Below are 57,671 nucleotides of genomic sequence, written 5' to 3' on the forward strand. Positions count from 1 at the left end.
CAAATCTTTTGACTTAAGCTCTGGTTGCTTGATGCGATTTAAATTAGTGCGCACCCCTAGCCAAGATTATTGCTTTATTGTTGCCCATCACATTGTCCTTGATGGCTTTGGCTTTGGTTTATTTCATCAAGCGTTAAGTCGCAGTTATCAGGCTTTAAACACAGGGAAACCTCTGCCAAATTGCCATTTTGCTTCACAGCAACAACTGCTAGATCTGCATGGTAGTGAGCGCTACCAAAAGCAACTATCTGAGGCCGCAAGCTCCCTTAATGAATGGCTTGATGAATACCCAGTGACGCAAAGCTTTAGTGACAGCAAAGCTGCGATTACCGAACCAAATCAACGCTACCATTTCGCGTTAGCTCGAACTCAGTGGCAAACGTTACAATCGGCAGCGAACCAGGTTCAAGCCACCCCCAGTGAAATACTGCTAAGTGTAGTTGCCATAGTGTTAGCGGCTAAGTGCAACAGCCATAAAGTGACATTAGGATTGGTGATGATGAATCGCCAAGCTCCAGTGGAATTTTCATGCCCTACCGTACAAAGCAACGTCTTACCACTACCGCTAACTTTGCCAACGTCTGGGGGATTGGCAGATGTGGCCAGGTACATCAATAGGCAGATAAAACGTGTGAAGCCATTGCAATGCTATCGTGTTGAGCATTTGAAACGAGATCGCAAACAACAAGGTAAAGCGATTGAAGTTAGCGGCCCGACAGTCAATATTTTGCCCTTCACTAGCCACCCACGCTATGGCGAAGTCAAAAGTCGCAGCCATATTCTTAGTGCTGGAACGACGGACGACTTTATGCTGCAAATTTATTTAAATGGTGATGATCCCGTGCAGTTTGATATTGATTACAATCCAGCAAGGTATTCCCCAGAGCTAGTTGTATCTATTGCAGAAGCAATGCAGGAAGCTGCTAATGTCTGGTCGAACACACCGTCTTTGCCTTATCTTTCCGTCATAGAGGAGATGAACAATGTGCTTCGATGACAGCCTCAAGCAAGAGTATCACAACAAAATTGTTTGGGTGACTGGTGCAGGGCAAGGCATTGGACTAAGTGTCGCAAAGCAGTTTGCGCAGCTTGGCGCTCGTGTCGTGGGTTTCGATAAGCAGTTTGCAACTACAGAACCGCTATTTAAAGCCATACACTGTGATCTAGCAGACCTCGCAACATTAGAGCATACGCTAGCAACATTAGTGCGACCAGATCTCGCTCCATATAGCTTAATTAATGTTGCGGGCGTACTCGAACTTGGCGCGCTAGAGACATTATCACTTGAGCAGTGGCAACACTGTCAGCATGTTAACGCTGGCGCCGTATTTGTTTTCCTGAAGTCTTGTGCAGCTCATTTCAAACAGCAACGTAGTGGCAGCATAGTGACAGTTAGCTCCAATGCGAGCCATACGCCCCGCCAAAACATGGCAGCCTATTGCGCGTCGAAATCCGCCTCAACCCAATTAACCCTTACAGCAGGGTTAGAATTGGCTGAATATGGCATACGCGCCAATGTGATTGCTCCGGGCTCTACGTTAACGCCAATGCAAACGGGTATGTGGCGAGATAGCTCAGGTGCAGAGCAAGTGATCAAAGGGTTCCCGAGTCAATATAAACTTGGGATCCCACTGCAAAAACTTGCAACACCTGAAGAGATCGCACACTCGGTGCTATTTTATGCCTCATCCCTAAGCTCACATACCACAATGCAAGTGGTCACTATAGATGGTGGTGCGACACTTTAGGTTTACTAATAAGCGTTGCTTCGCGACATAAGTTAAGTAACGCGCCTCCCCATACAACAATGATAAAGCAAGTGACTAACGTCCAAATCGACAGAAACAACGCAGAACCTGTTGGTAGCACGGGAAACTGACCTGCGACTCCATAGTTCATAAGCGTTTGATAGGCGTAGTAAGCAATACATATCAAAAGGCTTAAACTAAAAACCAAAGAAGCTTTCACGCCGCGTAGATCTTCTTTTCGGCGCAGCTTTAGCTGGCGTTTAACATACATATAGGTGCCGCTAAGCACCAAAAATGAAAGTGCAACCCCAAACGTGCACCACAATATTTTTACCCATATGCCGGCAAAATTACCAAAATGCAAAGGATCCGCGGTATCAGATAAACGCCAATATATTCCCTGACTAGACGCAGTTTGGCTATATACGACTTCCCCAGTATAAGGATTCACATACACCTTATTTGCTCTGTCCCTAACCAATACGTCACTGGATTGACCTTCAACATAAAAATACCCTCCGGAATATCTAATCGCTCTAATTTCCAGATCTGGTCTCGCTTCTCTGACTTTTGCAGCAAGCGCCACAACAGAGAGCTGAGGCTTATCTTGTGGTTGCAATTCAGGTAAGGGGTTCACAGCAAAATCACCAACATCAGTAAACGCAGTTTTACCATCAGCCAAGTCCATTCTGACAAACTCAAACAAGTACCACATACTGGTTATCGCAATCACCACTGCTAACCACAAACTCCATACTCCAGCTAATTTGTGTGAGCTTGCAACCTTAGCGCGAGTATCGCCGCTAAGTTTTAATGTAAATAACTTTTTCCACCAGCCTCGATACAAATACAAAGCACTAATCGTGGATACGCATAGCGGAATGGCAAATAGCAAAACCAAGTAATAAGACACAATGCTGTCGAACACACCAAAAAAATGCATATGAAAATCTCGGAAAAACCGCTGAATATTCAAAAAGCTCGTTTTTCCTTGTATATTTCCAGTGTATGGATCAACGTAAATATGCTGCCATGGATTATCTGGCAAGCGAACCACAAAATCGTGAGCAAAATACGTTTCTGAACCAGCAAAAGCGATCCCTATTCGTGCGTCTGGATAGGTTTCTTGAACCTTTTCGTAAGCACTCGCTAAACTGACTTGTGGACTACTTTCTGCCGCTCTCACTGTGTCATCGAATAGCCAATCTAATTCGTAAGAAATGGTCGCAAATGCCCCTGTCCAACAGATCACGAACAATAGCAAGCCGAACCAAACACCGCTTAAACTATGCCAACTGAACCATTGTTTTGCTGTCATTCTTTTCTCCTAAAAAGAGCAGTTGGCTAAAAAGCCAACTGCTCTCTCCCTGTTTAAAATCGATAGTCGACCGTTAAGCTCGCACTACGTGGATCGCCTGGAAACAACTGACTATAACTATAGCCACCGGTCCAATGTACTTTGTCGAACACATTGTCAATCACCAAGGAGGTCTTCCAACTGTCCACCTGATAGTACACACCTGCGTTGTAGATCAGATAGCTAGGCAATATTAACCCTGCAGAGGAGGTTGCTCGCTCCCCCACATAGCTTGCCCCGATCCCAAATGCCCAATTATCATCTAACTGGTAACGTGACCATACAGTGGCCATATGTTTAGCTGCGCCCTCTTTGCGTTTGCCCACTTCACTATCATTCAAATCTTTGGTTACTTTCGCTGAGTTATAAGCATAATTGGCAATTACGGAAAGTTGTTCCGTGATTTGACCATTAAGATCGAACTCAAATCCACGCGCTTGCTCGGCACCACGCTGACGATACATATATCGAGCAAAATCGATTTTGGCTGATGCTTCAGCATCATATAACACGACATTTTCACGGGTTATTTGATAGATAGCTGTGGTTAATTGTAAATCATCGCTAAATAAACGCGCTTTAAAGCCGACCTCATATAATTCGCTATCTTGCGGTTTAAATGGGCCACCTTGTTCAGGATTATTTGAGTATAGAGGAGGAGGCTCAAAGCCCTGCATCCAACTCGCATAAAGGCTCTGAGTATCTGATAGCTTATACACAGCTCCCAATCGCGGTAGCAGTTGGCTATCTTTCGAGGAGCCACCGCCGGTATTATCTAGATCAAAACTTTCTTCACGTAAGCTCGCCAGTACCGACCATTGACCAAATACCATACGGTCTTGAATATAAATCCCTTCACTTTGTAGGTTACCACCAAACACAGGGCGCTGAGTTGCATTGTAGCTATCAGTATCGCGGTGCTTGTATTCAGGATTTAGAATATCGAACTGCATCGCATCGTTGGCTACTCGCTGGCTGGATTCTCTAAATCTATCAATATAGTCATAGCCAATCACCACATTGTGTTCGATATCACCGAGGTAAAAGTTGCCATTTAGGTAACTGGAAAAGGAGTCTGATTGTGCCTCTGAAGCACGTTCAATGTAGCGCAAATTGACGATAGAGTCTGAATTATCAGCATAATTTCCAATACCGTGCTCGACTAAGTCTTGATCACTATTTTGATGCATATACTGCACAGCTAGCCACCAAGCATCGCTAAAACGATAGTCAACTGCTAAGCTACTGATCAAGCTTTCTGTATCTAGCTTATCCCCAGGTTGTGTTGCCGAAACTTCAATCGGTATCGTGCCCAAACGCTGGCTACCTCGGATATTCGGCTGCCCTCGTTCTAAGATCCCTTCACTGTCTGAATACACCAGTTCGAGGTTAAGCTTAAGCGTGTCACTGGGAATAAAAGTGACACTAGGTGACACTAATAGCCCTTTATTAAATGCTTGGTTTCTAAAAGAGTCAGAGTCTTCATAACCCACATTGAGTCGATACAGCACTGACTCCGATGAATTGATTGCACCTGTGGTGTCAAGTGCAACATACTTCTCTTGGTAACTCCCAAATCGAGCACTCAATTCATGACGACTAGTCGCTAATGGCTTTTTGGTTACGGTATTGATTACACCACCTGGGCTGGCATCACCAAAAATAGCTGAGGCAGGGCCTTTAATCACCTCTACTCGCTCAACATGTGCAATGGCGGTTTGTGACCAAAAATCATTATAAGTTCGCATACCATTGAGGCGGCGATCATCTTGACTGCGAAAGCCTCGGATGGTGATGTCGTTATACACTGAAAATTCGCTCGCTCCGCTGACAAAAGGCGTCACGTCGTTTAGCCGCATCAATCCTTGTTGCTTGATTAATTCTTTTGTCACGGCGCTAATTGACTGCGGAAGGTCTAAAATATCAGCGGCCGTTTTTGTCGCTGAATACGTGTAGGTGGCAAAGTTTTTTTCCGAATCCCGTCCCAACACTTCTATCACTTCAATATCTTCATTTGCCAGTGATTGCTCAGCAGACCAAGCTGGTGCTGCGATACAACTGACTAGTATAAGCACTCGCTTACCTACAAAATGCATGGTAATAATCTCCCTTTTATATTAACCACGGGTTAATTACCTGCAATAGTAACGAAAACAGTTATCATTTACAATTTGATTTTATTCAACACTCATTACTTTTTGTACAGTTTCAATAACACTGGGATGCGAGATAATCTGCATATGATCAGCATCAACATAATCCGAGTGTTGAATATCCAGACGCTGACAAAATCGTTTTGCAACTCCTACATCACGCTCGTTACTCCACACAGTGTAATAGTCAACACCATCACCTTGCCGATAGTTAAGAGCATGACGACCAGCACAGCGCAATAAATAAGTCTGCTCTAAGGTTTGCACTATTTCGGTGGTAGGCATAGCTGCAACACTTTCTTCAAGCACATCAATATGCTCTAGAAGAAAACGCGTGATATCGTCAGCTCTTTCTGCCACTGAACCTCCATCAGACCAAGGAAACTGAGCAACCGCTTGATAAAACTCAGCTTCAGAGTTTGGAGCAGCGATGCTCTCCGAGAGCCTTGTTAAAATATAATCACGCCAACTTTCTGGTTGGGTATTGGTTGGTTCGAACGGGTCCCAACTATCAATTAACAGCATACTGTTTACGCGTGTATTTCTCCCCGTTAGCGCTTCAACCAACTGTAATGCTATCGCTCCTCCCAAAGACCAGCCAAGTACATAAATGTTCTGATACTGGCTAAGATCTCCGAGCTGATCCGCATAGCGATGTGCCAAAGTACTAAAATCATCTTGTTGTGATAACGCAAGATCAGGGGTAATGCCGATACAGCGAATATATTCAGGCAACGCCATAGCAAGCGGTCTGTATGACATAGTAAAACCGCGACCGTCATGAAGACATATCAGCAAATCGCGATATGACTTCGATGATGCAGATTCAGGTAAAATGTCACAAATATTAGATTGTTTGGAAAGCGCAATTTGCTGAGCCAAATCACGCAAGTTATCTGCTTGCCAAATTGCTTGTGCGAGTAAAGGCTCTGGTCGAGCTAATTTTTGCCATTGATGCACCATACGTAACGCATGAATGGAGTTTCCACCCAACGCAAAGAAGTTATCTTCTCGATATACTTGGTTAACCTGCAGCACTTGCTGCCATACTCTAGCTAGCGCTTGTTCCAGATGACCTTGAGGTTGCGTTCCCTGACGACTTTCCTGCAACGGTTTGGGTAACGCTTTTCTATCCACCTTGCCACTGTGATTAAGCGGTAACGCTTCTAACAAGATGATTTGTTCTGGCACCATATAACTGGGTAACAAATCACTGACAGCTGCTGTTATTTGGCCGCGACTTAACGTCTGCGTGCAAACATAAGCAACAAGTCGTTTATCATTATCATCACCATGCGCGACCACTACCGCTTGATTGACTCCTTCCACCCTTAACAACTGGCTTTCAATTTCCCCCGTTTCTATACGGTGTCCACGGATCTTCACTTGATGATCTGTCCGCCCCAGAAAGCGCAGCTCGTTGTGTTCGTTACGCTCAACCAAATCTCCCGTGCGATAGAGTCGCTCGCCGACACTGGAAAAAGGATTTGCAATAAATCGCTGTGCAGTCAACGCTGGTTGCTCCATGTAACCTCGCGCTAACCCTGCACCACCAATGTAAAGCTCTCCGGCAACTCCCGCTGGGCACACATTCAGATAGCTATCTAAAACATATAACTGTGTATTACGAATTGGGAAACCAAGATGAATATTATCCTGTACCCGATGGCATGAAGACCATACCGTGGTTTCAGTAGGGCCATACATGTTATAAAGCACAACTTGCTTGGCTTTTAATGCTTGAGCCAACACAGGAGGTAATGCTTCTCCACCGCATAACCCAACGACAGGATGTAAAAGCAGTGCTTTAGCCAGTAGCCCCTGCCATCCCGCAGGAGTGGCTTGAATATGACTAACTCCCTCCAAGTCACATGCTTTCAAACTGAATACAGAATCTGCAATCCTAACTTGTGCACCGCAAACCAATGGCAGATATAACTCTAAGCCCGAAATATCAAAACCAAGCGCAGTTAAAGCCAACCATTTTGAATCTTGAGTGAGCGAAAATTGGGATTTCATTGCTAAGATAAAATTAACCAGATTGCCGTGGGTAATTGCGACCCCCTTCGGCTGTCCTGTGGAGCCTGAGGTGTATAAAATATAAGCAACCTGCTGGGCACAGACCGGCGGTGACGTCTTATGGTCTTGATATCGTGTTCGATTCACTTTTGCAATCGACCAAACCGGTAATCCACTTGGGTTAAATATATCTTCTAAGTTGGTCACGATAGCCCTTGCAGCACTCGATGCAAAGATTAATTGTTGCCGCTGATGAGGCATATTGGGATCTATGGGGACATAGACCACACCTGCCTGCATACATCCGAGCAGTGCAACAACCATATCTACTTGGCGCGAGACGACCACCGCCACTCTATCCTCGGATTGCACGCCTTGTTCGATAAGGAAGTTTGCAAAGTTGTCACTTAGTTGCAGTAACGTTTCGTAATTCAGCTTGGCACCGCTGTTATCTTGCAATGCAATTGCAGCCAAAGGGATCTGTTGCTGTTTAATCAATTCGACGACTGTAGCCACTTCGTTAGTTTGTCGTGATGCACACAATGTAGCGTCTGGTTGATAGACAACTATGTCATTAATGGCCGTTTCAGGCTTGCTGATCAATGCATCCAGTAAGTTCAGGTAACAGGTTAAGAGCTGATCTAATAAAGCCGCGCGATACATAGCACCATCAGCTTCGAAGTAAAGCTCGATATTCCCATCTTGCACGCTCACGTCCAATGATAATTCAAACTTAGCAACCTGACTCTCAACATTTATTGGGCGTAGTGCCAGCGCCATGTCATTGCTTGGAACAGTGTCACTTTGTAAGTAATTAAACAGAACTTGAAAGTGCGGATGCCTATCCGCTAATACAGGCCAATCTAATTGCTCTGCAAGCCACTCAAACGGAACTTGATCTTCGTTTATCAGCCTTAGGGTATGGCGCTGGTTTTGGTTGACGGCATCGGTGAATGTCACTCCCTCACGAACTTCATTTTTATAGAGCTGCGTATTCATAAAGCAACCCACTACATCAGCGAGTTCAGGCAGATTTCGAGCAGCGGTTGGCGAACCAATCAAAAAGTCTTGCGTGCTGCTAAAACGGCTTAATGTTGCTTGCAATAAAGTCATAAAAACGGCCGCTGAAGTACAGCCATGACGCTGACAAAAAGCGTTAACCTGCTGGACTTGCTGCTCAGATAGCCGGTGACTGAGCATTACAGGGAAAGAGGAAAGCGTTGTCGTTGATTCCTTGCTCGGCAAGTTGATTGGCTGAGGCTGCTGTTTAATGTACTCCCGCCAATAAGTCAGCGTTTCATTGGCACTGTCATGAGCAAGGTATTCACTTTGCCACGTTGCATAATCTAAGTAGCGGCAACTTGGTTTGACCAATGCGTTTCCCTGATATGCGGCTAATAAATCTTTTAATATCAGTATTTTTGACCAAGCATCACTGACAATATGGTGATTCCGTAGTAATAAATACCCACCCTGTGCAGTATTCACCCAAGCGGCTTTTAAAAGTGGTACCTGACTTAAATTAAACGGCACATTACACCATGACTTCACCGCAGCTTGTTCAAGGAGTGATTGGCTATCTAATATCGAGTCTATATCAATAATGGTGAGCGGCACCTTACATGCAGAGGCAACGACCTGAGTTGCAGTGCCATCGAACTGATAAAAGGTACGAAAGATCTCATGGCATTCGACTAGTGCGTCCAATGCTGATTGCAACCGAGTAAGATCTAATGCAATAGGCGCATGATATGTACGTAATACGTCGTAAGCATTACTTTGTGGGTCTATTTGCTGGAGCAGCCATAAGCGTTTTTGTTGCAATGAAAGTACACCCGAAACCCTCTCTGTTGCAACAACCCCTGTCACTTCATCCTCTACCTCAGGTTCATTCCATAACTGCGCCAACAGGTCCAAATCAAGTCCATCTACCAATTCATCCGCTAACTCATTATTTGACATACACATACTCATAAAAATAAAAGTGGGAGCCGCTGGCTCCCACTTCATAGTCTAAAGATCATCGAAAGCTACGCCTTCACTTTGATATCTATGTGGCTTTCAGACCCATTTTTTCACGCAATGCTGCTTGCTGCTCAGGGGTCAGCGTTGCCAGTTTAATTTGCGTCAATGCTAATTTCTCCAATCTAGACGGATCGCCACTTAAGTTATTTAGTGCTTGCGCCAAAGATTGAATACTTGGATTGTCAAAGACCACACCAGGCTCAACGTTGAGTAATAGTAATTTCTTAATCCGCGTCGCAAATTTGATGGCTGATAGCGAATGACCACCCAAATCAAAGAAGCTCGCATCACAACTGACTCGTTCCACTTCTAAAATCTTCGCCAGTGTTGACGCCAGCAAGGTTTCCAACTGACTATTCGGGGCTACATAGGTAGACAATGTAAGATCAGCAATCTTAGGTAGACCTTGGCGGTCCACTTTACCATTAGCCAGTAAAGGCAGCTCAGCTATGCTGACAAAGAATGCCGGTACCATTGCATCAGGCAACACGTCACGTAGTTGCGTTTGCAGCGCCAAATTGTCTTGTCCTGTAAGCAGCTCTGCCGGGGTAGTTTGTTTGTCCAGATACTGAGTAAGAAAGGCAACCAATACAGCCTCGTTGCCATAATGTTGTACAGCAACAAAGCAATCGATACTTGCCAAGTGCTGAGAAATTGACTGTGCCACCTCGTTAGGTTCCACCCTGAATCCACGGATCTGAACTTGGTCATCTTTACGACCAGATAAGCTAATGGAGCCATCCGGTAGATAACGAGCGAGATCTCCAGTTCGATAGACTCGCTCAGCCCATTGGCTGTTATTTACAAACGCATCGTCGGACCCCACGTTAATGTAGCCGGGAGACAATTGCTGACCAGCGATACAAAGCTCACCCTGCTCACCAGTAGCACACAGTGCATCTTGGGAGTCTAAGATAAAAATTTGAGTACCAGAGAAAACATGACTTAATCTAGGTACCGCAGCATCAAAGCGCGCATTATTTTCGTATTGGTGTGACATCACACCGACCGTCGTTTCAGTTGGGCCGTAGTGATTAAATACCTGTGCCTGTGGGGCAAGCTTATGCACTTTTTGGATCAACGCAGGTTTTGCCGCTTCCCCACCAAGGATCAATTTACTTGGAAGACGCGCCGGTACGACTTCTAGTAACGCTTGCAAGTGAGAAGGTACTATTTTTACGCAATCAACGTCTTGATCTGCCACAAAGTGACCAAATGCCTCACCATCAAGCATTTCTTGCTCATTCGCTACAACTAAACTTGCACCGTTGTAAAACGCATTAAACAATGTTGTATTGCCAATATCAGCCGCTACGGTCGACGTTAAACCAAAGCGTTGATTCTCTTGTAAGCCTAAAGCATGGGATGAGGCCGCACAGTACTGCGCAAGTTGTCGGTGTGCAATCGCCACGCCTTTTGGTACCCCCGTCGAACCCGACGTGAATAGCACATAGGCGGTGTTATCCAAGCTTATTTCAGGCAAGACACCCGCATCAAGCTCAAGTTGTTGCGCATCAAGTAGTAACTGCTCAATATTTTGCTCATGGATATGAAGTGTGGCACTAGCAGCTTCTAGTACACGCTGCTTACGCGCTTCTGGCCAACTCGGGTCGATAGGGCAATATGCTGCACCAGCTCGCATCACGGCCAACAGCGTAACGACCTGCTGCCAACCTCTAGGCAGTGATAACAGCACAATATCACCCTGCTTTATACTTTGAGCTTGTAATGTTTGAGCCAATTTATTAACTAAAGTCACGAGCTGGTTATAGCTCAGAGCATGCGCGCCATCGACCAAAGCCACATGCTCACTGTTAGCATCAGCAAAATAATCGAGCTGTTCAAAGATATGAGAGGCTGTTACCCCTTTATCGGCATTCAATTCAACAAAACGCTGCTGCTCCAATGGCGTAACTAATGAAATTTCACTCACTGGAGTCGCCAACTTTTGCGGTGCCTGAGCGAGTAAATACACAAATTGCTCCAGTAACAAGGTAGCAGCTTGATGAGAATACGCAGCACTATTAAATTGCAACCTAACGCGGTCATCAGCAATGGTTAAACTCAACTCAGCATTATCAGCCGTCACTGCTGTGGCTTCAACACTCGCAAGTGTAGAAGCGAACTGAGTCATCATGCTACTTGTTGCTAAGCCCTCAGGACTTTCAAAACATTCAGCCCACTCATTATGTTGTTCTAGCGTGAAAGCAAACTGACCTATCCATTCTTTCAGTACTTGCATCGCAGCTGCAGGTACTTGAACGGGTAGTGCTTGGGTATAAACCCCGAGCGCATCAGCCAGGTCTTCACTCATTCTGCGAGGATCATAGCCAATACTAGTAACAAAGCTTTGCCCCGAAATACGTGCTAATAACAACCACCAAAGCGACAAATAAACACTTTCGGCTTCGACTTCTAACTGTTGTGCCAGCGCTGTAATGCCGTCAGCAACCGCTTGTGGTAAATCATCATCAACGCATTGCAAGCTTTGTAATGTACCTTGCTCAGGGGCCTTATGATAAGGCAACGCGAAGTGATCTTTTGCCGTGCTAAGTTGACTAATATATTGCTGCCAATAGGCTTTACCCTGAAGTGATTCTTCACTGCTGGTCAGCTCTTCAAGCCAAGCGAGAAAATCTGGATATTGAACACTTTCCTCACGCTCAACGTTCTGCGCTAGCAATCGTTGCGCAATGTTTTCAGTACTCGCAAGATCAACACATAGCGCATGCGTGCGCACCAAAAGGTAAACCTCGTCTTGATGAGCGACTCTTATTACTTGTAGATTCTGACCCGATGCCGGGTTTAACGACAGCGGATATAAACTATCTAATGTTGCTAAGTTGATGCTGGTGCTCGATTCTAGCGTCACTGACTCAACCACTGGTTTGGCGACCTCTTGAGGTAACTGCCTTAACCCACGAAAGCCTGGGACTTCGGTAAATGCAAAACTTAGTACAATATTGTCATCGATTACTTCGTTTAATCTTGCCTGTAGCTGCTCAGCGCTATACTGAAAATCCAGCCGTAAGAGCGTACTATTAAAAGCCAGTGGCTCTAATGAATTACCTTGGTTTTGCTGCTGTGCACTAAGTGAAATACCTTGTGGATAAGCAGAAATATATTCTTGGATCATAAGATACACTACCTTTTACTTTACGTTATTTGCGTGTTGTAACTCTTGTTGCGTATAGATGTCACCCATCGCAACAACGATTTTTCGTGGACCCTCGAATGGATCTCTTGCGTGTGCAGCAAGCATATTATCTAGCATCACGACATCTCCTTGCTGCCAGTCAAAGCGAACGGCACAGGTTTCGTATGCGGCACCAATAATCGCCATTTCTTCCTCACTAATCGCGCTTCCATCACCAAAGTAGACATGCCTAGGTAATCTTTGCTCACCTACCAGTTCAATAAGGCTTTCTTTAACCTCTGGCTCCAAACAGGCGATATGATGCAATTGAACTTGGTTAAAGAACGACCTTTCTTTCGTAAGCGGATGGACTATTACCCCATGGGTTTTAGTTTTGGTTTGTAAGCCATCGTTTTCTAACCAGCTGTATTCAATACCTGCTGCGCGGAGTCGCTCTTCCACCTCAATTTTGCTATCGGTCTTATAGAAGTGTTGCCAACTTACATCCACACTTTTGTGGAAATTGCGAAGATAGAGCAGGCCTTTTTCTTCAATTTTCTTAACCAACTCACTTGGCAACACAGATAACATGCGACGACAATCGACAATCGGGGTTGTACCGCCAACAGGTGAAGGTAGTTCACAAAAAAACCACTGTTTACGAGGCCACTGCTCTAAGTGAGAGCTCTCGTTGTGATAAAGGATCATTTTGTTTTCAGGGTAGGGAGTCGATTTATACGTCTTCTTGCCGCCCTCTTTTTTAGGCAGATCACCATAATTACCATAAAGCCCAGGTTGGATAGCACTGGCAAATTGCTCGAAGTCCTGCGGTGTTTTCAGGCCAAAACCACGAAAGACCAACCCTGCATATTTCAGCAAGTTAGTTTCTATAAAATCTCGATTTGCCTCAGCCCAAATGTACGGGTCTAAATCTTTACTGGTTGGTTGGATCACCGCAGGAAACCCTTCAGCTCCTGGGAAAAATGTCGTAGAAGTTGCAGCCTGAGTAGCGCTAGCTGCGGGTTTTACCCCTTTTTTAAGTGATGAAAATTTACCTTTTCGCACAGTGGACGTCATCGTTTTCTCCTGTCATAGACTCATACCAATCCGCGGTAATGAACTATCGGACCTCCAATAGAACATCGCCCTGCTACCTTGAGTTGGTCTGCTTAGCGATATGACGTAAGGCAAATTATTTTCTTTACTATAAAGTAGAAGATTTACTTGATTTGAATCAAAAATGAGGTGCATCTCGCACCTCATTTTTATACAGATAGTTAAACCAGTTATGATCTAGAGCTCGCTACTTCTTTAACTTTGCAAACTTCGTTGATTTAAACTTATTCTGACTCGCTTGTTTGGTAATTTGCGGTCTGAACGTCGCTAAGCTCAGTGCGGGCTGTTGCACTAGCTGTCCAAGCAACGCTAGCCATCTATCCAGTGCAACTTGCATTTTATCTCGCCGATATAGTCGGCTCTTGTAAAAACAACGACCTTGATAAGCGTCCTCCTGAGCATCAATAAAGATTGCAGAGTCAAACTTGCTCGATGTATCTGTAGAGGAGAGCCCTTCCATATTGAGCCCTTCAATTGGCCAATCCGGCTTTGGCGTATTTTGCATTACAAAAAGCTGTTGGAATAATGGCGACAACCCCGCAGTTCTTTGTACGCCTACCTCATTAATCACGCCGTCTAAGGTAAACAACTGATTGCTTTGTACATCGAGTAAGGTGTGTTGAACATGCGCACACAGCTCAGCAAAGCCCATAGCGCCAGTAAGGCGGATACGCAATGGAAGTACCCTAATAAAATATCCGATCAAAGGTTCTAGGTCGGCATGTTCTCGTCCCGACAGATCAGTGCCTAGCACTAAATCTTGCTGCCCAGTTATTTCATATAACCATGCAGCATAACTTGCCAGCAGTACACTAAAGACAGAACACTGCTGATGTTGCGCTAACTGCTCGATGGCTTGGCGCACCTCGGCCACGATGGTAAAGTCGATAACTTCACCTTTTGTATCACTATTTTCAGGACGCGGTGAATGCAGAGGGATCAGGGTTTGCATAGGTGCATCGGCCAATTGAGTTCGCCAATACTGAGCAACCTCGCGCGCCTCATCACTTGCCAAGCGCAGCTGCTGCCACTTAGCATAATCACTATATTGAACTTGTAGCGCAGGTAAAACGGCTTCGCGTTTCTCAACCTGTGCCAAATAAAACTCACCAACCTGCTGCACCAGGTTGCCCATCGACCACCCATCACTGACGATGTGATGCATGTTAATGGTTAACTGATAGTGTTTATCCGCAATTTCGACCAGCAACACTCGTAGTAAAACATCTTGTGCTAAATCAAACGGTGTACGCTCGAAGTGTTGACGCAACTCGGTCGCCTCTTGCGTATTTTGCTCTAAGCTATCAGTCAGTTCCACGAACTGCCAATTCAGTTCATTTTCCTCACTGTAAAGCGCAACCACATCTCCTTCTTGCTCAATAAAGCGATAACTGAACGTACGATGCCACGCCAGTAACTGAGTAAATGCTTGCTGCAGGCTTACCACGTCAAGCTCACCAAAGAGATTCACACTCGTAGTGATGTTATAAGCCGCTTTATCTTTTTCTTCACTTAATTTGTCCGTGATCCAGAGACTACGCTGCTCCGCCGATACGGGCACTTGCTGCTCGAAAGGCAGTGCTTGTAGTGCAATCGCTTCAGCTTCCCTACTCCCTTGGTGCTGCTCAGCGATATATTGTGCCAACGCAGTAAATTCACTGTGTTCAAAGATTTCCCTGACCCCTAGATTCAACCCAAATGTTTGATTGATTTGCGAGGTCAACCTCATAGCTAGAATAGAATCCCCACCCGCATGGAAAAACTGGCTATGGGATGATGCTTCAACGCCTAATAACGCCTGCCAAACCGCCGCCAGTTGCTTTTCGTGAGTGTTCATTGCATGGCTTTCAGTTTGGCTTGCTTGCCGTGAGGGCTGAGGTAACGCTTTTACATCTATTTTTCCGTTTATAGTCAACGGAAATTGGGCCAATGCAAACCAATGAGCCGGTTGCATATAATCAGGTAACCTCTGTTGAGCTTGTGTTTGCAGCGCATTGAGATCCAGATCTTCTCCTATCACATAAGCAACTAGCTGTGCCCCTTGCTGAGTTTCTTGCAGACGGACCAGTGCACTATTTACGCTAGGCATTGCCGTGATTTGCTTTTCGATTTCAGCCAATTCAATTCGATAACCGCGTACTTTAACTTGTTGATCCGCACGCCCGTGATAAACAAGTTCGCCTTGCTTGCCCCAACGCACCAGATCACCTGTACGATATAAACGCTCGCCTTTATCGCTAAATGGGTTTGCGATAAAGCGCTCTGCGGTTAAATCCGCTCTAGCAAAATAACCTTGTGCCAACGTACCTGCAATGTACAACTCACCAATTCCACCTTGCGGCGTAAGGTTAAGCTCTTCACTCAACACGTAGGCATGACGCTCGCCAACGACTGAACCAATCGGCACATAAACACTGTCGAGCAATGAAGTGTTATCGTCTTGCCAAATGGTTGGCGTGATCACTGTTTCTGTTGGCCCATAAGCATTGATAAATTGTGTGTTAGGTGCACGCTGACGCCATTGAAGTAGCTCTTGCACAGGCCAAGCCTCGCCACCCACAATGCACAAGCGAACCGCATCAAGATGCGGCAAGTGCTGTAAATAGGCGCGCGGTAAGTCAACGATATTGATCTGCTTGGCTGTGATGAGTTCGCTACACTGCTCTGGTAATAGCGTTTTACCATTCACCATAGTGAGTTGGGCACCCATTAACAACGGCACAAAAACCTGCTCAAGCCCTGCATCAAAGCCCAATGAAGCAAATGCTAAAGCATGATCGGCAGCCTTATATTGGTAAACATCGGCGATTGCCAAACAATGGCTCAATAGTGCAGCTCGTGTGACCGCAACCCCTTTTGGTTTGCCAGTAGAGCCTGAGGTAAACACCAGGTATGCCAATTGCTGTGGATGCTGTATAGATACTTCTCGCTTAGCGTGGCTCGCTAAGTTTATGATACTGCTGAGAGAAATTTGCTCAACAGCACAGTGCTCAAGCCCTTTCCCTTGATGTAGCACCAATCGCGGTTTACTCACTGCTAGGATATCATGCAGACGGGATTCTGGAGAGTCGGAATCAAGAGGGACGTATATTGCACCAAGCTGCCAAATGGCTAAGATACTCGCAAGCGTATCGAGACCTGTCCTCATCAATAATGCAACACGATCTTCACGGCGGATCCCTTGGCGTTGGAGACCATCGGCTATCTTTTCGCTATGTGACAAAAGAGCCTGATAACTTAGTGACTGGTCTTCAAAGTGGATCCGTGCACTATGCTGATGCATCTCAGCTTGCTGGTATAAGCATTCAATAATATCGACTTTTTGTGTTTCCTGCCTGCTTCGGGGATCACCAAGTTCAAGTAATGCCTTTTCCTGCTCCGCACTCAATGCGGTTATACTGCCAAGAGGCTGCATCACTCCTTGCGCCAACTGCGAAATAATAAGCACAAAACGCTCAAGTAAGTGCTTTGCCTCAACCTTATTTAATGCTGCGAGTTGGTAATGAAAAGCAATGTCGATGGTCTCTTGCTGTGAAATCGATACCGTCAGTGGGTAATCCGTCTCTTCGCGGCTAGCCACAAGCTCGAATTGCGTGGATTCCTTATCAGCTTGCTGAAGTGCCTCCGCTATCGGGTAGTTTTCAAAGACAACCAATGTATCAAATAATCCATTTGGGCAGTCCAATCCTCCTTCTCTTGCCCATTTTTGAACATCACTTAAGGGAGTGTATTCATGTTCACGTGCAGCTATGCTTTGGCGTTGTAGCTGCTGCAACCATTGTCCAACGGGCAATTCTGGTTCCAGCGTTACTATCGTCGGTAACGTATTGATAAACAAACCGAGCATGCTATCACTTTGGGGAAGCTGCGGTGGTCGCCCTGAGGTCACTGAGCCAAAACATACGGCATTGCGTCCGAGAGCGGTTTTCAATACCAATGACCAGGCGGCTTGGATCAACGTGTTTACCGTGATCTGCTGGTGACGACAAAAAGACAGGAGGGTTTCGGTCTGTGTGGAGTCAATTATCCAGCTTGTTTGACCAGCTTGGTTTTCTGCTACATGCGATTTTTCCGCTTGATTGAACAGCGTACAAGGCTCACTCAATAGTTGTAACTGCTGTTGCCAATAACGGCTATTCTGCACTTGGTCTTGTGCTTGTAAAAACGCAATATAACTGTCGTACTGACCAGTTACAGCTGTCAGCGCTTGTCCTTGATAGGCACTCAGTAGTTCGCCCATCATTCGAGAAGCACTCCAGCCGTCAGTGAATAAATGGTGATTGGTCCAAATAACTCTGTATTGCGTGGCATTGAGCCGAACGATAACCACACGGTTAAAGCCAATGTCTTTCTCTAAATTAAAGCCTGATGCCACTTGCTGCTTTGCCAGCTGACCGAGTTCAGCCTGTACATTTCGGTTTTTCATAGACCAGTCAAGTACCGTGATATCAGCCTGATGTGATGTAACAACATATTGATGTGGCGGCGTGACCTGAGTGAGCAAGCCCGTTCTTAACGCATTATGGCGATCTGTTACTCGTTGCCAAGCAGCGCTAAATGCGTCTATATCTAAACCGTTTACAGCGAACTGCATTTGATTTATGTAAGCACTATTGTCACTGTACAAAGCGTGGAAAAGCATGCCTTCTTGCATCGCTGAAAGAGGATAAACTTTGCTGATTTTCTCAGCATCTAACTGCCGTAATGTGTCGTCCGAGAGTTGCGCTAGTGGCACATCAGACCGACTTAGTTTTGCGGTTGCTGTTTCGCAGTGGCTTACCAACTCCTCCAAGCATTGCTGGAACAATCTCATAAAATCATTCACTGCGCCTGCGCTCAGTCGAGCCTCAACAAAACTTGCGCGGATCTGGAGTTGCCCTCCTAAGACCTGTGCTTGTATCGCCAGCTCACTCGTCACCTTTGCCAAGCCATTATGGCTTGCCCCTGTAGACTCAACGGCGGGTTGCCATATACCATCACTGGTAAAGTTATTGTCTAACTGGCCTAAATAGTTAAATTCTATATCCGCAATTTCTGGCAAGTGTGTAGGTGTGGCGGAATTGCCATACTTAAGTGCGCCATAGCCAATTCCTTTATTTGGGATCCTACGCAAAGCCTCTTTTGTGCCAGTGATCGTGTCGAGCCAGTTGCCGTGGCGCGATAGTTTCAGCGGGAACATAGCGGTAAACCAACCCACCGTACGACTCAAATCAATCTCTGATTGCCAAGGTTCTCGACCATGTCCTTCCAAATGGAGCACATATTCATCTTTTCCTAACCAGCGATACACCGCTTCGCTCAGCGCACTTAATAATAAGTCATTAACTTGGGTGCGATATGGCCGACTTGCTTGGGTCAGTAACTGTGTTGTGAGTTCGACAGAACATTGTTGTTCTGCGGTTGCTACTCTGGCTTCAACTGCACTTGCCTCCACATCCTGATAAGGGAAAGGTAAAGGAGATGCGGTTTGCATATGCCAAAAATTAGCTTCATCAGCAAACGCTTCACCATAGTGCTGTAGCGCTTCGGCCCACTTTTTCACACTGCTCGACTTGGCTGGTAGCTGCCAATCTGCAGAATTCAGCAACTGCTCATAGCCGGTTGCTAAATCATCCAACACAATGCGCCAAGACACGCCATCAATCACCAAGTGATGAACCACCAGCAAGACACGATAGCTGCCGTCGGCTACTGTCATCACTGCCGCACGCATCAAAGGCCCATCTTGAATATTCAAGCTTGCTTGTATTTCCTCTGCCAGCGCAGTGATCTGCTCACTCTCCACTTGATACATTATGAAAACCTGCGCCAGCATCGACTCGTGATAATCACCAAAAGATTGTTGCCAATAACCTTGACTGTCCTTGCTAAATGTCAGCCTTAGGGCGTCATGATGCTGAATGAGTCGACCTATCACTTGCTTGAGTACACGCCAATCTAACGCTTGCTCCAAGCGTAACATGACCGCTTGGTTGTAGTGATGTGGTGCATGCTCTCGCTGCTCAAAAAAGGCTTGCTGAATAGGCAAAAGTGGCGCCTGCCCTTTGACTTCTTCCTCGTCGCCCGGATTTGGCTCAGCTAACTGGACGGCAAGCGCCGCAATACCCGCTATGGTTTGCGCTGCAAACACATGTCCAGGTGATACTTCCCAGCCAGCTTGACGACACAAAGACACCATTTGTAGGCAAATTATCGAGTCGCCACCGAGGGCAAAAAAGTTATCATCTCGGCCTATTTGCTCCAGATTAAATAATTTGCACCAGATTGCAGCGATCGATTGTTCAGCCTCACCAACACAGACCGTGATTTGCGTTTGCTCTTGGTGCTTGGGTGCTGGTAAAGCTGAACGATCCACTTTGCCATTGGCGTTCAGCGGCAGACTATCCATTAGTGTAAATACTGCAGGAACCATGTATTCGGGTAGCGCCGCTCTGGTATCGGCTTGAATGTCTTGTGCCGTTCTATGTGAACAGAGATAAGCGAGTAACCTAGTTGTTCCTGCATGCTGCTGAGCAACAACAGCCACATCACTTACGCCTGCCATCGCACGCAATTTAAGCTCAACCTCTTCAATTTCGACCCGGAAACCACGGATTTTGACTTGGTTATCGACTCGACCAATAAACTCAAGTTGCGCGTGTTCGTTCCATCTCACCAAATCTCCAGTGCGATATAAACGCTTACCTGAGTCACTAAATGGGTCGGCCACAAAGCTTGCAGCAGTTTGGCCGGCTCGGCCAAAGTAACCCTGAGCCAGAATCTCGCCTCCAATATAGAGCTCACCCGCTTGCCCTTGTGGTACCAAGTTCTGCTCTGCATCTAGTACATAGAGTTTACGCTCTGCAATAGCAGTCCCAATCGGAACGGAGTCGATATGCGCAACATCGAGCTTAGTACAATCAAAGATTGCGGCCTCCACCACAATTTCGGTGGGTCCATAGGTATTGACCAATTTTACGTCTGCCAAGCCTGCTTGTCGCCAAGCGCTAATAGCTTGTTTTGACATGGCTTCGCCACCGGAATGCACCTGTCGTAACGCCGGTAAGCGCCAATTGTGCTTGGGCATTAAATAACACCAATCTTCAGCTACTTGGCGCCAATAAGCGGCACTTAAGTCCATAACACTGATGCGATGTTTGAGGGCCTGCTCAAATAATTGTTGTGCATCCCACAAGCTATCGTCTCGAATAACCAGTGCAGCGCCAACCACCAAGGTTGGAAAGACCTGCTCAACAAAGGCATCAAAGTTCGCCGTCGCAAACTGTAAAACCACATCTTGTTGCGAAAGATTGATAAAATCAGCTGCCGTAAATATATAACGGCTAAGCGCCCCATGTGCTACCGCTACCCCTTTCGCTTGACCCGTCGAGCCAGAAGTGTAGTTAAGATAAGCGATATGCTCAGGATGGACGTCAATAGTTAAGTCTTGTGCAAACCAATCAGAGGTATCCGAGCAAACTAATGCGTCTTCTGCTATCAAAGGAAGCGATGTTAAGTGCAATTGCTCGCCCAATACCAAAACACAGCCGCTATCTTCTATCATGTGAGTTAGCTTATCTTCGGGCAGCTTAGCGTCCAGTGGTAAATAGGTCACTCCAGACTTAAAACACGCGAGCAAGCTTGCCACCAAATAAGGCGACCTTGGCAATGCAATACCCACGACTTCCCCAGCCTTTACACCAACAGTTTGAAGTTGCGAAGCAATATAGTTGGCATGTGCTTCTAACCATTGATAATCAAAGTGATGATCTTGAAAAATCATTGCGGTATTTGTTGGCGTGGCAAGAGCCTGTTGACGAATCAAGGTGTGCGTTAACTTCTCAACGTGAGCCAAGGTTTTACCCTTATTCGCGTTACTTTCAGGCAAATACGGGCGCTGGTTTTCGTAGGCCACATCAATCCAATTACCAATGGTCTCATTTTCATGTCCCAAAGCTAAGGTAAGCAGTAAACAGAACTCTCGTTGTAGTGTCTGTATATATTGGAGATCAAACTGTGCGAGATCGTACTCAATTTCACACGCTATATTGGCCTCGCTAGTTTGCACCGATAGTGCAATGGCAAACTTGCTCTGGGTACTGCCACCCGCGACAGGTTCTAGCGAGAAATCAGCGAAGTTGAGTTGTCCTTGTAACTGCGGTTGGCAATCAAACCCCACTTGAAAAAAACTACCTTGATACTGCTCAGTGCGATGTTCTGGTAACACCGACAACACATATTCAAACGGTACATCACTGTATTGCGTGCAAGTAAGTGCATGTCCTTGTATTCGTTTCACAATATCAATAAAAGATCGGGCTGCATGGGCCTCACAGCGATAGGCTTGCGTGGTAATAAAGCAGCCTACGATGTCTTGCACTTGCTCTTGCGAGCGACCCGCGTTGGGGACTCCAACAACAAATTGATCATTCCCATGGTGGCGAGATAACAATAACTGCCATACCGCCAGCAAGGATGCAAACGGCGTGACCTGATTTCGTTTACAAAAATCATTAAGCTCCACACTTAACGGCGCATTGAACATAAATTGTTGACGCGCGCCTGCTGAGCTTAACTTATTAGACGTGACACGCTGCTGGTGTAATCGCACTGGTTGTCGCGGGGCATTTAAATAATGCAGCCAAAAACCGACAGCAGGATGCGCGTCGGACAATTCACTGCGCTGCCAATGTGCAAAATCAAGATAGCGTAGTGCAGGCTTAGACAGGGAAAGTCCCTGATAGGCGCGTTTTAAATCGGCCAAAATCAGGTTATTAGACCAACCATCAGAAACTAAGTGATGATAACTTAATGCAAGAATTTGCAACTGATCGGCGCAACTGATGAGTTGAGCTTTGAGTTGCGGCACTTGTGTTAAATCGTTAGCTGTCATTAACCAAGTGTTTAATTCTTCGCTCGCCAGGTAGCTAGCTCTACATTTATCACTATGAACTTGCTCTAACGAAAAAACAGCACTGTCCAGCTCAACTTGTGTTGGCTCATTACCATTTGCGATAAATTGCGTTCTAAATACACTATGATTGGCAATCACAGCTTGTAGAGCCAACTCTAACCTGACTGCATCGACTTGACCATGGACTTCAAAGACGACAGGCATGAGATAGCTTGTATTCGACTCATCTAATGCTTGCAGCGTCCAAAGCTGTTGCTGTAAATATGATAAGGGTGCGGTATGACCGGATAGATGAGGGATCCCTTCGCTGGCATCTTGCTCTAACAGTAAACTCAATATATCGCTATCAATATCCGCTAAAAAATCATCTTGCATATTTACACCATGCCTATCTTCAAAGTTGACACCGCGAGGCGGCCAAAGTATCAGTAAGACGGTATAGCGCTATTGAAATTTACTTTTCATTTTAAAAGCCAAGCCTACCCTCTTGGCTTTCATCGTTATCGCTCAGTAATCACTTACCGCGATTTAAATTTGGCAAACTTGTTGAGCTTTGCCCTATTGTTTGTAGCAGATGATATAGAACGATAGAGCTCGCTAATCACCGTATTCGGCTTTGCTGTGAGAGATAATAGAAGCAGACTCCATTGCTCCAGCCAAGCCGCCATAGCGGGTTGATCATAAAGCGCTTTTCGATATAACCAAGTACATTCAATTTCGTCATTAGGGGTAACAAATAACGCATTGGCAAACTTGCTGTACTTAGGCAAATCAATATCGGCGGGGGAAAATGAGACACCCTTCACTTGCCAACTTGGCTTTGGCGCATTTTGCATTACAAATAGTTGCTGTAGGATCGGTGCATTGAACTGGTTTCTGGGTGGATTCACTTGCTTAATTATTTCATCTAAGCTCATCAATTGATGTTCCACCGTCACAGCTAACGCATGGTGTACTTCTTTCAGTACTTCTTCCATGGTGGCGGCTGAAGATAGCTGGGTTCTAACAGGGAGAACTTTCACAAAATAACCTATGATAGCTTCCAACTCTGGTATTTCTCTGCCAGCGAGATCAGTCCCGATCACTAAGTCCTGTTGTTTGGTCACAAATTGTAAGAACAATAAGTACGCGGTCATCATTACCGAGTTTAGAGAAACATTCTGTGCTTTGGCAAACGCCCTAAGCTGCTCACTTTGCTCAACAGATAACACCAATCGCACTTCTTCTCCCAGATCGCTAGCCTGCTCAGATAAAGGCTTATGCGCAGGAAATAACGAAAGCGCAGGTGCATCACGTAATGTATTGCGCCAGTAGCTTTGTTGCTTTGTTGCTTCTTCACTTAGTAAGCGCCGCTGTTGCCAATACGCAAAATCAGCATAGTCATAGGGAATTTCAGCCCCCTTCACTTGACTAGTATCACCATAAAATTGACTCAATGATTCAATAAAAATCGCAATGGACCAACCGTCAGAAATAATATGATGCATATTCACCAGCAAACGTAGATGGTCTGGCGCAAGCCAAACGGCCTTAACTTTAATAAGGGGAAGTGCTGCAAGGTCGAATTGGTGCGCGGACAGTTGCTGTTGTTGTTCTGCGAGCGCATGCGTTTTTGCACGCTCAGTCAATGCAATTAAATCCTGTTGTTCAATCACAATATGATTGTGAGCAACGGTCACTAGCCTAATTTCACCATCTATTTCTTCAAACCGCGTCCGCAGCGCAGATTGTTGCTCAACTAACTTATCTAATGCGTATTGTAATTTGTCTATATCCAAGTGGCCGCGTAAATCAACACCGCCAAACATGTTGTAACTCATGGCTTGGCCCTTGTTTGCTGCAAGCTGATGCGCAACCCATAAACTTCTTTGCCCTGGCGACACTACAACAGGGAAATCCTTTGGCCTTTTCTCGAGCGCTGTAATAGTCCCTTGTTCCAATTCAATCGCCTCGGCAAACTGTGACAGTACAGGGCTGAGCAACAGCGTTTTAAGCGCTATGCTATAGCCAAGCGCTTGATTGAGCGCAGCGATAAAGCGCAGTGCAATAATGGAATCTCCGCCTAGTTTAAAAAAGCTATCGTGTCGACTTACTTGATCAAGACCAAGCTGGGCTTGCCATAACCCAGCAACCAATTGCTCTACTGCTCCTTGTGGTGCAACAAAGTTGATGTCAGCTTGAATGTCCACTTTAGGTAGTGCCGCTTTATCTACTTTGCCATTCACCGTAAGTGGTAAGTGATCTAAAGCGATAATGGTGGATGGCAACATGTATTGAGGTAGCTGCTTTGCTAATTGAGAAAGTACTGCTTGCTCGTCAATTTCACTGGCCACAACATACCCGATAATACGTGAGGAATTTGCGCTTGCATCAACTATTACGGTTGCTTCATCGATGTTTTGCAAAGCGCAAAGCTGCGCTTCTATTTCTGCAAGCTCTATACGATAACCACGAATTTTTACCTGATTATCACTGCGTCCAAGATATAACAAAGTCCCATCCGCTTCATAGCGCACGATATCTCCTGTGCGATATAAACGGCTACCATCATCACGAAATGGGTTCGCAATAAAGCGTTCAGCGGTCAGATCAGCACGTCCAACATAACCTTGAGCAAGCCCTGCCCCTGCAATGTAAAGCTCCCCAACCGCGTTGGCGGGACAATGATTTAGATACTTATCCAGCACAAATAGCTCGGTATTGTTTAGCGCATTAGAGATAGGCTGAACGGTATAATCTGTACACGACTTGGGCGTCACCGTATATGCCGAGCACCCTACCACCGTTTCTGTCGGGCCATACTCATTAATGAATCGGCTATTGATTAGCTGGCGGCGAAGCTTACTCACAGTACCAGACATCAACTTATCACCACCTATAACAAAACAATGATGGCACGAAGAAATGATGTCACGGCCAAGGCTTAATAGCCCATCAAGGTGCGCAGGTGTGAGTTTAAATAAGGTATCTGCAGTTGCTTGTTGAATGCTATCTGCAACATGATTGAGCAGTGCGTCATCTTGATTTATCAGCTGCACGCTTTTACCCGCGTAGATAGGCACCAGTAAGCTTGTGATCGTTGCATCAAAAGACAAGGTCGAGCTCACTACTGCACGCTGACAATCATGCATATAACGCGAGCTTGCATCTGCTAAGTAGTTGTTTAGTCCTGCTAAGGTGACAGCTACTCCTTTTGGTAATCCCGTAGAGCCCGATGTATAGAGCACGTAAGCAAGTTGTTTGCCATCACGTGATGGCAACACCAGCTCTGTGATCGATTTAGTCATTAGTTGCCGATAACTCAATTGCTCACAGCTTATCTCTGGTATGGCTTCAACGTCGCTCACCACCAGTGCAAGTTGACTATTCTCAACAAGATACTGCTGTCGTGATATAGGCAATGAAGCATCAATGGGGACGTACGCCATTCCTGCTTTTAAGATACCAAAAATACACACTAATGGTGCGATATCACGGGACATTCTCAACCCCACTAAGCTTTGTGGTTTGAGGCCTTGAGCTTGCAGTATTGCAGCAACTTTATCACTATGTTGCACCAGTTCTTTGTAGGTGAGTGCCCCTGATGCACCTGAAACCGCTATCGCTTCTGGCTGCCGATTACCATATCGCTGCAGCTGAATAAGCAAATCATCAGGCGCTTGAACACGCGGACCACTTGGCAATCGACTCACAACATCACCTTGCCATAAACTTGCCTGTGTCACGGGCACCTCAGCTGATGCACTAAGGTGAGTAAGCGCAGACAAAAATGCAGTTTGCAATTGCGTGATAAAACACGCTTGATATAGCTCCTTAGCGTAATAAAAGTGGCACTGAACGCCCTCACCTTGAATATCAATAATGTCTAAATGCAAATCAAACGGCATAGTAAAGCGATGCGCTTGGGTATGGGTTAACGCGATATTATTTAGCTTTTTGGCACTTTGTTTATCACGACGTAAATAGTTAAACATCACCTGAAAGAGCGGATGTGTGCCATTGACTCGCTCGACAGCTAGCGCGTCGATAAGCTGTTCAAATGGTAAATCTTGATTAGATTGCGCGAAGTGATGATGATCTTTTGCTTGCGCTATCAGTGTCGCAAAGCTATCGCTATCTTGAATTCGTAGGGCGCTGACTTGAGTATTGACAAAAAAACCGATCACCCCCAACGTTTCGGCTAAATGTCGGTTTGCAACGGGTACGCCGACTAACACATCCTGTTGACCACTATAACGTTGTAGTGTCATTTGGAAGACTGTAAGCATCACCAGATAAGGCGTCGTACCAAAGCGCTCTGCTGCTGTGCTAACCGTCTCAGCCACGCTTTGTGATAAAGTGATACTATGAGTCGCCATTGTATAGGTGTCTAACCGCCTTGCTGACTCCGTTGCCGGTAAGGTGATTGCTTCTATCCCCTTTGGTAACCGTGCTACCCAGTTATGTTTTTGCTGTTCGAGTTTCGCGCTATTTTCTTGCTTGGATTGCCACAAAGCATAATCAATATAGTCGACTTTTTTCTCAATTGACGGCCCCTTATTAAGGGCAATCAATTGATACACATCTACAAACTCATCAAACAAGATTTGCATTGAAGTACCGTCGGTAATGATATGATGCATGACAATTAACAGTTCGCAACGCTTACCTTGTGTGATCAATACCACACGTAGTAACGGGTCCGACAACAAGTCAAATGGCCGCATTGCTTGCGTAAGCGCCTCAGTGATCAATTCTTGGCTTGATTGCGCTTGCGACAGCGCAACAAATTCAAACGTCAGTTGGGGATTTTGCTGCTGAAAAACACCTTCAAGCGTTTCAGTAAATTGGATTTGTAATGCACCATGTCGAGCCTGCAGTACCGCAAAGCTTTGTTTCACCAACTCAGCGTCTAACTGTCCATCGAAATACAAAGAGCCCGCCAAATTATAAGCTTTATCATTCGGTGCAATTCTCCAAGCATACCAAAGCCTTTGCTGTGCGGCTGTTAACGGCGCTTTAGCCTGCAATTCAGAGCGGCTCGGTAAACTCATTTGAGTTGTATTTGCCCTTTGTTTTATCAAGTCATTTAGCTGTTGGGCTGATGTCGAGTGTAGCCTAGATTTTCGTTGGCGTTTTCTCGTTGGTGCTTCCACTTTCGGTCTCCAGTTTAGGACAATGCAACTGCCACTTTTACTTGGCAAGTAGACGAGTGAAAAAATGAAAAAAACAGTCGCAAATAAAAATGATTCCTTTTACTAAATTTTTGTTTCGACTTTTCGTCCTTGGGGAAGCGCACTCAGTGCGCTCAATTATTGCCAAAATAACAAAATCAGGAATGGAAAAACCCATGCGAAGCAAAGCTCATCAATCAACAGCATTAACGCTCATGCTGTCACTGGTATACTTCTCTCCAAACGTTCAGGCCAACACTGAAAAAAATAGTAACAACATTGAGCGGATCGATGTTGTGGGCCAGCCCATTAAACGCAACTCAGGCCCTACTGGCCTAGATCTTAGTATCAAGGAAACACCTCAATCGGTTACTGTGCTAAGTCACCAGTACATGGATGACTTTGAACTAGACGATTTGGAAGATGTGCTGGTTCAAACAACGGGTATCTCTCGTTATAAGTTTGGAGCCGGTGATAATACCGAGTTTACTTCTCGCGGCTATTTAATTAATGCACTTGTTAAAGACGGCCTACCGACTTCTATCGCAGGCCCGCAGGAAAGTCGTCTAGATACCATAGTCTATGATCGTGTTGAAGTGCTCAGAGGTGCGGCTGGCTTAATGGCGGGAGCAGGACAACCCTCAGCGACATTGAATGTTATTACCAAACAACCCGATCGCGATGGCTTCGTTGAAGTCGGCGCGGAATTTGGTTCTTGGAATAAAGTTCGCACACACGTTGACGCCACAGGCGCTCTTAGCGATGATAAAGCGCTCGCAGGCCGTATTATTCTCGCGTATGAAGACAAAGATAGTTACGTAGACAAAGAGAACAGCAATAAAATCGTTGCTTACACTCAGCTACATCATTACTTTTCTGAAGATACCGAAGCGTCATTTACCGTACACTATCAAGATAATGAGCTAAAACTATCACCATGGGGACTGCCAATTTTTTATTCTGATGGTTCTTCTGTTGAGGTAGATAAAAAAACCAACCTCTCTTCTCCGGATAGTTACAATGGTAATACCCATCAAAGTTATCACTTCAAGCTTTCTCATCAAATCAACTTAGACTGGGAACTGAACTTTGGTGCACAGTACAGCAAAACAGAAGCTGACATTACTATGACCTATTTTAGTGGCAATCCAGATAAAGAAACCGGACTTGGTTTGCAAGGTGGTGATCGCCGCTGGATTGAAACCGTTGATGGTACCAACTTTATTTTAGGCTTGGTTGGCCGATTTGAGCTGTTTGACCGCGCTCATCAAGTGAATGTAACTTATCTAAACGCTGACTTTGAGTCTACTGATGATCGTTATGAAGAGTTAGATGAAAATGCCAGAACTATCTTCTATCCGCTGCAATCCATCAATAATAACCTTCATCCAGCATCACATTTAACCGCTACGGACAAGCAATTTATTGGTTATTGGGATAAGACAACTAAAGAGCAAAGCTTAGCGATTAGTAGTAAGCTCTTGCTAACCGATGATTTACATGCCATTGCGGGTATCAAGTTTTTCGATTACGAGCGCACCAATGAGCGAGATTTCGCTTGGAGTGGATTCTCTAGCGATAAGGGTGACGAAACAGGGGAAAGCTTATACCTAGGCCTCGTCTATGACATCAATGAACAGGTCAGTACGTATGTGAGCTATACCGATGCGTATGAGCCTCAGCTAGACAAAGTCGACGTCAACTTAAAGCAACTTACTCCTATTACTGCACGCAATGTCGAAGTCGGGTTTAAAGCAAACTTAGTTGATAACCACTTACGCTTAAACATGGCTTACTTTGACAGCTTGAAGGAAGACTTTGGCGTTGTGATTCCAGAATATGCCGATCAGCGACCTGCAAGATATCGTCCGGTAGATGGTGCCGAAGCGGATGGCTTTGAAATCGAACTGGATGCCAACATTACAGAAGATTGGCAGGTCAATATTGGCTACAGTGACTTTGATGTGGTTGATGAAAACGGTGAAGACATCAACTTATACGCACCAAGACAAACGCTTAACGTTAGCACTAAATATACTTATGACGCGTGGAGCTTCGGCTTAAATGCAACATGGGATACAGACCGAAAAGTAGATATTTTAAATGTGCCAGGTGTTGATCTTGGCCTCCCTGCAGGTGGTCGTCACGGGGCAGTACGCGCAGAGCAAGACAGTCAAACGCTAGTAAATGCTCATATCAAGTACGATCATTCAAAACAGTTAAGCTTTAAATTGAGTGTCAGCAACCTCACGGATGAAACGTTTTACGATACCTATGGATTCGTTCCTAAAAAGTATAGTGAACCTCGTGCATATAACTTAAGCATGAAGTATCGTTTCTAATATAACAGCTATATATTGAAACATAAAAAGGGGCTGCAAAGCCCCTCTTTATGATCAGTGTATTATCACTGTTTTATGATTTGCGTAGAAACGCGTTTTGCCGCAATTTCAGCTTTGCTAAAAGGCAGTGCTACCAGCTTATTTTGCTCACTATAGAATTGTGTTTGGTCATTCGCATTGAGCGAGTTTGGATGCTGTGATTGAGAGTAAGTTAACAAGCCTCTCGCCTTCACCCCTGACTCATCAAAGTCAACAACCATCATCCAACTTGAACCAAAGTGCAACTCATAGCCTCGTTGCGATAACCCACTCCACAGCGGTCTATCGTTGTACGGTGTCATCACTGACGGCGTTGCAACCGGAGCAAATGTCGTTTGATCGAGGCGATTTTGCGTAGCGAACACGTTAAGTCCACCTTCAACATTCATATTTCCCTGCCAAGCAAAGCGCTTCCCGTGCTGTTCAAAAAACTGTATATCACCAAGCGGCGCATCCAGCGCAAAGCCTGCATGGCGAACAATTTCTCCTGCAATGGCTAGTTCTTTAAAAAGCGCTTCATTGATGCGGATATTTCGTGGGGTATTTACTGGATCCTGCGGGTTGAAACTAACCTCGAAGTCTTCTCGGTCATTGACTCTTGCGACAAACTCCCTCACCAAATGTGCAGCCAATGAAGACTGCTCAAAACGCCCGTCCCACTTTTTAAGAGCTTGGCATGTCGGGGCTAATGCAAAAATTTGACCATTGACTGTAACCTCTTTGGTTTGCCAGCTTTGCTCGCACGCTGCAATGACAGTATCAATAATCGGGGAGATTTGTGCGGTATTGGCTAACAGAATTGCGGTGACTTCATCAGCATCAAATTTTTGCTCGTCACCAATTGGATGACTTATTTGCGCCAAAGAATACCTCGTTCTACGACTTTGTAAAACACTGTGCTGACCATAAAGAGGGGAAACTTCAGCGATAGGGGCACTAGCATTTGCAAGCCAATATGAATCATTGGCATTTTGCACATAGTCCTTACGTTCAAGCTTAGGTTTTTCTGCATATGGTACACTTTGCTGATAATAATAAGCGGAATCATCACCGGGAAGCACTGGTACCCTAAACTTTTCAAAATACTGTTTTGCCAACACATTCTCATTCAAATAGCGAAGCGCTGTTGATGATAAATGCGGTACATTGGCAGCATCAATATAAAATGCGTGTCCATCTTTATCTGTATAAATCGCGTTATTGAACATTAAGCCATTATGATCTTTAAAGCTTTGTTGAAATTCCTGCAAAGTTTGCGCTTTATTTATCGCAAGCCAATGATCGATAGCAGAAAAATTATCTAAATTCGTATTTTTTAAAATATACGCGTGCTGCTCTGTCCAATCTAATACACCTGGGATTTCAATCAGCACCCCGCCCTCAGCTTTATATACAGGCTTATGTAAAGATTGCATCTCACCCGACGCACTCAATACCTCGACAACGATGTCCTTTTCCACTATCCGTTTAGATTCACCATCTAGCACATAACCAAGTGGGGTTGTGTTATCCAATGTTAAACGGTAAATCACACTTTGTGCCGATGCTGAGTAAGTATGGCTCCACGCAATATTATGATTGAAGCCAATATTCACTACCGCAGGAAAGCCCAGCAATGATGCTCCCATCACATCTAGTTCGCCAGGGATATTGGCGTGATAGGCCCAAAAACGCATCTGTCCTGTCATGGGAAAATGCGGATTCGCCATTAGTATCCCTTTACCATCATCACTAAAATCGGCACCGATAGCCCAAGCATTTGAGCCTTGTGTCATAAGCTTGTTGCCGTCAGGGACTGCAGCTAACGGTGAGGTTAGCTTTAGAGGTTCTGATGCACTGGGCAGCCAAGCATTACCTTGCTCAGGGTGTGCTTGCAAAATTGCGGTAGTAAACTGACCAAGACTCGCGCCGCTTCCCGCAGCGGCAATGTTAGCAAGTACATCAACGGCCGTTATGGGCTGTACCCAGCTTTCACCTTGGCAAGTTGGTGCTAACCTTGCCTTACCTTGTTGCACTTCGGTGAGATACAAATTAAAACCAGCAGCAAACCCTTCTGCAGCAGCTTGAGTATCTTTAGATAACGTCGGAAAAGCGAGCTTAGCCTGCCCATAAATATCAGCAATTTTATATAGGTAATCAGACATTACATGGCGGTTATCACCAGCTTGATAGTGATCCGGTCCAAAATACTTAGCACGTTCTCCTCGAACCCTTAGATAGCTATCGGCAAGCACACAGCCATGATCTTGCGCTTGAGCATACCCAGAACCAAAAGCTAATGAACGTAAGTTGCTGGCTTTAACATGGGCAATACCAAATTCGGTGCGGGTGATTTTGGCTTTTAGATTCGAAGCGTGTTTTATATTACTTTGTGCTGCCGAATGGTCAGCCTGACAAGCCAATGGACCAAATAATAGCAAAGGGATGAGCAGTATATTGGAATTCATAATTATCCTTTTTTATAAGTGCTGTTTAAAAATCAAATCATTCATTAACGAATAGGGTAAGTAAGGCGGACTTAAGTAAGAGGTGAAGCAAATACAAAAAACGGGTGATAGCCACCCGTTTTAATTATTGATTTTCTATCTCTGTGAGCAGCGCTTCTTCAATAAGAAACGCTAGGTTATCGATAGTTGGGTCTTCGAAGAATGCAGCTGGAGCTATCTCAACAGCGAAGGCCTGCTTAGCCTTCGCTATCATTTGTATCGCAATAAGTGAATCACCACCGAGTGTAAAGAAGCTGTCAAAAATACCCACTTCACTATAGCCAAGTGACTCACTCCATAGTGTTGCAAGACGTTGTTCAAGCTCACTTTCTGGCGCTTCAAATTCAACATCCATAACAGGGCGAGATTTTCCTTGTTGCACGGTGTTAGTGCTAGGATTGGCAATCACTGCTGTAGAGAGTAACTCTTGCAACTTAGCTTCTCGTTGTGCCCAGCTCATTGCTGCAGCGTAGAGATGTGGCAAGTCGGCAGAGATAGCTTGCATAAATAGCGTAGCACCTTGTTCACGATTGAGCCCTAAGCCACTCGCCACTTGTTGCCCGGCAGCCATACCTATGTTATCCCATCCATCCCAATTGATTGTACATACTGGGAATGGTAAAGATTGATGAGGCAGCGCATCTAGATACGCATTTGCAGCACAATAGTCACCTTGCCCAAAGGCGCCAAGCACTGAGGCAAGCGACGAGCAAAAAATCATTTTCGCTAGTTGATGATGCGCGAATGCCTGTAATAGATTATTGGCACCAGATACTTTTGCAGCTAAGGTTTCAGATACTTGCTGCGGGCTTAACTGAGATAGCACACCACCTCCGGCTAAGCCGGCTGCATGAACAACGTGACTGATATGACCGAGCTGCGCTTCGGCTTGGGCTATGGCACAGGTTAATGCTGCCAAGTCTGTTACATCCCCTTGCAACACCATCAGATCTGGTGCGAGTGATTTTAACTCGTTCAACTGAGTAAATAATGCCTGCTCTTTTGAGTTTTCGTTATTAACAGCGAGTTCAGGCCATTGTTGCGCAGTGGGTATAACTCGGCGGCTCAACAGCGCGATTTTATGTCCTTGCTGCGCCAGTTTATTCGCGAGAATAAGCGCCACACCTCCTAGCCCCCCTGTAATAAAGGTAACCGGGTTATCAGAGCCCGATACTGTTGTTACCACCTCAGGTACTACTTGCTGTGACAAGCTAAAAGCATTTCTACCACGCACGGCAATCTCTAAGCTGCTTTTCTGTGCTAAGTTTTTCAGTATTGTTGAAACCAAGGTTTTAGTGTTCGTTAATGACTCTACCTCAGCGACTTCAACCACCTGTACAAACAACTCAGGGACTTCATGACACAAGGCTCTAGTTGCACCTAAAATCGTCGCTTTTGATGGTGATACCGCTTCATTGCCTAACACAGAGAAAAGCCCAGTAGCAACTAAACTTACCCCTATTTTATGTTCCGAAGCCCATTGCAATAGCGCCAAGTGGCTAGTAAACGCTAGGGTATCTGCCCCAAGTAACCTTAAATCAACGACTCGAACAATATCACCAAATTGCGACATAATGGTCTCAAACGTTTCGATTTGCTGAGTATCACCGCGATAAACCTGCTCTTGTTGCTGAACAAAAGCATTACCATGCCAAAGCTGTAGTATGGAAACTTGTTCTACATTCAATGCCTCCATTAAGGCTTCACATAATGGGCTATCATCACAAACGACCAGCCATCGCTGACCATTCAAAGGGGCGCTTGGCGCAAGGTTTTGCATCGCCTGTTGCCACACTGGAACTAATAGCTCAGGCTCAGATATTTGTGCGTCAGTCACAGTATCATGATTGCTATGTGCCGCTTGCCAGAAACTTGTGGTTGCAAATGCATACTCTGGTGCAAGCATCTTTTGCCCATGCGGATATTTCGTAACTTTGTGCCAATCAACACGCTGACCGCACTGCCATAATATAGCAAGGGTTTTCGCAAACGGGGGCACGCTGGACTTTAGGTCTCTTACATGGGCAATTGAGTGTAGGACTAGTACTCTCTCACCGAGATTTTGACTACTCAGTTTTTGTAAGGTATCGCCGGGGCCTGCTTCGATTAATACTTGGCATGTTTGTGCCAGTGTTTGAATTCCTTTAGCAAAATCAACTGGCTGACGGATATGATCAAGCCAATATTGTACTGAGGTTGCTTGGCTATCTGTGATCCATTCCCCAGTGATATTAGAAACAAAAGGAATTTTCGGCGCTTTTAGCTCAATCTTTGCAAACGCCTGTGCAAAAACTGCTAATACAGGCTCAGTTAGATGACTATGAAATGCGTGTGCGACGTGTAAACGGGTACAACTGACTTGCCTCTCTTTTAATTCACCTTGCAGCATTTTAATTGCCGCTTTGGTTCCTGCCACTACCGTATTTTGCGGGCTGTTATAGGCTGCAATATCCAATTCAGCATTGAGGAAAGGTGCAATAGTATTGGCATCTGCCATAACAGAAAGCATCGCGCCTTCTGCCATTTGCTGTAACGCTTCCCCCCTTGCAACAACGAGATGAATGGCATCATCTACAGACATTACCTCCGCTAAACAAGCCGCAACATATTCACCAATACTGTGACCTAACATCGCATAGACTTGTACTCCATGCGCTTGATAGCATTTAGCCATAGCATAAGCCACAACAAACAATGCAGGTTGCGTTACCCTAGTTTGATTTAAGAGTTGATTGGTCGCCAATATTTGCTCATCGGAGGGGAAAAATACCGCTTCTAGTTCTGCACGTAATTTACTTGGGAAACGTGCTAGTACGTCATCGAAGTGAGTCTTAAATTCTGTAACATGACGATATAAAGGCTGTGCCATCGTCACATACTGTGAGCCCTGCCCTGAAAACAACAAGCCTACCTGCTCAGCTTTCTTCACTATCTCATCGGCATATTCACGATTTAACAACTCGATTGCCTGCGCTTCATCTTTTGCGACAATGGCCTGATTTGCAGGCAACCTACGCTTTTTATGCTGTAGCTGTGCAGCTATAAGCGTCAATTGCTGTGGGTTCTGCGTTATGGCTTTTGCAAGTTGTTGACGCTGTTTAGCTAAACTAGCTGTATTAGCCGCTGAAATAGGTAAAATGTGCCATGCGTCGGGGGCGCTTGCGACCTTTTCAGTTACAGGTAAATACTCCTCCAAAATAACATGTGCGTTGGTCCCCCCCATTCCCAGCGAGCTGACCGCAGCACGGCGAGGACCATCACAATCCCATGTTTGCGCATGCTGCGGTAAATAAAACGGACTATTTTCGAAATCAATTTTACTATTTTGAGGCGAGCTATGAATGCTCGGCGGGATCTCTTTGTGGCGCAAGGCTTGAATAGCTTTAATTAAACCAGTCACACCAGCCGCTGAATCTAAATGACCAATGTTTGCTTTAATTGAGCCAAGAGCACAATATTGCTTTTCAGTGTGCTGATAAACTTGTGATAGTGCTGCTACTTCAATTGGGTCGCCAAGCTTTGTGCCGGTACCATGGCTCTCAATGTAGCCGATGGATCGCGGCTCGACATCTGCAAACTCCAAAGCGGCACGTATCGCATTAGCCTGTCCCGTGACGCTTGGCGCGGTATAGCCAACCTTGTCTCTGCCATCATTATTAATCGCAGATCCCTTAATCACCGCTAAAATGTGATCGCCATCTTCTATCGCTTCTTCCACACGTTTTAATACCACAGCAGCAGTGCCACTGCCAATTAAAATACCATCGGCGTGTTCGCTAAATGCACTCAACTTACCACTGGATGATAAGCTGCCACCAGCTGGCGCAAGATATCCTTGTTCGTCGAGTAAATTGAGCCACACACCACCTGCAAGGGCTGCATCACACTCATAGTTCTGCAACGCTCGACAGGCCATGTGTACGGCGACTAAAGAGGTTGAGCAAGCCGTTTGCACCGTTACCGCAGGTCCAGTTAAATCAAGTTCGTAACTAATGCGAGTAGCCAGCGCGTCTTTCTCATTGCCATTGGTGAGCGCTAAGAGGCTAGTGATGTCATTGTCTTGCTGCTGCGGCAATAAATGTTTAAGTAAGTATGCTGGCACACCACAACCGGCAAATACGCCTGTGAACTGGCCACTCGCTGGTAAGCCTGCATGCTCCAAAGCGTGCCAACACGTTTGCAGAAATAGGCGCTGTTGAGGATCTAATTGTGTTGCTTCTTTTGGCGTATAGCCAAAAAACTCCGCATCGAACTGAGCTTTGTTTGCAAATGGGATGGACGCGTTGACATAATCAGGGTGGCTGCGCTGTGCTTCATTTACCCCCGCAGCCGTCAGCTGTTCTTCTGTCAAAGTATCAATAGCGCAATGACCACTGCGAACGTTTTGCCACAATGCTTCAACGTTATCGGCATCAGGAAAGCGTCCAGCCATTCCCACCACTGCAATATCTAAAGGATTAAATGTTTGCTCTGTCATTAGTTACACTTCTCTTGATTTACGCTTCTTGGCAGCAAAGGCGCTCATAGCTTGCTTTTGTTTTTTATTATTTGACGTTGGCAGTGATGTGGTTTGCGCACTGACAGTTGTCGTCAAATAACTCGCTAAGCTGGCAATACTTGGGTACTGGAATAGATCCGTTAATGATAATGATGGATGATCAGGCTTGAGTTCATCATATATCGCCATCAGTAACAGGGAGTGACCACCTAAGTCGAAAAAGTTTTGTTCTATCGCAATGGAGTCTCGTTGTAGGTGGCGAGCAAATACTTTGATTAACTGCTGCTCTAACTCAGTTGCGCTTGATTTAGGCACTTCACTGCTCTGCATCACTTTGATATCCGGCAGTTTATGACGCTCTAATTTGCCACTTTCAGAAAGAGGAAGTTTATCTAACACCAAAATCGCATCAGGGATCATATAATGAGGTAATTGCAGCTGTAACGCTTGTTTCAATTCAACTTCGGTTACACCATCAGCCTCAACATAAGCGACTAAACTTGCTGAGTTTTGCGCATCCCTCAGCTGTACCACTGCATGTTTAACTTTAGGTAGGTTGCAAAGTTGTGCTTCAACTTCTGATAACTCAACTCTAAATCCTCTTATTTTCACCTGGTGGTCTTGACGACCTATGTATTCCAGCTGCTCTCCCTGCCAACGCACCAAGTCGCCAGTAGCGTACATACGAGCGCCATCTTGGCTAAATGGATCAGCAATAAACTTACACGCTGTCAATCCTCGTTGCTGCCAATAACCTCTCGCTAAAATATCACCACCAACGTACAACTCACCTGCTTCACCTTGTGGCACTAACTGCAATGCACTATCTAACACATACAGCTGTCGCCCTTGGATAGCATTACCAATCGGTACATTGGCAGATGGCTCAAGTGCAGTGCAATCAAATACACTTGCTTCTACAACAATCTCTGTAGGCCCATAAGTATTAAGCAATTTGACATGACCTAACCCTGCAGCTCGCCAATCAGCGACGCCAGTTGTCGACATTGCTTCGCCACCTGAATGCACCTGACGAAGATCAGGAAGCGCCAGCGCACCATGATGTTTAGCTTGTTGCGCCCACGAAGCTGCGATTGTACGCCAGTAAGCCGCACTTAAGTCCATGACAGTAATTCGATGTCGCTGCGCTTGGGTATAAAGCGTTTGCGCATCCCATAATGCATCTTCTCGAAGTACTAAGGTCGCCCCCACAGTCCAAGTTGGGAACACTTGCTCCACGAAAGCATCAAAGTTTGCAGTCGCAAATTGCAACACCACATCCTTTGCAGTTAACGCCATAAAGTCGATTGCTGACGTAATATATTTTGCCAACGCCCCATGCTCTATCGCTATTCCCTTAGGTGTTCCAGTAGAGCCAGAGGTATAATTTAGATACGCCACAGCAAAATGATTAATACCACCAACATCCTTTATTTCATCCGCCAGTCCTGAGGTGTTGAATAACTCTGCAGGTGTAAAAACATCGCCCTGCCATACCAAGTTAGTTGAAACATCTTCACTAATAAGTTTGCAACAGTTGGCATCTTTTAGCATGAATGCTAATTTGGCGTCAGGGAAATTGGCATCCAATGGTAAATAACCCGCACCAGCAAGCAGACATCCTAGGGTACAGGCCAGCATGTCAGGCGTTCGAGGTAACAGGATCCCCACCACGCTTTCCGCTCCAACGCCCGCAGCGGAAAGTTTCTGTGCAACACTAGATGCGCGTTGCCACAGCCAGCTATAACTATAATCTTCATTGCGATAAATAATGGCAGTTGCTTCAGCGCTTACATTCGCATGCTGCGCGATTTGCGAAAGCCAGTCGATTTTTTCTTCAGTGCTCGCTTTGCCCTTCCCAAGCGCTAATAATGCGTCTTCTTGTGTCACCATCACTAACTCTGCAATCGCTTCGTTAGGGTGTCGAACTGCCTGCTGTAGCAGGGTGAGCCAGCTTTGCATAAAGTTTTGCATCTGCGCTTTTGAGAACAGACTACCGTTATACTGCAGCTCTAAATCAAGATGGCCTTCATTAAATAGTCTAGAATCTAAGCTAAAGTCAAACTGTACTTCTTGATTGAGCGCTTCCACAGTACTTGCTTGCACAGATGCACTTTCACACCAAGGGTTTGCTTGATACTCAACATGGTTAAGCATAAATTGGAATAACGGATTGTGCCCGAGCTTGCGATCTGGGTTTAACAACTCGACTAGTTTTTCGAATGGATAATCTTGATACTGTTGCGCCTCTAGCGCCCGCTGTTTTACCTGAGCTATCACGTCACCGAACGTCATGGCAGGGTTAATATCTGCGCTAAGCACTTGCGTATTAACAAAAAAGCCTAACATTTCTTGAGTCGAGGCACTGCGTCTATTTGCAACCGGAACACCAACTCGTGGCTTTGACTTACCATATAAACGATAAAACGTGACCTGCAAAGATGCTAACAACAACATGTACAAACTTGCACTTTGCTGATGTGAAAAGGCTTGGAGTTGCTGAACTTGGCGATAATCTAATTGCTCGCATAACAATCTAGACTGTAACCCTTGCTGCGTATTTTCACGCTGCGTAGTGATAAGTTCCTCATCCCCATCACCTGATAGCTGTGCTAGCCAGTAAGTCTGTTGCTGTTTTGCATCCGCACTCTCGAGCCAATCTTGCTGCCATTGAGCAAAGTCACCGTACTGCAGTAAATTCGGCTCTATATTTACTTCAGTACCTTTTTCAAGCGCATGATATATATCAGCTATTTGCTTTATCAACAGCTCGAAGGACCATGCATCCCCCACAATGTGATGCATCGCTACCAATAAAGTAAACTGGCGCGGCGCAACCTCCACCAGTGCAACCCTGAAACAGTCTCCCTCCATAAGGGCAAAGGGAGTTTGATACCACTTTGCAATCCAACTGGATTGGTGCTCCTGAGATAAATGTGACATATCTTCAACACACCAGTTCAATGGACGAGATGACGCAGTCTGTCGCCATTGCCCACTTTCACTTTTCATAAATTGCTGTCTCAAGATTGGATGGCGGGCAAACACCACACGGCAAGCCTGCTCTACATGCTCAATTGACACTGAGCCTAATAAAGTGGTTTTTGCCCCAATATGATAGGCGTTGCTCTCAGGCTGCAGTTGCCATAAAAACAGTTGCCTTTGCTGTTGGGCGCTCAAAGGATGATCTATTTGATGCGTTGGGAGTAACTGGAGCCTGTTCGTGTTCTGCGCCTTACTGTGTTTAACAAGCTCGCAAAAATCACCAAATTCAGGGGCATTAAATAAACAAGTCGTCTCCAGCTGACAATCAAACTGTGTTTGAACCAACGCAATTAAACGTACCGCTTTTAGTGAATTCCCGCCTAAAGAAAAAAAGTTAGCTCGGTTATTTGTCACAGGATAGTTGAGTACCTGCTGCCACGACTTAGCGATCGCTTGTTCAAAATCAGACCATGCCTCTACCGTGCATGCTACTTGCCCAAGATTGCGCAACGCTTCGCTATCAAAAGCACCATATGGCACCAACTGCGCTCTTTGATATAACTTAAGACAAGCGCTACGCTGCAATTTTCCGCTAGATGTTTTCGGCAATGTGCCCTGTTCAAGCAGTAGTACGAGTTCGGGACTGTAGCCGAATTGCGTGCTGATAAAGTTTCTTACTACTTCAGCAGTGAGCTCCGCCGCAACAGTGTTTCGATAGCTGTTCGTGGTCTCGATAGCAAGGCCAATCCCTTCTCCAGTTTCCGCGCTTGGAACAGGAAATGCTGACACTCGACCTTTACGCACAAAGCTCAATTCAGCTTCAATCACTCTTTCGATATCTTGGGGATAAACATTGTGGCCATTCATGATGATCAAATCTTTTTCTCTTCCTGAGATAAAGAGTTGACCATCAAAGATGTAGCCTACATCACCTGTTCTTAACCAACGCTTGCCATCTCGCTCGATAAAGGTGGCCCGTGTCGCTTCTTCGTTTTGCCAATATCCTACTGCGATACTGGGACCTGCAGTCCATATTTCTCCAATCAAACCATCTGCAAGTTGCTGATGAGTTTGTGGATCGCTAATACGTAAGAAATGCTCACTGGCGACGATACCGCAGCCGACTTGATGGCGGTAATGTTCTGTATTTCTCCAGTCCTGACTTGGAACCGACTTTGCAATACCTGCGGCTAATTTAGCGCTATCAAATGCCGTCACATACGCGCCTTGATTGGCGTGACTGCCAGTCACCATCAATGTTCCTTCAGCGAGGCCGTAGCATGGGTAAATAGCCTGCTTGTTTAAACCACAAGCGGAGAAGCGCTCAGCAAAGTCAATGAGTGTATCGTGTCTGATAGGTTCAGCCCCAGAGTATGCAACTCGCCAATGACTCAGATCGAGCTCTTCTAGCACTTTTTCCTTTACTCTCTCCAAACACAATCGAAATGAAAAGTCAGGGCCTCCAGAGATAGTCCCCTTGTACTGACTTAGTAGTTGCAACCACCTTACAGGCCTTTCCATAAAGTAACGAGGAGAAGTCAATACCAGAGGAAACCCCATAAATAAAGGTTGTAGTAAGCCTCCAATTAACCCCATATCATGAAATAGCGGCAACCAGCTAACCATAACATCGCTGCTCGTCGTCTCCATCCGCTCGCTAATCGCTCGCTCATTCGCAATTAGGTTCTCATGACTAACCATCACCCCTTTAGGTGTTGCTGTTGAACCTGATGTGTACTGCAAAAATGCAATGTCATTTGGCGCTGTATTGGCACGTTGAGCTGGTATATTTATCTCCTGCAACTCATCAACACTTAACATGGACGCACCAGAAGTTTGTTCGGTCAGAGCTTGCACCGTCTCACTGAAACGGGCAGTGGTAAGAATTAAAGTCGCACTGGCGTCTTTGGCGATCCCTATGGTTCTCGCGAGATGTTGTGGCTTCGTCGATTCAGGAGGAAAGCTAGGAATAGCAGTGATCCCACAATACTGACAGGCTAAAAAGCTGGCAACGTACTCAATACCAGTTTCCATCAAAATCAGGGCTCTATCCCCTGGTTTTGCATACTGTTGAAAATGACTGGCAACAAGCATCACTTTTTCAAGTAGCGTTTGATAAGTCCACTGCGTAGTCAATTTGCGTTCAACACAGACCAGCGCAAGTTGATTCGGCTGGGTTTCAGCATGATGTATAAGATGGTCAGTTATTGTAATGGCGGACATAGTTTACTCCGTAAATCACCGACGTTTGAATGGTATCCAGCCACGTTCTAACGCCTGCTAACGAAAAATCGGATAAATAGGCCGATCTATTGCAACATAAAAATTACAAAATCATCGATACTAAATGGATAACAGGTAATTAGGGCAATCAGCTTGTTAAAGCTTGACGTAAGCTCAGTGGTCTCATATCAGTCCAATGTTGATTGATATAATCAAGACAAGTCTGCTTGTCTCCTTCACAGCCTACTTCACGCCATCCCCCAGGAATTGATTTATAACTTGGCCAAAGAGAGTATTGTTCTTCATGATTAATCAATACTTTAAATGTGCTATTTTCATTATCAAAGCTCATAACTTTTACCCAGACTGTAAATAAACGAAGTTGCTAGCAATGACGCCTCAACTGCAAAATTATTTAGTTTTATTTCACTCAAAATAAAATCCAGACGCTCAGCATTGCAGTTTCGTTGATGGTTAAATCCCCAAAACCAATACTTTTGTTAATCATAAGAAAAAAATAAAACACAAAAAGTAAACTTTGCACTTGACAGCCCTCCTTTATAAAAAATAGAATAACTGATAATTATTATCATTTGCGTTGTTGTTATTTTTGAAATGCTTAAGGAGTAAGTAGCTGTGTCTCAATTTGCGGTTAAGTGGTCGCGTGTTATTTCTGAAAACGAGTCAAAATTACTTGTATACCTATCCAGTATTTTACGCTGTCCGTATTTAGCTGAAGATGCCTTGCAAGATACCTATATTCGGTTAGCTGGCATGTCCACAAGCCAGAATGAAGCCATCAAAAATGCAACTAGTTTTTGTTATCAAGTTGCACGAAATATCGCTATCGATATGTTGAGGAAGTTCAATCGTGAAAATTTAGTTGATATTGAGGCCAGTCATTTTGAACAACTGACTGACCACCAAATAGATGTTGAATCTAAATTTGAGAGTGAGCAGCTAAGTGGAAAGATCAACGATACAATTGGAAAGCTATCTCGCCGCCATCAAAACATTCTTTCTTTTTATCGTCATGGGAGACTTAAACAGAAAGAAATAGCCAACCTTTATAAAATCTCTCCTACCTTAGTCAACTTTATGATCAAAGAAGCTATCAGTAGCTGCCAAACGGAGTTAGTTAGCCATTAGCGATTGATTAGGGCCTGTTGACCTTTGCTGTTTGATTTTTGTTCTTCTGAGTGTGTTTTGGTAGCGACGCTCGACTTGCCGCCTAGTAATCTAGGCAAAAGTTGAGCAACAATGAACAAAGCGTACTCAGGTGAACCCAAAGGGCAGCGCTTGACTGGCATTTCTACTGTGTTATCACCTGACTTACATAGAATAACTATGCTACGCAGGCTCTGCCTTGTATAAATACCAGTCAAACTGCTGCAAAAACAAACTTGAAAGATCAACAGGCCCTAGTATAAAACAGCGCACCGATCACTCTGGCTGTGCGCGAAGCTTTGCAGCGATAAAATCGGCATGGGCAACATAAAACAGCCCGGCTATTTTCCGAATGATATGGTCTTCATGGCTGTCGAGTTCGCCATCTGCATAAGCTACGTGCCACAATAGCTCAATGACCTCGATGCGCTCAATGTCGCTGGTGTGGTTATTCACTTGCTTGGCAAAAGAATACATATCTACTGCCTGTTCCACCAGTTGCTGCGCTTGTGTTATCAGTGCACTGACTTGCGGTTCAGGCAATTCACAACGCGTTTTTAGCAGCTCCGCAATTTTATCGAACTCCGACTGTTGTAGTTTGCCGTCCGCTCGCATCACTTCGACCAGTAATGCAGCAAGCGCGGTATTAAAGTCGATTTCTTGTTTCGGTGATGATTCCTGCAAGCTTTGAAATAGTTTTTTAAGTTGGTTAAGCAAGTAGCTAATCTCCCATGTGATATACTGTAAATGTAGCAGACTAAAAGGACAGTTATGCGTAAGTTATCATTGAGACTAAATCCATTAAAGCTAAGTTCCCTAGTCGTAGGTGTAACACTGCTCTCGGCGTGCCAATATACACCGGTTCCACGAGGCGAACCTGAAAAGCTCTATGACTTTGACCACAAAGTACATTATGAGCAAACCACGTATAACGATGACCACTTTCGACTGGCAATTAAGCCAGATAGTTATGCGCATTTTAGGCAACAAAGCGTATTTTTGCTGCGCCATGCCAAACGCTTATGCCAAGGTAGTAACCCACAGTTGACATTACTTGGTGGCGTTCAAGGCTTTGATAAGATGCCATTAGAGCCACGACCTTATCAGAATGACTTAACGGTAGACGTAAAATGTGTGGCCAAATAGCCACACATTTTTGTTAGCGCTATAAATCTTTTTCAGTAACCCGCGCTGGGTTTAGTCTTTATACCAGTTGTATTAAGTAAATGATCTATCTTGAAGCGGGAAAATAGCTTTAGTAGCAAGGCAAAAATTTTGCTATTTAGTTGTTCTAAAAGAGAAATTTTTAACGAAGCTAATATGCTATTTCACCCTTCAAATTGATTAGAGAATTAATTCAATTGGTATTATATCCCCAAGGCGCTGTTGGTGCGGTTACCGATTTTGTTAAATCAAAGTCCACTCGAAACTCTCGCCCTTCGCGCACCAAACGATAGGTAAACTGCTCAGGGTAGATATACATCTGCCATGTATTTCCGACTGACTGTGGGATCCCTTGCTGGACGAATAACTGTTTTGAATATTCGTCAGCTGGGAACGACTGCACGGTATTAAATCCCGCATCTAGGGTATGACCACCATACATAGTAGAAACATCGTCGCTGCCATCTTCATGGCGGTGATCGTGCTTTAAGCTCAAACCACTCCCTGTTTTGGTGATGATCCAAGTTCTTGAAGCATCTTTTCCTACATGAAATGGAACTTGAAGCTCAGCGTCACTGCATTTACGAACGTGCATCACAAGGCGCGCATCACTAAAGCTGCTTGGCCCTTGATTATCCACCGTTACTTTACCTTCGTAGGCTTTACCACAATGCGCTTTAATAGCGTCAAAAAATGCATCATGGCTTGGGATGGAAACCAGCGGGGCAGGACGCGCGAAGGCTGCGCAGCTCAAGGTTGCGAGTAGCGCTAAAGTTAATTTTTTCATTGGAGACACCTAAAACAAATAAAGCCAGAGCTTAATCAGCTTCTGGCTTTGTGGCAAAATTATTCGACCAAATTGAGTAAACAGCTATTATTGCCAAGGTCTTGTCGTAGCAAGCTGCTGCTCAAAGGCATCAATTTGAGCATTTAATAATTCGGTCTCACCGATAAAGTCAAGGCCACTCAAGAGGCGTGCTTTGATGTCTTCTCGCACCTCAAAGTCAATTGGTGCAATACCCGCTCCGCTTATCTGCTGCGCTTCTAGGTCAATACTCAAATGTACTTGTGATTGTTGCTCGCATGCATCGAAGAGCGCATCTAACGTGCTGGCTGGTAACGCAATGCAAAGCATTTGGTTATTACCACAATTGTTAAAAAAGATATCGGCAAAGCTCTCGGCTAAGATCACCGTAAAACCATATTGCTTTAGCGCCCATGGAGCATGCTCACGAGACGAACCACAACCAAAGTTGTCACGGGTTAACAAGATTGACGCGCCCTGATGTTGTCGATAGTTAAGCACAAAGCTCGGATCTGGCTGGCCATCTTCAAGATAGCGCCAATCATAAAACAGCGCTTTATCAAACCCATCGCGGCTGGTTGAAGTTAAAAACTGCTTGGGAATAATTTGGTCTGTATCAACATTGTTTTTGTCTAATGGCGCAACTAGGCCCTGATGAAACACGCTCATTACGCCTCTCCTCGAATATCAGTAAAGTGACCTGCAATTGCCGCTGCGGCAGCCATTGCTGGACTCACCAAATGCGTACGACCGCCTCGCCCTTGGCGCCCTTCAAAATTACGGTTTGAGGTCGATGCACAGCGTTTTTCTGCGCCAAGACGATCATCATTCATCGCCAAGCACATAGAGCAGCCCGGTTCACGCCACTCAAACCCCGCAGCTTTGAAAATATCGGCTAAGCCTTCTTGTTCGGCTTGCTGTTTTACTAATCCTGATCCCGGGACGATAAGCGCTTCAACGCCTGCCGCTACGTGCTTGCCCGCCACCACTTGTGCCGCCGCACGCAAATCTTCAATACGGCTATTGGTGCAAGAGCCAATAAATACGGTGTCAACTTTGGCATCGCTTAGCCTTTGTCCTGCTGTGAGGCCCATATATTTCAGCGCGCTGCGCATCGCATCCGCTTTGACTAAATTAGGTTCATCGTCAGGGTTAGGTACTAAGTCATTAATACCAATGACTTGCTCTGGACTGGTCCCCCAGGTTACTTGAGGTTGCACACTATCAGCATCCAGCTCGACGACACGATCAAATTCGGCACCTGGGTCGCTATGCAAAGTTTGCCAATAGCGCACCGCAGCATCAAAGTCTTCGCCTTGAGGTGCAAATGGGCGACCACGTAAATACGCAAAGGTTTTCTCGTCAGGTGCGATCAAGCCAGCTTTCGCCCCCATTTCAATACTCATATTACAGAGCGTCATCCGCGCTTCCATCGATAGCGCTTCAATCCCCGTCCCACAAAACTCAGCCACATAGCCAGTGCCACCAGCTGTGCCTAATTGCCCAATCACAGCGAGGATCAAGTCTTTTGCAGTCACGGTCGGACGCAAGACGCCATTCACCTGAATTTTTAACGATTTGGCTTTTTTCTGTTGTAATGTTTGCGTGGCCAGCACGTGCTCAACCTCTGATGTACCAATACCGTGAGCCAGCGCACCAAATGCACCATGCGTTGAGGTATGGCTATCGCCACATACAATCGTTGTACCCGGCAAAGTGATCCCTTGCTCAGGTCCCATTACGTGCACTATGCCTTGGTTAATCGAATTCAAATCGTAAAGTACAATGCCAAACTCTTCACAGTTTTGTGCCAACGCTTGTAGCTGGTTTTTGCTCACCTCGCTGGCAGCATCAATCGAGCGGCTCTTGGTCGAGACATTATGATCCATTGTCGCAAAGGTTTTTTCTGGACATCTTACCGGACGATTCTGCTCTCTTAAGCCCGCAAATGCCTGCGGTGAAGTGACTTCGTGTACTAGATGACGGTCAATGTACAAGAGATCGGTTTGCTCGTTTAATTTAGCAACCACATGGGATTGCCAAATTTTATCGTATAATGTTTTTGCCACTTGCTCTTACCTTTATTAAACCCTGTCGACGATCGCTTGCGCGACATCCATAGTAGTAAACCCTGCTTGAGGATAGATATCCGGTGTACCTACACCATCTTTCACCGCCTCAGCTACTGCCTTTTCAATTGCGCGTGCCGCTTCATCCTGCCCCAATGAATAACGTAGCATCAACGCGGCACTTAAGATTTGTGCGATTGGGTTTGCCACCCCTTTACCAGCGATATCTGGTGCTGAGCCGCCCGCAGGCTCATATAAGCCAAAGCCCGATTGATTTAGACTTGCCGATGGTAACAACCCCATGGAACCCGTGATCATTGCACATTCATCAGAAAGGATGTCACCGAACAGGTTATCGCACAGTAGCACATCAAACTGGCTTGGTTGCTTTACCAACTGCATCGCAGCGTTGTCGATATAGATGTGATCAAGCGTCACATCTGGGTATTCTTTTGCGACTTCATTGACCACTTCACGCCACAGTACACTGGTTGCCAGCACGTTGGCTTTGTCTACAGATGTCACATGATTGCTTCTAAGTCTCGCGGCATCAAAAGCAAAACGGGCGATGCGTTCGATTTCTTTGCGCGAATAGGTTTGCGTATCAAACGCCGCCTCGCTTTCGCCCTCACCTTGGCGACCTTTTTCGCCAAAATAAATCCCGCCAGTAAGCTCACGGACGCACAAAATATCAAAGCCTTGCTGGCTAATGTCACTGCGTAGTGGAGAGGCTGCGCTCAATGCGGGTAATAGCTGCGCAGGACGCAGATTACAAAAAAGCTGGAAGTGCTTTCTAAGCGGTAATAAAGATGCCCGTTCTGGTTGCTCATTTGGCGGTAAGTGCTCCCACTTAGGCCCACCCACAGAGCCAAATAGAATCGCATCAGCGGCTTCACATGCGGCCAATGTCGCCGCAGGTAAGGCTTCACCAAATTGGTCTATAGCCGCACCACCAATCGCTTGTGGTGATTTTTCTAAAGCAAAGTTGAACTTAGTCGCCACTTTATCTAATACCAGCTCAGCGGCTTGCATCACTTCTGGACCAATTCCATCTCCAGCTAGTACTGCGATTTTGTAGTTTGTTTGACTCATCCTGCTTTCCTTTGTTGTTTTAGGCTAGACACTTTTTGTGCTCTATCAATTAGGTTATATACTCGGATCATGGCTCTCACTGACGCTTCGACAATGTCGGCTGCAAGTCCCACACCGTGATATTGCTTACCATCAAATTTGGCAATAATATCGACTTGGCCCAGTGAACTTGCTCCTTTACCCGTCGCATCAAGGTTATATTCCACCACTTCCACCGCCATGCCAGTGATACGCTCGATAGCTACAAACGCCGCTTCCACAGGACCGTTACCGGTTGCCGCTTCTTGCTTAAGCTCACCATTCAAGGCAATCCCCACAGTCGCGCTCGCGATAGATTGAGAGTTAGAAGATGCATTGACGAACTGTAATTGGTAGCGCTCGTCTTTGTCTTTGATTTGGTTGAAATAAATCATCGCTTCAAGGTCATAGTCGTAAACCGTGCCCTTTTGATCGGCTAACGCCAAGAAGCTTTCATACAGGCTATCCATATCGTAATCCGATTTCTGGTAGCCAAGCTCGGTAAGACGATGCTCGATAACATGTCGGCCAGAGCGTGAAGTCATATTTAACTGATTACTCGGCACACCAACGGTTTCTGGAGCCATGATTTCATAGGTGTTTTGTGCCTTTAAGACGCCGTCTTGGTGAATACCCGAGCTATGTGCAAAGGCATTTTCACCCACAATTGCCTTGTTTGGCTGCACCGGCATATTGCAGATTTTAGCAACTTGGCGCGACGCGCGATAAATCTCTTCGCTACGAATATCGGTATGTACTTTTAGGTGGTCTTGGCGCATCTTCATGATCATCGCCACTTCTTCTAGTGAGCAGTTACCTGCACGCTCACCAATACCATTGATGGTACATTCGATTTGTCTTGCACCGGCTTGTACCGCCGCGATTGAGTTTGCCACCGCAAGTCCTAAATCGTTGTGACAATGGACGCTTAGTCTGGCTTTGTCGATGTTAGGCACATTATTTCGAATATGGTAAATCATCGCTGCATACTCGTCTGGCGTGACATAACCTACAGTATCAGGCAAGTTAATCGTAGATGCACCGGCATTAATCGCCGCTTCAACAATACGACACAGATCAGAGTGTGGCGTACGGCCAGCATCTTCACATGAAAATTCAACATCATCAGTATACTTTCTGGCTTGAGTTATGGCCTTAATCGCCATGTTAGTCGCATCATCTAAACTCATTCTTAACTTATGTTCTAGATGCAGAGGACTGGTTGCAATAAAAGTGTGAATGCGGCGCTGCTCAGCACCTTTAAGGGCTTCGCCACACGCGTCAATATCTTTACTAACCGCACGAGCAAGGCCGCAAATTGCGGGGCCTTTCACCTCGGCTGCGATGCGTTGTACCGCACGAAAATCAGCTGGACTTGATACTGGAAAACCCACTTCCATGACATCCACATTGAGACGACTAATGGTATGCGCCAGTTGTATTTTATCTTCTTCTGTTAAGCTGGCTTTTAACGCCTGCTCACCGTCCCTTAATGTTGTATCGAAAATCCAGACTTTATCTTGCATACCCTTATCCTCAGCCAAAAAAAACCCCGCAAGTGCGGGGTGTCTACAGTAAATGTCGCTCAATTCGCGCAATTACACCCCACCCCTCTGGTTTACCAGTAGGAGGTTAAGAAGGAGTGAAATACGCGCAGTCATTTTCATTGAGCTAAGTGTTCCTGTTGATGAATTGGTTATGTTTTAACATGCTTCAAAAGCGACAATCAAGCATAAATTATCCCAAAAATAGAGTTTAAACCTCAATTTATTGGCAATTTAAATTAAAAAAATGCCAACTTTAGAAAATATATTTCAAGATTAGGAGTGAACACAGATAGGATATGAAGTGAGCAGGGTAATTTTGAATTTTAATTACCAATAAAAAAATAGCCAATTTAGGCTATTTTTTTATTGGTTCTGGGTGTTTTGCATAACCAGAGGCACCTTTTGCGATATACCGCAACTGCCACTTCAAACGCTCGGTCAGTTCAGCGCGTTGTGGGGGATCTTGATCCAAAGCCTCAGCACCAGAGCTAAATACTAAGGTAACCATTGCTTCAGCTTGCATGTGGGCGTGATGGGTATCTACTCCCGTTTCCGTTTCAAGATAATGAGCAAGCTCTAAGATAAAATGTTTGATTTCTCTAGCCACGGCGGCTCGAAACGCAGGCGACGTGCCCGAACGTTCACGCAATAATAAACGAAATTGGTTGCTCGACTGCTCAATAAATTCCATAAAGGTGTGCACAGAAGTATTGATCACGCTACCACCTTTAGCGATGCGACGCCTTGCTTGGCGCATTAGTTGTCGCAAGGTTAAACCCGCTTCATCTACCATAGTCAGCCCGAGCTCGTTCATATCCTTAAAATGTCGATAAAAAGAAGTAGGTGCGATACCCGCCTCTCGTGCGACTTCACGCAGGCTTAAATTCGAGAAACTATGCTCAGCACTTAGTTGATTAAATGCCGCTTCGATAAGCGCTTGACGGGTCTTCTGTTTTTGTTGGGCGCGTACACCAGCCATGGACTTTCCCCAATTCGCTTCGAAAAATAAGAACAATAAACCGCAGTCTAAACCTTGACGCAGCAAGAATGAAATACTATTTTAGCGTACAGTTGTACGCTGAAATTAGATTTTGAGATTAATTGATGAAAAAACCACCCATTTTATGGACCAATGTGCTGTTCTTTAGCTTATCGTTTTTAGCTGCGATCACTTTGGTGCCTTGGTATGGCTTTGAATACGGCTATACCACCAGCCACTGGGTAGCTTTTGTTGCCTGTATGTTTTACGCCGGTCTGTCGATCACCGCAGGGTATCACCGCTTATGGGCGCATAAAGCCTATGACGCCCACCCTGTGATTCAAGTTATTTTTGCGTTGGGTGGCGCATTCGCCTTACAAAACAGTATATTACATTGGAGTAGCGATCACCGTGTGCACCACGGCCAAGTCGACGACCCAGTAAAAGATCCGTACGCCGCAACACGAGGCTTCTGGTATAGCCATATCGGTTGGATGCTGAGAGATTATCAAGGCGAGACTTATGGTGATTATAATAACGCCAGAGACTTACAACGTAACCCTATCGTGATGTGGCAACATAAACATTATATGAAGTTGGTGCTACTTACGAATATCGGCATCCCGTTAGTGCTAGGTTTATTACTCGGTAATGTGTTTGGCACGTTATTACTTGCGGGCGTACTCAGACTCGTACTCAGTCAACATTTTACTTTCTTTATCAATTCACTGGCGCACATTTGGGGCAGTCGCCCTTATACCGAAAAAAATACCGCGCGAGACAATGGCTTGCTAGCCCTATTCACTTACGGTGAAGGCTACCATAACTTCCATCATATTTTTGCGAGCGACTACCGTAATGGTATTCGTTGGTATCACTATGACCCAACTAAATGGCTGATCCGTACTTTTGCAGCACTGGGCCTTGCCAGTAAGCTAAAACGCACTCCGGTTGAACGTATTGAAAAAGCCAAGGCAGAGACCTTATTGAATAAGACTAAAGTCAGTCTCGCAAAATTGCCTTTGGCGCAAGATAAGCTTACATTGTTACAACAAGAGTATGATTTACTTCTTAAAAAGCTTCAAAACTACTGTACTGTGCAAAAACAGGTACTCGAAGCGAAGAAAGAAGCAGTACTTGCACAGTGCGAACATTCCGCACTGATGCAACAATATAAAGAGCTAGAACAAGCTTGGGAAAGTCAAAAACAAGCTTGGATTGCACTAAATTCGAGGCTACTGAAAACGGCATAATGTTCAGCGGCCTCAACAACTAAAGGGGTGAGGCCGTGAGCAAAAAAGCTGCAGAAAAAACCGAAACTGTTCCACAATCCTATCAATACGATGCCATTATTATAGGCACCGGACCTGGCGGCGAAGGCGCCGCCATGAACCTCTCTAAAAGTGGTAAAAAAGTCGCGGTTATCGAACGCCAGCATGCGGTTGGCGGTGGCTGCGTGCACTGGGGCACCATTCCCTCAAAAGCGCTTCGTCATTCTGTCAGTCGTCTAATTGAGTATAAAGCAAATCCACTTTATCGTTTTACCGAGCGCCCGCAGCGCCATACCTTTCAAGATATTTTGCACCATGCCAGTGATGTGATCTCAAAACAGTCAACATTGCGTTCTAGCTTTTATGGTCGTAACCGCATTCACTTATTCCAAGGCGATGCCAGCTTTGTTGACGCAAATACGGTACAAGTCATTCACCAAGATGGTTCGCAAGAGCTACTCACCGCCAAAACCATTGTAATAGCCACAGGCTCGCGCCCATACCGCCCACCAGGCGTTGATTTTAACCACCCTCGCGTCTACGACAGCGACACTATTTTAAGCCTTGAGCATAATCCTCAGCGCGTATTGATATACGGCGCGGGGGTCATAGGCTGTGAATATGCCTCAATCTTTAAAGGACTGGGCGCAAAGGTAGACCTCATCAACACCCGCGACCGCTTATTGGCCTTTATGGATGCCGAGATCTCTGACGCACTCAGTTACCATTTTTGGAATAATGGTATTGTTATTCGCCATAACGAGGAGTTTGCGAAAGTAGAGACCCATGATAAGGGGGTTATTGTGCATCTACAGTCTGGCAAGAAAGTACGTGCTGACTGCATTTTATGGGCCAATGGCCGCTCCGGTAATACCGAAACACTCAACCTTGCAAGTGTAGGTCTAAAGGCTGATAGCCGTGGCCAGCTTAAAGTCAACGAACACTATCAAACTGAAGTGGATAACATTTTCGCAGTAGGAGATGTGATTGGCTACCCAAGCCTAGCCAGCGCGGCGTTCGATCAAGGGCGTATTGCCGCCAATGCGATTGTGCATGGCGCCTGTGATGATCGTTTGATCACCGATATCCCAACTGGCATTTACACCATTCCAGAAATGAGCTCTGTTGGTAAAACCGAGCAAGAACTCACCGCTGCGCGCATTCCCTATGAAGTGGGCCGCGCCCAGTTTAAGCATTTGGCTCGTGCACAGATCACAGGCACGGAAGTCGGTAGCTTGAAAATTTTGTTCCATGCAGAAACCAAAGAAATATTAGGTATTCACTGCTTTGGTGAACGTGCATCCGAGATTATCCATATCGGCCAAGCCATTATGGAACAAAAAGGAACGGGTAATAATATCGAGTACTTTATCAATACCACCTTTAACTACCCAACAATGGCCGAGGCCTATCGCGTTGCAGCACTAAACGGCATTAATCGTCTACTGGATTAACGCATCGTATGGCATAAATAAGCGTGACACCTTGGGCGTCACGCTTATTGTTATAAATTAAAGCGATACTCCGCGCTAAGCCGCCACACATTATCGCTTTGCTTAGGCTTACCGTTAAAGGCCTCGCGGTTTGCAACTGTGGTTGTCAGACTCAAAAACTCTCCGCCCACCAGCCAATTGCTATTAATTCGATACTTCACTGTAGCGGTCAGTGCATGGCCATCACTTTGATTAGGGTCGAACTGCCAATCATCTTTGTCGATGACTTTGAACTGCTCCCCCCGTAAGGCAAAGCGCCACTCATCGCGCTGATGTGTGAGTAGCAAAAACCAGCTATTAAAGTCATTATCAACGCCGCGATTGGCACCCATTGCGGTATTACCCAGCATGCCTTGTGCGAGTATATGGGTCTGCGGTGTTAACTTGTAACGCCAAGCTGCACTAATAAATTTAGTGTCCCACGCATACTGCCCAGTTTGGTAGTTGATCTTACTTGGATCGCCATTATTATCGTACCAATAGACATTGATCTCACTGCGGTTTGAAAAGTCGCGATGATACCCAAGATAATAACCAATTCGGCCATCAACTTCAGAAAACGGTTCAACATGCTGTGCTTGATGTTGTAACTGCGGTGTGTTCAACGACTCTACCGCAGCAAAGGGGAGACTTTCGTTAAACACCGACTGCCTATCATGCACGGTAAAGCCTCGCCATGCGAGTAAAGTGCCAGCCGGATCATTACCCTTAAAAACACCAAACACACCTTTGAATCCCTGACCGCGGCTACGACGCGTCTGCGGCTGCTCAATCGCGACTTCACCACCAAATACCCGCACTTCCTCACCGATCCAAGCGTTGATAGCCGAATACTGGTAGGTATAGGGTGATGACCAACCAATATCTGGGTTCTCAATAGAAAACTTCGGATAAAAGCCGCCCGCTCGAACAATCAAGCGGCGACCATTTTTGGGTAGTGTTCGATATTGCAAATACAATTCTGTAAAACCGAGCTTGTCATCTGGGTCTGGCACATACTGTGTTACCCCGTGCAAAGACCAAGCACTGGCAAAATCTAACCGCCAATCAATAGCACCTCGACTAAGCGTAGTATCTGACTCCCCTTTGCCAAAACGCGTAACGCCCCATCCAGGCTGATACCAAGCTTTACGATTATCATCATGCTGCCAAGTCGTTTGCAGTTGCCCTTGCCCAGAAATCTCGACAGCACCTGCTTGCCCTATCGCGAATAATGCCAGAGCAGCGCTTAGCTTAGTAATCATCGAAGCCATCGGAGAAATCCTGAAGTGGAGCAACCAGTGTTTGCTTAATTTGATAGGTAATTGCTTGAGTGTTGTTCACAGCAGAGAGCGCATGCTGTTCTATTTTGTCTATATTTTCGAATCTTTCATGCCATACATTCAGCTTTAGTGCGCTGGCTTGCTGAGCACCTAGGTCGATTGATACTTTGCCGCTGCTATCCGTTACCGCAAATAATGGGCTATCTACAACCACGATATAACCCAGCATCCAATCGTGAATATTGCAGCCAAGCTCAACCACACCGGTTTGATCAAATAATACTTGTTTCGGGTCATCGCGATACAACTTAAGCTCGAATGGCTTTGCAGCAGAGAACGAATAGACGTGATGGAGAATGGGATCTAAATTTGGAAACGAGACTTGTGTGCCAGCTTGCACCATCAAAATATGGGGCACAAACGCTTTATCCTTTTGCTCCATTTTATAATCTAGCGTCGTTCTTTTGTTATCAAAGCCTTCTCCTTGCAACCACACCGCAGCATTCGCGAGTGGCTGTTTATCAGCATCGACAATTTGCACTTCAAGGGCATTGACTAGACCGACTTGTAGCATTGCCATCACAACAGCAATACGCCCAAAAACTGTTAGGTTTAGCATAAGCAGTTCAACCTATCCTTATTATTTTTCTTAGCTTGTCTACACTAGACCGAGCGGAATAATTATTACATTCATCGCATTTACAGCATGAATACGTATGCAACTTTTACGTGAACGTTAGCATACAACAGTAAGCTTAGCTTATGTGCAAAAGAACACGAATTTTCGTGCCGACAACAAGAAGGAAAAACTATGCGCCCCATGTTACTTTCCCTGATCGGATTAAGCTTGTTTACGACTACGAGCTTTGCCGCATCTTTAGCTGTGAGTTCGCCAGATGGCAAAATCACTTTTACCTTGAGTGATGATAATAGCCAGCCGACCTACCAAGTCAGCTTTAACGACAAAACCATTATTCAACCGTCTAAACTTGGTTTTGATTTCGCAACAGCTGCATCGATGCGCGATGGCTTGAGTATCACCACACATCAGCGCAATAGCGTCGATAGCAGTTGGCAACAACCTTGGGGCGAAGCCAGAGTGATCCAAGATAAGCACAATGAGCTTGCTGTCACCTTTGCTAAGCAGACAGACAAGTCGCCGCAATATACTGTACGTGTAAAAGTATTTGATGACGGTGTCGGCTTTCGCTATGAGGTTGCTCAAAATCAAGCGCTTTATATCACCAGAGAATTAACCGAATTCGCCTTTGCACAAAGTGATAAAAGTACCGCGTGGTGGATCCCTGCTCGTGGCTGGAATCGCTATGAATATGTATACAACACCACACCACTGCACGATGCCCCACATGTGCATACCCCGTTTACCTTAAAGAATCAAGACGGAGTCCATATCAGCGTGCATGAAGCGGCCCTAATTGACTATGCGGGCATGACCTTAAACCAGCGTCGCCCGGGAACATTTGTTGCCGATCTAACACCTTGGTCAGATGGCGTTGCAGTCAAAACCAATGGTAAGTTCAATACACCTTGGCGCACCCTGCAAATAGGCGATGAAGCCACCGACTTGTTGAACTCTCACCTGATTTTAAACCTCAACGAGCCAAATAAGCTCGGTGATGTATCTTGGGTTGAGCCGGGTAAATACATCGGCATTTGGTGGGGCATGCACATCAACAAAAATACTTGGGGCAGCGGCGATAAACATGGAGCCACTACGGCGCGCACTAAAGAATATTTGAGCTTTGCCGCTGACAACGGCTTTGATGGCGTGTTGGTTGAAGGTTGGAACATCGGCTGGGATGGCGACTGGTTCTTCAACGGTGATGTCTTTAGCTTTACCAACGCCTATGCTGACTTTAATATTGACGAAATAGCAAAGCACGGAGAAAAAGTAGGTGCACGCCTAATTGGTCATCACGAGACGTCTGGTAACGTCAGCAACTATCGCAATCAAATGGAGGCGGCCTTCGCACTCTACGAAAAAGCAGGCGTTCGCCAAGTTAAAACCGGTTATGTAGCCGATGGTGGCAACATCAAACGCATTGATGCCAAGGGCAATGCCAGATTCGAATGGCACGATGGTCAATTTATGGCAAATGAGTACTTAGACAACGTCAAACTCGCGGCCAAACACAAGATCAGTATCAATACGCATGAACCAATCAAAGATACCGGCCTGCGTCGTACCTATCCAAACTGGATTGCAAGAGAAGGCGCTAGAGGGCAAGAGTTCAATGCATGGGGCACGCCACCAAACCCACCAGAGCATGTGCCAATGCTCGCCTTTACCCGCATGTTAGCAGGCCCTATGGACTTTACTCCGGGTATTTTTGACATGGGCTTTAACGGCCTTGGCGATAAAACCAACCGCCCACAAACCACTCTCGCCAAACAATTAGCGCTCTATGTTGTGCTTTATAGCCCAATTCAAATGGCGGCCGATTTGCCAGAAAATTACCTCGCTAAGCCAGATGCCTTCCAATTTATCAAAGACGTACCCACCGACTGGGAACACAGTATCGCACTTGCAGGAGAAGTGGGTGATTATGTTGTTTTTGCCAGAAAGGAGCGCAAGCATAAACAATATAGTGGTAACGATTGGTTCTTGGG

Annotated in this window: 28 protein-coding genes (2 of these 28 cut by a window edge); 8 read left to right on the forward strand and 20 right to left on the reverse strand. The window is 45.5% G+C overall.

Annotation, left to right across the window (positions count from 1 at the left end):
• Both NO992_RS15920 and dhbA read left to right on the forward strand, forming a co-directional pair.
• Positions 1-997: the 3' portion of a condensation domain-containing protein gene (locus NO992_RS15920; RefSeq protein WP_371378846.1), read on the forward strand. Its footprint begins 311 nt before the window's first position; only the last 997 of its 1,308 coding nucleotides appear in the window; the start codon falls outside the window, past its left edge; the stop codon is at positions 995-997.
• Complete coding sequence (gene dhbA, locus NO992_RS15925) at positions 984-1,748, forward strand: 2,3-dihydro-2,3-dihydroxybenzoate dehydrogenase (RefSeq protein WP_253105832.1); 765 nt, start codon at positions 984-986, stop codon at positions 1,746-1,748. The genes NO992_RS15920 and dhbA overlap by 14 nt, the downstream gene beginning before the upstream one ends.
• Here the strand turns inward: dhbA and NO992_RS15930 are convergent.
• The 7 genes from NO992_RS15930 to NO992_RS15960 form a co-directional block, all read right to left on the reverse strand.
• Positions 1,723-3,066 (reverse strand): PepSY-associated TM helix domain-containing protein, encoded by a 1,344-nt coding sequence (locus NO992_RS15930; protein ID WP_371378849.1) that lies wholly within the window; start codon positions 3,064-3,066, stop codon positions 1,723-1,725. The two genes, dhbA and NO992_RS15930, sit on opposite strands and share 26 nt — an antisense overlap.
• Before the next feature lie 53 nt (positions 3,067-3,119).
• Positions 3,120-5,180 carry a TonB-dependent siderophore receptor gene (locus NO992_RS15935; protein ID WP_371378855.1) on the reverse strand — a complete coding sequence of 687 codons (2,061 nt, stop codon included), beginning with the start codon at positions 5,178-5,180 and terminating at the stop codon, positions 3,120-3,122.
• A 102-nt stretch (positions 5,181-5,282) separates the two neighbouring features.
• Complete coding sequence (locus tag NO992_RS15940) at positions 5,283-9,239, reverse strand: amino acid adenylation domain-containing protein (protein ID WP_371378859.1); 3,957 nt, start codon at positions 9,237-9,239, stop codon at positions 5,283-5,285.
• An 88-nt stretch (positions 9,240-9,327) separates the two neighbouring features.
• Entirely contained in the window at positions 9,328-12,438 is a 3,111-nt protein-coding gene (locus NO992_RS15945; RefSeq protein WP_371378862.1) for an amino acid adenylation domain-containing protein, read from the reverse strand.
• Between the two features lie 15 nt (positions 12,439-12,453).
• Complete coding sequence (locus tag NO992_RS15950; RefSeq protein ID WP_371378865.1) at positions 12,454-13,515, reverse strand: TauD/TfdA family dioxygenase; 1,062 nt, start codon at positions 13,513-13,515, stop codon at positions 12,454-12,456.
• Positions 13,516-13,741: 226 nt separating this feature from the next.
• Complete coding sequence (locus tag NO992_RS15955) at positions 13,742-22,822, reverse strand: amino acid adenylation domain-containing protein (RefSeq protein WP_371378869.1); 9,081 nt, start codon at positions 22,820-22,822, stop codon at positions 13,742-13,744.
• 143 nt (positions 22,823-22,965) lie between these two features.
• The gene (locus NO992_RS15960) at positions 22,966-27,582 is read right to left on the reverse strand and encodes an amino acid adenylation domain-containing protein (RefSeq protein ID WP_371378871.1); all 4,617 of its coding nucleotides are present in this window, start codon (positions 27,580-27,582) and stop codon (positions 22,966-22,968) included.
• A gap of 194 nt (positions 27,583-27,776) precedes the next feature.
• Between NO992_RS15960 and NO992_RS15965 the strand changes: the two genes are divergently transcribed.
• On the forward strand, positions 27,777-29,942 hold the full coding sequence (locus tag NO992_RS15965; protein WP_371378874.1) for a TonB-dependent siderophore receptor: 2,166 nt from the start codon (positions 27,777-27,779) through the stop codon (positions 29,940-29,942).
• Between the two features lie 65 nt (positions 29,943-30,007).
• On the opposite strand, the gene NO992_RS15970 is transcribed toward NO992_RS15965, so the two are convergent.
• The 4 genes from NO992_RS15970 to NO992_RS15985 all read right to left on the reverse strand — a co-directional run bounded on the left by NO992_RS15970 (position 30,008) and on the right by NO992_RS15985 (position 42,525).
• Positions 30,008-32,428, reverse strand: coding sequence for a penicillin acylase family protein (locus NO992_RS15970; RefSeq protein WP_371378877.1), 2,421 nt, complete (start codon positions 32,426-32,428; stop codon positions 30,008-30,010).
• 124 nt (positions 32,429-32,552) lie between these two features.
• The gene (locus NO992_RS15975) at positions 32,553-36,944 is read right to left on the reverse strand and encodes an SDR family NAD(P)-dependent oxidoreductase (protein WP_371378882.1); all 4,392 of its coding nucleotides are present in this window, start codon (positions 36,942-36,944) and stop codon (positions 32,553-32,555) included.
• Positions 36,945-36,947: 3 nt separating this feature from the next.
• Positions 36,948-42,173 carry an amino acid adenylation domain-containing protein gene (locus tag NO992_RS15980; RefSeq protein ID WP_371378885.1) on the reverse strand — a complete coding sequence of 1,742 codons (5,226 nt, stop codon included), beginning with the start codon at positions 42,171-42,173 and terminating at the stop codon, positions 36,948-36,950.
• A 148-nt stretch (positions 42,174-42,321) separates the two neighbouring features.
• Positions 42,322-42,525, reverse strand: a complete 204-nt coding sequence (locus NO992_RS15985; RefSeq protein ID WP_099031308.1) for an MbtH family protein — start codon at positions 42,523-42,525, stop codon at positions 42,322-42,324.
• A 284-nt stretch (positions 42,526-42,809) separates the two neighbouring features.
• Here NO992_RS15985 and NO992_RS15990 point away from each other — a divergent pair, with 284 nt between their 5' ends.
• The gene (locus NO992_RS15990; RefSeq protein ID WP_010374388.1) at positions 42,810-43,322 is read left to right on the forward strand and encodes an RNA polymerase sigma factor; all 513 of its coding nucleotides are present in this window, start codon (positions 42,810-42,812) and stop codon (positions 43,320-43,322) included.
• 294 nt (positions 43,323-43,616) lie between these two features.
• Here the strand turns inward: NO992_RS15990 and NO992_RS15995 are convergent, their stop codons facing one another.
• Complete coding sequence (locus tag NO992_RS15995) at positions 43,617-44,057, reverse strand: TerB family tellurite resistance protein (RefSeq protein WP_010374385.1); 441 nt, start codon at positions 44,055-44,057, stop codon at positions 43,617-43,619.
• Between the two features lie 54 nt (positions 44,058-44,111).
• Here NO992_RS15995 and NO992_RS16000 point away from each other — a divergent pair, with 54 nt between their 5' ends.
• Positions 44,112-44,486: a hypothetical protein gene (locus NO992_RS16000; RefSeq protein WP_010374383.1), complete on the forward strand. Its 375-nt coding sequence runs from the start codon at positions 44,112-44,114 to the stop codon at positions 44,484-44,486.
• A gap of 211 nt (positions 44,487-44,697) precedes the next feature.
• Here NO992_RS16000 and NO992_RS16005 read toward each other — a convergent pair whose 3' ends face one another.
• From NO992_RS16005 to fabR, 6 genes are all read right to left on the reverse strand, one after another.
• Complete coding sequence (locus tag NO992_RS16005) at positions 44,698-45,291, reverse strand: hypothetical protein (RefSeq protein WP_371378890.1); 594 nt, start codon at positions 45,289-45,291, stop codon at positions 44,698-44,700.
• Between the two features lie 87 nt (positions 45,292-45,378).
• Positions 45,379-45,978: a 3-isopropylmalate dehydratase small subunit gene (gene leuD, locus NO992_RS16010; protein WP_371378893.1), complete on the reverse strand. Its 600-nt coding sequence runs from the start codon at positions 45,976-45,978 to the stop codon at positions 45,379-45,381.
• Positions 45,978-47,378 carry a 3-isopropylmalate dehydratase large subunit gene (gene leuC, locus NO992_RS16015; protein WP_371378896.1) on the reverse strand — a complete coding sequence of 467 codons (1,401 nt, stop codon included), beginning with the start codon at positions 47,376-47,378 and terminating at the stop codon, positions 45,978-45,980. The genes leuD and leuC overlap by 1 nt, the downstream gene beginning before the upstream one ends.
• Before the next feature lie 15 nt (positions 47,379-47,393).
• Positions 47,394-48,470: a 3-isopropylmalate dehydrogenase gene (leuB, locus tag NO992_RS16020; protein WP_138583635.1), complete on the reverse strand. Its 1,077-nt coding sequence runs from the start codon at positions 48,468-48,470 to the stop codon at positions 47,394-47,396.
• On the reverse strand, positions 48,467-50,014 hold the full coding sequence (gene leuA / locus NO992_RS16025; RefSeq protein WP_019647414.1) for a 2-isopropylmalate synthase: 1,548 nt from the start codon (positions 50,012-50,014) through the stop codon (positions 48,467-48,469). Before leuA ends, leuB begins: the two co-directional genes overlap by 4 nt.
• 376 nt (positions 50,015-50,390) lie before the next feature.
• Positions 50,391-51,014, reverse strand: a complete 624-nt coding sequence (gene fabR, locus NO992_RS16030) for an HTH-type transcriptional repressor FabR (RefSeq protein ID WP_010374371.1) — start codon at positions 51,012-51,014, stop codon at positions 50,391-50,393.
• A 125-nt stretch (positions 51,015-51,139) separates the two neighbouring features.
• Here fabR and NO992_RS16035 point away from each other — a divergent pair, with 125 nt between their 5' ends.
• Both NO992_RS16035 and sthA read left to right on the forward strand, forming a co-directional pair.
• Complete coding sequence (locus tag NO992_RS16035) at positions 51,140-52,267, forward strand: acyl-CoA desaturase (RefSeq protein ID WP_371378900.1); 1,128 nt, start codon at positions 51,140-51,142, stop codon at positions 52,265-52,267.
• Positions 52,268-52,302: 35 nt separating this feature from the next.
• Positions 52,303-53,739 (forward strand): Si-specific NAD(P)(+) transhydrogenase, encoded by a 1,437-nt coding sequence (gene sthA, locus NO992_RS16040; RefSeq protein ID WP_019647413.1) that lies wholly within the window; start codon positions 52,303-52,305, stop codon positions 53,737-53,739.
• 50 nt (positions 53,740-53,789) lie between these two features.
• Here sthA and NO992_RS16045 read toward each other — a convergent pair whose 3' ends face one another.
• Both NO992_RS16045 and NO992_RS16050 read right to left on the reverse strand, forming a co-directional pair.
• Positions 53,790-55,031 (reverse strand): hypothetical protein, encoded by a 1,242-nt coding sequence (locus tag NO992_RS16045; protein ID WP_371378903.1) that lies wholly within the window; start codon positions 55,029-55,031, stop codon positions 53,790-53,792.
• Entirely contained in the window at positions 55,012-55,659 is a 648-nt protein-coding gene (locus NO992_RS16050) for a methylamine utilization protein (RefSeq protein ID WP_371378906.1), read from the reverse strand. The genes NO992_RS16045 and NO992_RS16050 overlap by 20 nt, the downstream gene beginning before the upstream one ends.
• Before the next feature lie 201 nt (positions 55,660-55,860).
• On the opposite strand from NO992_RS16050, the gene NO992_RS16055 reads away from it, so the two are divergent.
• Positions 55,861-57,671, forward strand: the 5' portion of a protein-coding gene (locus NO992_RS16055; RefSeq protein WP_371378923.1) for a glycoside hydrolase family 97 protein. The gene runs 223 nt beyond the window's last position; 1,811 of the gene's 2,034 nt are visible here — the first part of the coding sequence; it begins with the start codon at positions 55,861-55,863; its stop codon lies off the right edge, out of view.

Source organism: Pseudoalteromonas sp. DY56-GL79 (assembly GCF_041414765.1).
GTDB lineage: Bacteria > Pseudomonadota > Gammaproteobacteria > Enterobacterales > Alteromonadaceae > Pseudoalteromonas > Pseudoalteromonas piscicida.

Coding starts and splice junctions, on each gene's coding strand:
- dhbA (WP_253105832.1), top strand. CDS start 984: ATGTGCTTCGATGACAGCCTCAAGCAAGAGTATCACAACAAAATTGTT.
- NO992_RS15930 (WP_371378849.1), bottom strand. CDS start 3,066: ATGACAGCAAAACAATGGTTCAGTTGGCATAGTTTAAGCGGTGTTTGG.
- NO992_RS15940 (WP_371378859.1), bottom strand. CDS start 9,239: ATGTCAAATAATGAGTTAGCGGATGAATTGGTAGATGGACTTGATTTG.
- NO992_RS15945 (WP_371378862.1), bottom strand. CDS start 12,438: ATGATCCAAGAATATATTTCTGCTTATCCACAAGGTATTTCACTTAGT.
- NO992_RS15950 (WP_371378865.1), bottom strand. CDS start 13,515: ATGACGTCCACTGTGCGAAAAGGTAAATTTTCATCACTTAAAAAAGGG.
- NO992_RS15955 (WP_371378869.1), bottom strand. CDS start 22,822: ATGCAAGATGATTTTTTAGCGGATATTGATAGCGATATATTGAGTTTA.
- NO992_RS15965 (WP_371378874.1), top strand. CDS start 27,777: ATGCGAAGCAAAGCTCATCAATCAACAGCATTAACGCTCATGCTGTCA.
- NO992_RS15970 (WP_371378877.1), bottom strand. CDS start 32,428: ATGAATTCCAATATACTGCTCATCCCTTTGCTATTATTTGGTCCATTG.
- NO992_RS15975 (WP_371378882.1), bottom strand. CDS start 36,944: ATGACAGAGCAAACATTTAATCCTTTAGATATTGCAGTGGTGGGAATG.
- NO992_RS15980 (WP_371378885.1), bottom strand. CDS start 42,173: ATGTCCGCCATTACAATAACTGACCATCTTATACATCATGCTGAAACC.
- NO992_RS15985 (WP_099031308.1), bottom strand. CDS start 42,525: ATGAGCTTTGATAATGAAAATAGCACATTTAAAGTATTGATTAATCAT.
- NO992_RS16000 (WP_010374383.1), top strand. CDS start 44,112: ATGCGTAAGTTATCATTGAGACTAAATCCATTAAAGCTAAGTTCCCTA.
- NO992_RS16005 (WP_371378890.1), bottom strand. CDS start 45,291: ATGAAAAAATTAACTTTAGCGCTACTCGCAACCTTGAGCTGCGCAGCC.
- leuD (WP_371378893.1), bottom strand. CDS start 45,978: ATGAGCGTGTTTCATCAGGGCCTAGTTGCGCCATTAGACAAAAACAAT.
- leuB (WP_138583635.1), bottom strand. CDS start 48,470: ATGAGTCAAACAAACTACAAAATCGCAGTACTAGCTGGAGATGGAATT.
- leuA (WP_019647414.1), bottom strand. CDS start 50,014: ATGCAAGATAAAGTCTGGATTTTCGATACAACATTAAGGGACGGTGAG.
- fabR (WP_010374371.1), bottom strand. CDS start 51,014: ATGGCTGGTGTACGCGCCCAACAAAAACAGAAGACCCGTCAAGCGCTT.
- NO992_RS16035 (WP_371378900.1), top strand. CDS start 51,140: ATGAAAAAACCACCCATTTTATGGACCAATGTGCTGTTCTTTAGCTTA.
- NO992_RS16045 (WP_371378903.1), bottom strand. CDS start 55,031: ATGGCTTCGATGATTACTAAGCTAAGCGCTGCTCTGGCATTATTCGCG.
- NO992_RS16050 (WP_371378906.1), bottom strand. CDS start 55,659: ATGCTAAACCTAACAGTTTTTGGGCGTATTGCTGTTGTGATGGCAATG.